The organism is Pseudomonas sp. A-RE-19 (genome assembly GCF_019956555.1).
Lineage (GTDB): Bacteria > Pseudomonadota > Gammaproteobacteria > Pseudomonadales > Pseudomonadaceae > Aquipseudomonas.
In genome coordinates this window covers 1-55443 of sequence record NZ_JAHBDQ010000011.1, presented here as the reverse complement: position 1 = coordinate 55443, position 55443 = coordinate 1, and the positions used below count along the sequence as shown (strand labels likewise).

Below are 55443 nucleotides of genomic sequence, written 5' to 3'. Positions count from 1 at the left end.
ACACCCCAGCGATATCGAAGAGGTGTACTTGCAGGTAGTGCGCAGTGCCCGGCGTCGCGTGGTGATCGCCAACGCCTACTTCTTTCCAGGCTATCGGCTGCTGCGGGAGATCCGCAATGCGGCGCGTCGAGGGGTCGAGGTGCGCCTGATTCTTCAAGGGCAACCGGACTTGCGGGTGGCCAGGCTCGCCGCGCGCATGACCTACGACTACCTGCTGCGGGCCGGGGTGGTGATCTACGAATATTGCGATCGCCCCCTGCATGGCAAAGTCGCCCTGGTCGACGAGGACTGGAGCACCGTCGGCTCAAGCAACCTGGACCCGCTGAGCCTGTCCCTGAACCTGGAGGCTAACGTGTTGATCCGCGACCGTGCCTTCAACCGCGACTTGTTCGAGCGTCTCGACGAGTTGAGCAGCAACCACTGCAAGGTGATGTCCGTGGACAAGGCACCTCGCGGGCGGGTCTGGGACATGACCATCGGCTTTCTGGTGTTCCACATCCTGCGGCATTTCCCGGCATGGGCCGGTTGGCTGCCGGCGCATAAACCACGGCTGAAACCCTTCATCCATCCGACCGGGGGACGATAAAGGCATGAGCCATTCTGATACGCAGCCTGCTCCTCACTCCGACACCTCGCGAAAATCCCACTGGCACCGCTGGAAGAAGCCTCTGACGATGCTGTTTTTTCTAGCGTTGATCGTACTGTTCACGATGCTTGCCCAGCGCATCGAATGGAGCGAAGTGTTCGATACCCTGGCCGACTTCAAAGTGCGCACACTGATCATCGCGTCGGCCGTGACCTTGCTGAGTTTTCTGGTCTACGCCTGTTTCGACCTGATCGGCCGCACCTACATCCAGCAGAACCTGACCTGGCGACAGATTCTCCCGGTGGGCATCATCAGCTATGCCTTCAACCTCAACCTGAGCGCCTGGGTCGGCGGCATCGCCATGCGTTACCGGCTGTATTCGCGGCTCGGCGTGAGCAAAAGCAACATCGCGAAAATCCTCGGGCTGAGCCTGGCGACCAACTGGTTCGGCTACATGGTGATTGCCGGCACGGTGTTCAGCAGCGGACTGGTGCGAATGCCGCCAGGCTGGAAGCTGAGCAGTGATGCCTTGCAAGGCGTGGGCGTGTTGTTGCTGCTATTGAGCGCGGGGTATCTGGCGGCCTGTCGGTTTTCCAGGCGGCGGGAATGGTCGATTCGCGGCGTGGAAATCGACCTGCCGTCGCTGCACATGGCGATCCTGCAACTGGCCCTCGGCGCGCTGAACTGGGCGCTGATGGCGGCGGTGATCTTCACCCTGCTGCCGAGCAAACTGGACTATCCGCTGGTACTTGGCGTGTTGCTGATCAGTGCCATTGCCGGGGTCATCACCCATATCCCGGCCGGGCTCGGCGTGTTGGAGGCGGTGTTTGTGGCGCTGCTGCAACACGAGGTCTCGCGGGGAAGCCTGGTGGCGGGGTTGCTCGCTTATCGGGCGATCTATTTCCTCCTGCCGCTGCTGATTACCGTGGTGATGTACCTGGTGGTGGAAGCCAAGGCCAAGTCGTTGCGGATTTCGAAAAAACTTTCTTGAGCATTACGGTGAGGCAGCTTCCGTCATCGCGAGCAGGCTCGCTCCCACATCAGACCGCGTTCGGACAGGCAACGCGGTTCAAATGTGGGAGCGAGCCTGCTCGCGAATGATCGCAAGAGCACCGCAAATCTCAACTCGACTGAATAATGCTCAACCGCTCGCCCACCACCATTTCCGTGATCCAGCCCACCAGGATCGAGGTGTACGCCTGTTGCGAGACCGGATCGCTCAAGGCGTGATCGGCACCGTCGATAATCCGGTGAGTCAGCGAGTGGGTCTGCTGGCAGGCGGCCCGGTAACTCATGATGGTCGCATGGGGCACATAGACATCGTTCTCGGACTCCACCAGCAACACATCCCCGGTAAATTGCGAACAGGCATGCAGTGCGCGATTGCTGTCGGCGCGGACCCGCGTGTTGCGGTAATCGCGCAAGTCGGCCTTGTCCAGTTCGCGCTTGGGCGTATGCCACAAGTCGTCGCGATACAGCGCCGGCACCCGCAGTGCCAGCCAGCGCACCGGGCGCAAGGACGTCAGGATCGCCGCCAGGTAACCGCCATAACTGGTGCCGACCACGGCGATAGCGGAAGTGTCGAGCGCCGGATGGGCGAGCAAACGGTCATAGGCTGCCAACAGGTCGCGCAGGTTGTCTTCGCGGGTCACCCGGGACAATGGAATACCGGTTCCGCCCGTGTGCCCGCGCAAGTCGAACGTCAGACACACACAACCCAGTCCGGCGATGCCTTTGGCGCGTTCCAGGTCGCGCTCCTGACTCCCGCCCCAGCCATGGACGAACAGCACACCCGGGACTTTCGATTTGGGGCTGAGGAAGGTCCCGCTCATCCGTTCATCGTCGATGTCGATCTCAATGGTTTCGCTTCTAGCCGTCATAGGATTTGACCGTTACGTACTTGAGAAGAAAGTCACTGTTTTCCGCCGGCCCGCGGTACACCTCGATGGCGTTCGCCGGCAGCGGTTGATCGGTATAGGTTTCGACCGAGGACACGCAAATCGCGCGTAATCCGGGGTCGTTGACGAAGCTCTGCAACGCCGCGACTTCGGCACTGCTGGCGCCGCCCATGCGCCAGGATTGTTCGAGTACGCCACAGCGCTGTTTGCCATGGCTGTCCAGCCCCTGGGCAATGTCGTAGTTACGTCGCGAGGCGTAGAAACCGGGGTAGGCTTCATCTGCCGCGCTATCGAATACCTGAGCTTGCTGGATCGCCAGCCTCACGTCGTCCGGCAGTTCCAGCGCCAGCAGATCCTCGTAATAACCCTGTACCACCAACAGGTTGGACCCTCCATAAACCTGCTCGCCCTGTGCGTCTTCAGTCAAGTATTGATCACCGCAATAACTCAGCACCTGACCGCCGATAAAGCTCTGGCCGACGCTGTGGGTGACCACCTCGGTCAAATCCTGCTCCAGCACCACGCCTTCGGTGAACAACGTTTTGGCATCGGGACGAGCGAGGATGGCATCAAACTGGTCGAGGCTTTCGATCACTTCCTGACTGCGCCCGCCACAGGCATGAACAGGCTTCATGCGAATCGGGCCGCTGTAGAGCAAATGCTCCGCCGCCGGGCGCGCATCGTCCACGGAAAACACGCTGAGGCCATCGAGCACCACGCTGCGCACGCGTTCGGAAAACAGCGGTGCCCAGCCTTCGGGCGCGAACGCATAGCGGTTCAACAACCCATGACTGATGGCTTTGGTGCAGATGAAATCGTGGTCGACGTAACCGCCCCATAAATCTTCCGGCCCCTTGACGCCCAATTGCCGGGCGGCGGCGACGCCTATCACGGTCTGGGTCGGCAACAGATAAATATCACGGCCGCTGTGCAATTCGGGATCGTAGCTGCCGCCATATTTGAGCCCGAGTGTCTGCGCCAGCCAATGAGCGAGGGCCCGATTGGTTTCGATTTCGTGCAGAGGCGCGTTGGGTCGCATCGAATGGGCGAGCACCAGTTTTTTGCGGTTTGTTGGGGTCATGCGTTCCCCTTCAATCTGCGCTAGATGAATGTAGCTACAAGGGTGCAGAGATCAGGCCAACGGCGGCTGATGAAAAACGATTTTTAAATCAGCCGCTTACAAAATGCGCGATGGCACAAGGCCTGTTTTATTCTGCACGACGCCTTTCAATACTACCGGTATTTTGCACGACTCAAGCCTGCCGCCGAACCCATGTGGGAGCGAGCCTGCTCGCGATTGGGGCCTGACATTCAATGTTCATGTTGATGACACACCGCTATCGCGAGCAGGCTCGCTCCCACATTTTCAGATTTGTGCTGATGCTTGCTATCGACCCACAACTGCGCTCGGCATCACCCCAAACCGCGCCCGGTAATCACTCGGCGCCAACCCGGTAATTTTCTTGAACGTGGCCCGAAACGCACTCGGGTCCTGATAGCCCACGGTCCAGGCAATGTGATCGATGGTGCCGTTGGTAAATTCAAGCATTTCCCGCGCCTTGCCGACTCGCAGGTGCTGGCAGTACTCAGTGGGTTTCAACCCGGTCGCGGCACGGAATCGCCGCAGGAAGGTGCGCTCTTCCAGCCCCGCCCGCTCGGCCATCGCCGCCACCGAGACATCGGTCGCCCCGGTGCTTTGCAACCAATGCTGGACCTTGAGAATCGACGCATCGCCATGGCTGAGAATCGGCGAAAAATTACTACCGCACTCGCTCGCACTGTCGCTGTGTTCCACCACCAGAAACCGTGCCGTGCCGGTGGCGATGCTCGGCCCGAGAAAACGGTCCACCAGCCGTAAACCCAACTCTGACCAGGCCATCAGCCCGGCGGTAGTGATCAGATCGCCATCGTCGACAATCGGTGTGTCGGCCTTGAGTTTGATCGCCGGATAACGCTCGGCGAAGGCCTTGGCCGAAGTCCAGTGGGTGGTCGCGCTACGGTCGTCGAGCAGACCGCTTTCGGCCAACAGAATAGAACCCACGCAGACGCCGCCGAGGGTCGCGCCATTGGCGTGTTGCTGCCGAATCCAGCGAATCAGGCCTTGAGGCGCCTGCCTCTGGGAAAAACCGCCGATCGAGGGCGGGATCAACACGGCGACCAACGCGCCAGCCGGGCCGGGATGACTGTCGTAGACCCGCTCGGGCGCCTGATCGCCCTCGACCTGCCAGTGACTGATCCGCAGTAACGGCAATTGTGTCGCCTGATGCTCGGCGGCGATCCGGTTGGCCACGCCGAACAGGTCCGTCAGCCCATGCACCGCCGCCATCTGCGCGCCGGGATAAATCAGCACCCCCAGTTCGGCGACCGCCCTTTCTACACCCATTGTCAGTTTTCCCCCTGCTATTGTCGGTGCGGCCAATCCTCGAACAGCCCGCTAAACCCGATACTTGATTCCACACCTGACACACACTTCGAGGAAATACTCATGGCCAAGCAAGCACTCATCGTAGTCGATATCCAAAACGACTACTTCCCCCAGGGCAAGTGGCCGCTGGTGGGCGCCGACGCCGCAGCGGACAACGCCGCACGGTTGATTCAGGCGTTTCGCGAGACCGGTGATCCGGTGGTGCACATCCGCCACGAATTCACCTCCAACACCGCACCGTTCTTCACCCCGGGTTCCGAAGGGGCGAAGTTGCACCCCAAAGTCCTCAACCGCGCCGATGAGCCAGTGGTGCTCAAGCACTTCGTCAACTCGTTCCGCGAAACCGATCTGAAGTCGATCCTCGACGAGCAAGCCATCAAGGAACTGGTTGTCGTCGGCAGCATGAGCCACATGTGCATCGACGGCATCACCCGCGCCGCCGCCGACCTTGGCTACACCGTCACGGTGATTCACGACGCCTGTGCCACCCGTGACCTGGAGTTCAACGGCGTCACCGTCCCGGCCGCCCATGTGCACGCGGCCTTCATGTCGGCCCTGGGTTTTGCCTATGCCAGCGTGGTGTCCACCGACGACTTTCTGGCGGGTTAGATGAGGAACCTGCTCGCGAAGGCAGCGGCACAGTCAACATTGACGTTGCCTGAAACACCGCTTTCGCGAGCAGGCTCGCTCCCACATGGATTGCACTCACTGACTGGCATTGAGTGATGGACCTTCTTGTCATACGCCGGTGCAACAGTCTAAAAAAGTCTCACGCGTGAGCTATTGAGGTTCGCCAAAATTGCCTGTAGTGTTTCTCACGCGTGAGTTTTTCACTACGGGGTCAGCATCATGAAAAGCAGCTCTCCATCAGATCCGCCTGCCGGGTCTGTTACCGATTCAGCGAGCCGCAAGGGAGAGCGCTCGAAACCATCCGCGAAAAAACCATCCAGCTTCTACATGAAGCAGATGCGCGCGGGCCTGGGTGCCGCCGGTTATGTGAAACACGAGACTTGGGTGCTTCCCGAAAACCGAAGCCTGCTCAAGCAGATGGAGAAACAGCTACGCCAACCGATCCTGGCTGGCTCATTCATGTCGGAGAATTACATGAGCGCAGGTACTAACTGGAACATCGACCGCCTCTTCAGCGCCCTTCAGGCCCTTGATGACGTGGTTTCCAACGACATCACCCTTTCCCTCGTTCAAGGCTCCGAGTCCAGCATCAAGCTGGAAATGAACGATTTCGGTGGCTTGCCGATTTACATCGCGGTGGTGGGCGAGCAAATCATCGTCGACACCGTGCTGGTGGACGTCGAGTCGATCAAGGACGTACCGGCCTTCAACGATGCCGTTCTGCGCAGCCGGGAAATGTTCCCGCTGTCCTCGATCGGTATCGAGTCCATGCCCAACGGCCAGGTCGTTTACAACATGTTCGGCGCACTGAGCTCCGACTCCAGCCTGACCAACGTCGTGACCGAGGTGAAAACCCTCGTCGACAACGTCCAGCGCGCCAGCGAAGCCTTTGAACGTTTCTTCATCTAATTTTTCGGGAACAGGAAATATCCAATGACTCAGTCCATCTGGAGCAAATTGTTCACCGCGCTGCGTGGCGGTGCCAATGAAGTCGGCGAATCGATCGTCGACCAACAGGCCCTGCGCATCCTCGACCAGGAAATTCGCGATGCTGACAGCGCGCTGGCCAACGCCAAGCGTGAGTTGGTCACCATCATGGCCAAGCACAAACTGTCGGCCGATCGCGTCAGCGAGTACAACGCCAAGATCAAGGATCTGGAATCCAAGGCCCTGGCCGCCATCCAGGCCAACCGCGAAGACCTGGCACTGGAAGTGGCCGAAGCCATTTCGACCCTGACCAATGAACTGGATGTCGAGCAAAAGCAGGCCACCGAATTCGGTGGTTATGCGGACAACATGCGCAAAGACATCACCAAGGCCGAAAGCCGCATCAAAAGCCTGCGTCAGCAAGTGGACATGGCCAAGGCCCGTGAAAGCGTACAGAAAGCCCAGGTCAGTGCTTCGATCGCCAGTGGCGGCGCCAACGGCAAGCTGGAAACCGCCGTCGGTACTCTGAACCGCCTGCAGGCCAAGCAGCAGCAACGCGCCGCTGAACTGAACGCCCAGGACGAACTGGCCGACGCGTCGACCGGCACCGACCTGGAGCGCAAGCTGCGCGAAGCCGGCATCACGCCGAACGAAGGCAGCGCCAATGCGATTCTGGAACGCCTGAAAAAGAAATCGGCCGAGTAATCGACTCACGTGCCGGATGCATAACCTGTGGGAGCGAGCCTGCTCGCGAAGAGGGAGTGTCAGTCGACATCAATGTTGCTGACACAACGCTTCGCGAGCAGGCTCGCTCCCACAATGGGTTGCGCTTCAATTTTCGTCGAGTCGAGTTGAGTCGAGGTCACGGATGGATGCCCTGAAGGGTTTCAAGACAATCGCAGGTGTAGCCATCTTCATGATTGCGCTGCAACTGCTCAATGTGGCGACCGGCTACAGCCTTGTTGCCTTCGGCCTGGTGCCGAGAACATTGCACGGACTGGTCGGCATCATCACCTCGCCTTTCTTGCACGGGTCCTTTGCGCACCTGAGCACCAACCTGATTGCCTTTTTAATCCTGGGTACCCTGGTCATCGTCGAAGGGCTCAACCGGTTCATGGCCGTCAGCGCCATCATTATTCTGCTGGGCGGTTCGCTGGTCTGGCTGTTCGGTTTTGCAGGTGTACACATCGGTGCCAGCGGATGGGTATTCGGGCTGTGGGCGTACCTCCTGTCGCGCGCCTGGTTCCAGAGGAGCTGGAGCAACCTGATAACGGCCAGTGTCGTGGTCCTGCTCTATGGCGGCTTGATCTTTGGCTTCCTTCCTCGCCAGGGCATGTCCTTCGAAGGGCATATCTTTGGCGCAATCGCCGGATTTATTGCAGCCAAGGTACTGTTATCTACGCCGCGCAGCAGGTTTAATGCCGCCCGGTAACCGCACTTGAGCACTCAGACGCCAGAGCGATTACGTCGCCAGGAATGAGCCCCCACGGAGTCAGGGATGTAATGTCGATTTTCCTTTTATTGCGCGCGTACGCCTCGACCTTCTTCCATCGGTTCGGCTGGGCAGGTCTGGCCATTGCGCTGGGCATACACCTGAGCACGGCCTATATCGGCCTGGTGCTTCTGGGCGAACAACACCTCACCGCCCCCGCCACGTTTACCTACTTCTATCTCACCACCACACTCACCGTCGGCTACGGCGATCTCGCGCCACTGACATCGGCGGGACGAATTTTCGTGGCTACCTGGGTCATGCTCGGGGGCATTGCGCTGCTGACGGCAGCCATTGGCAAAACCACCAGCAGTGTCATCGATGTATGGAGAAAAGGCATGAAGGGCAAAGGCGATTTCACCGGCAAGGTCGGGCATACCGTTCTCATCGGCTGGGAAGGCGCGTCCAGCGAGCGGGTCATTGAATTATTGCTGCAGGACGAAACGTCCAATGACAACCTGATTGTCATTTGCGATTGCGACCTCGAAGAAAACCCCATGCCGGGCAAAGCGGCGTTTATCAAAGGCGAAAGCCTGTCCTCTGCCGCGCTTTTGCTGCGTGCTGGCGTACCGGGTGCCGAGCGCGTCCTGGTGCGCACCCATTCAGACGATCTGACCCTGGCCACCGTGCTGGCGGTCAATCAGCTGAGCCCTGTCGGGCATGTGGTCGCCCACTTCAATGAAAGTGAAATCGCTGCGCTCGCCAGCGCCTACGCACCCAGCCTTGAGTGCACCTCAAGCATGGCCATCGAGATGTTGGTGCGCGCCTCTCAGGATCCGGGCTCGTCAGTGGTCATCAATGAATTGCTGTGCGTGGGCCAAGGTGCCACCCAGTACCTGATGAAACTGCCCGAGGCTTTTGAAACAACGTTCGGCGATCTGTACGCACGGATGAAAGAGCACCATAACGCGACCCTTATCGGCTACCGCGCCAAAGGCGCCCGACAGCCTTCGATCAACCCGCCCGGCGCCACTCGCGTTGAGGGCGGCGAACTCTTCTACATCGCCTCCACTCGCCTCAAGGAAATCTCCAATGGGATGGTTTAAACAGTTGATGGGGCTTGAGGCCCCGAAAGCGAATACGGAATCGAAATGGACAGCCAATGAAACCCTGCCCGCCACCGGGCCGCTGGGCCTGGCATTGGGCAAAGAGGTGATGTTCGACACCACCTTGAAGTTGTTGCTCGACGGCAACACCACCGTGGGCATCCCTGGCTCCCAACAGATCTGGAGCGCTGGCACTGTTGATCTCGGGCAGTCGAACTGGCTGTCACGCTATTACATGAACGACGAAGACTACTGGCTGCAAGTGCACACCACCGGCGATATCGCCGGACAGGTCGAGTCGGTGATCCTGTTCAATTACCTCAGTTACGTCACCATCAACAGTGAAGCGGAGCTGAGTCGGCTGGCCGGCCCTCAAAGCCTGATCGGGCTGCCGACCTACACCCATAACGGTGTCGAATACACCCGCGAATGGGGCACCGAGAATGGCCAGACAGAACTGGTAGCGCTGAGCGAACAGCTGAAAAATCCGAATGAGTCCTACAACATCGAGCACCGTTCAATGCTGTACGCCCGCGAAACCGGCCTGACCGATCGCCGGGAATTTCTGCTGTTTTCCGTCGAAGAAGACGCCGAAGGCACCATCAGCTTGAGCACTTCGCTGGGCATATCGCTGTACACCACTGACCTGAACACTTTTTAAGAAGGAAGAAGTCCATGCTTGAAGCGCTCTCCATCTCCCTGAATAAAGCCGCCGTGCTCGGGTTTGTTTCGTACATCCTCGGCGCCGCCGTGCTGTTCGCATTGTTCCAGTTCATCTACACCCGAATCACCCCGCACCGGGAGTTCGAACTGATCCGTTCGGGTAACGTTGCGGCCGCGATCGCGCTGGGTGGCGCCATCATCGGTTTCGCCATTCCGGCCAGCAATGTGATTGCCTACTCGATCAGCATTCTGGATTTCGTCGTCTGGGCAGTGATCGCCGCGTTCGTACAACTGCTGGCGTTTCTGGTGACCAGCCTGGTGCTCAAAGGCGCCTCTGAACGCATTAAAAAAGGCGAAATCGCTGCGGGTATCTATGTTGCGGCAGTGGCCATCAGCGTCGGCATGTTGAACGCCGCGTGCATGACCCCTTCCCAGAACTGATTGCGCCACGGAGATCCCGATGAAACGAAGCAAGTACGTTCAGCTCTCGCTGGCCGCGTCGGTCGCCATGGCGATATCAGGCTGCGGGCCGACGGAAAAAACCTACGAGATACACAAAAAGTACAACTTCCAGTCCGTCCAGCAGTGCGCCGATGAAAAGCTCCCGGTCGACATCTGTTCTGACGCCTATATGAAGGCCATGGCCCAACATCGAAGCATTGCGCCGGTATACGACAACCAGGCCGATTGCGACGCCGACTTTGTTGCCGACTGGTGTCAGCAGGATTCCGCCGGCAAGTTCATCCCCAAGCTCGGCGGTTTCGAGCTGAGTGCCGATGGTGAAGTGACGCAATCCGAAGTAGACGCAGCCAAGTCAAAATTACCCGCTTCGGAAGCGACTGCCGCTGGGTCGGGATTCTCCGGTAGCAGCCTGCTGACCGGGCTGCTGATCGGCAACATGCTCAGCAACAACCGCAACAGTTACTACTCCGAACCGGTCTATCGCTATCGCGATGATCGCGGTGACTACTCGTCCTCGACACTCAGCCAGCGGGTATCGTCAGGTTCAACCTTCAACAGGTCCAATCAGGCGCGCTACGGCAGCAGCGGCAGTTACACCGACACCATCACCCGTAGTAAGCCGGTGTCTGTTGCGGCCTCCACTTCCCGCGGCGGCTTCGGCAGCCAGGCCAGCGCACGCAGCGGCTGGGGCGGATCGAGCAAGAGCTTTGGCGGGTCGAGCAGTTAAGGAACGAGTGCCATGAAGAAAATCCTCTGCGCAGAGCGTCATGACTGGAAACAAACGGCCGAAAGTCTTGGCTTTCTGTTCCATACCATCGACGACGAACCCTATTGGGACGAGAGCGCGTATTACCAGTTCACGCTCAAGCAGATCGAGAACGATCTCGAAGACCCGACCACCGAGATTCATGAGATGTGCATGGACCTGGTGGCCCGCGTGGTTCAGAGCGAGGAGTTGCTGGAGCGTCTGAGCATTCCCGCGCCATTCTTCGACATGGTTCGCACTTCATGGCTCGAAGGCCACCCGCACCTGTATGGGCGCATGGATTTCTCCTACAACGGCACCGGGCCCGCCAAGTTGCTGGAACTCAACTACGACACGCCGACCAGCCTGTATGAGGCCGCGGCGTTTCAGTGGGGCTGGCTGGAGCAATGCATCGAACGCGGCTTACTGCCCAAGCATGCCGACCAGTTCAACAGCATCGACACCAAGCTGCATCAGGCCTTTGCCCAACTGCAACTCAAACAGCCCTTCTATTTCGCCTCGATGAAAGGCTCGGTCGAAGACAAAGGCACCACCGACTACTTGCGCCTGATCGCGGAAAAGGTCGGTATCGAATCACGACACATCGATATCGAGGACATCGGCCTCACCAGCGAAGGACGTTTCGTCGATTTAGAAGATCGCTGGATTCCTCATCTGTTCAAGCTGCATGCCTGGGAGTTCATCTTCCACGAACCCTTCGGCGCGGCGATTGCCCAGAGTGACACACAGTTTTTCGAGCCGGCCTGGAAGTCGATCATTTCCAACAAGGGCATCTTGCCGCTGCTGTGGGATTTCAATAAAGGCCATCCGAACCTGCTCGCGGCACACCTCGATGCAGACCCGGGCAAAGCAGTGCCCAAAGGCTGGGTGCGCAAACCGTTCTTCTCACGGGAAGGCGCCAACATCGAGCTGCAAACCGCTGACGGTCTGATCGTAAAAGAGGACGGCCCCTACACCGACGCGCCGTTTATCCTTCAGGAATTCGCCCCGCTGCCGAAGTTTGGCGACAGCTTTACGCTGGTGGGTTCCTGGGTGATCGGCGACCAGGCAGCAGGGATCGGCGTGCGAGAAGACAACAGTTTGATCACCAAGGACTCGAGCCGGTTTTTGCCGCACCTGATCCTCGACTGACCCATCCATCGCCGGTGTGGACATATCGTAAGACGCCCGCAAGACTTACGGCTGAAATACCGGATAATGGCGGCCAAATCGTCTAGCCCGTTATTCTGGTAATCCCCCATGGAAATCAAGGTCAACTTTCTCGACAACCTTCGGCTTGAAGCCAAGTTCGATGACTTCACGGTGGTGGCCGATCAACCTATCCGCTACAAGGGCGATGGCTCGGCACCGGGTCCATTCGACTACTTCCTGGCTTCGTCGGCGTTGTGTGCCGCGTATTTTGTGAAGTTGTACTGCAGCACCCGCAATATTCCCACGGATAACATCCGCCTCTCGCAGAACAATATTGTTGACCCGGAAAACCGCTACAACCAGATTTTCAAGATCCAGGTCGAGTTGCCTGCGGACATCTCCGACAAGGACCGCCAGGGCATCCTACGTTCCATCGACCGTTGCACCGTGAAAAAAGTGGTGCAAGCCGGGCCTGAATTTGTGATCGAAGAGGTGGAAAACCTCGACGCCGATGCCCAGGCGTTGCTGATGCCTGCTTCTAACTCAGAGGCGCACACCTATATCGCGGGCAAGGATCTGCCGCTGGAGCAAACCATCGCCAATATGTCGGCCATTCTGGCGGACCTGGGCATGAAGATTGAAATCGCCTCCTGGCGCAATATCGTGCCCAATGTGTGGTCGCTGCATATCCGCGATGCGCACTCGCCGATGTGCTTTACCAACGGCAAGGGTGCGACCAAGGAAGGCGCGTTGGCGTCGGCGTTGGGCGAGTTTATCGAGCGACTCAACTGCAACTTCTTCTACAACGACCAGTTCTGGGGCGAAGACATCGCCAACGCGGCGTTTGTGCACTACCCGGACGAACGCTGGTTCAAGCCTGGCCGAAAAGATGAACTGCCAACTGAAATTCTCGACGAGTACTGCCTGAAGATTTACAACCGCGACGGCGAGTTGCGTGGCTCCCATCTGATCGATACCAACTCGGGCAATGAAGAGCGCGGCATCTGCTCGCTGCCGTACGTGCGCCAGTCGGACGGCGAGGTGGTGTATTTCCCGTCCAACCTGATTGAAAACCTTTTCCTGAGCAACGGCATGAGTGCCGGTAACACGCTGGCCGAAGCCCAGGTGCAGTGCCTGTCGGAGATCTTCGAGCGTGCGGTAAAACGCGAAATCATCGAAGGTGAATTCGCACTGCCGGATGTGCCGGCCAACGTGCTGGCGAAATACCCCGGGATACTGGCCGGCATTCAGGCGCTGGAAGAACAAGGGTTCCCCGTGCTGGTGAAAGATGCGTCCCTGGGTGGTGAATTCCCGGTGATGTGCGTCACGTTGATGAACCCGCGTACCGGCGGTGTGTTCGCCTCGTTCGGCGCGCATCCGAGCCTGGAAGTGGCGCTGGAACGCAGCCTGACTGAATTGCTCCAGGGCCGCAGCTTCGAAGGCCTCAACGACTTGCCCCAGCCGACGTTTGAAGGTCACGCAGTGACCGAGCCAAATAACTTCGTCGAGCACTTTATCGACTCCAGCGGCGTGGTGTCGTGGCGCTTCTTCAGCTCCAAGTCGGATTACGAATTCGTGGAATGGGACTTCTCCGGCCAGGGTGAAAACTCGAATGCCGAGGAAGCCGCGACCTTGTTCGGCATTCTCGAAGGCATGGGCAAGGAAGTGTATATGGCGGTCTACGAGCATATCGGCGCGAAGGCGTGTCGCATCCTGGTGCCGAACTATTCGGAAATCTATCCCGCGGACGATCTGATCTGGGATAACACCAACAAAGCGCTGTTTTTCCGCGCCGATATCCTGAACCTGCATCGCCTGGACGAAGAAGAACTGCAAGCGCTGGTTGAGCGTCTGGTGGAAAGTGAACTGGACGACTACACCGACATCACCACCTTGATCGGCATCGAATTTGACGACAACACGGCTTGGGGTCAGCTGACGATCCTGGAGTTGAAGCTGCTGATTTATCTCGCCTTGCAGCGGTTTGAAGAGGCGAAAGAAGCGGTAGAAATGTTCCTGCAGTACAACGACAACACGGTTGAGCGTGGCTTGTTCTATCAGGCCGTCAATGTGGTGCTGGAGATGGAACTGGACGAAGACCTGGAGCTGGAAGACTACGAGGCCAATTTCCGCCGCATGTTTGGCAACGAGCGGACGGATGCAGCGATCGGATCGGTGAACGGCAGCGTGCGCTTCCATGGCTTGACGCCGACCAGCATGAAACTGGAGGGGCTCGACAGGCACCTGCGGTTGATCGATAGCTACAAGAAACTGCACTCGACACGGGCCAACGTGACCACTTTATTCAGTTAACAGCGCCCACAAAAAAGCGAAGCCAGATCACTCTGGCTTCGCTTTTTTTATTACTGACTGGATTGCTGCTTTTTAGAACGGGATATCGTCATCAAAGCTGTCGAAATCCGGAGCCGGCTGAGGAGCGGCCTGCTGCTGTGGAGCCGGACGCGACTGTTGCGGTGCCGACTGCTGCGGACGCGGAGCCTGTTGGCGTGGAGCCGGGGCGGACTGCTGGTAGTTATTGCCCCCGCCTTGTTGGTCGCCCTGTTGTGGACGGCCGCCCAGCAGTTGCATGGTGCCTTGCATGTCGACCACGATTTCAGTGGTGTAACGCTTGATACCGTCTTTTTCCCACTCGCGGGTCTGCAACTTGCCTTCGATGTACACCTGCGAACCTTTGCGCAGGTATTCGCCGGCAATTTCGGCAACCTTGCCGAACATCGACACACGGTGCCATTCGGTCTTCTCGACCTTCTGACCGGTTTGCTTGTCGGTCCACTGTTCGCTGGTCGCCAGACTCAGGTTGGTCACGGCGTTACCGTTAGGCAAGTAGCGAACTTCGGGATCCTGGCCGCAAGTGCCGACCAATATGACTTTGTTAACCCCACGGGCCATAACGTTCTCCTAGGCTTCGCACGCTGCCTCGGCCGGGTTGTTCACCAGGCGCTCAAGGGTGGTGCGATCCAATAGTTCGGTGTCCAATTTGATGTAAATCGCCGCCTCATCCGCGACGATCACTGCATCTGTTACCCCTACAACGGCCATCAGGCGCTCGACCAGACCCGCTTCGCGGATCGCCTCAGGCGACAACGGCAAGCGCAGGCTCGTCACGTAAGGTGGTTCGCGCATGGTAACAGCAAAGGCCAGCCAGAGGGCAGCCAGGCCGGCGCATCCGAGGAAGACAACCGACAAACCGCCGTGCTGGAACATCCAGCCGCCGAGGATCCCGCCCAGTGCCGAACCGAGGAACTGACTGGTGGAATAAACCCCCATCGCCGTGCCCTTGCCGCCCGCCGGTGAAACCTTGCTGATCAGCGATGGCAACGAAGCTTCCAGCAAGTTGAACGCGGTAAAGAACACCACCGTCCCGATCACCAGAGCCCGCAAGCTATCGCCGAACTGCCAGAAGAATAGCTCAGTGAGCATCAGCGTCAGCACCGCGCCCAATAAAACTCGTTTCATTTTGCGTTTCTTCTCGCCATAGATAATGAACGGGATCATGGCGAAGAAGGAGATCAGCAGCGCGGCCAGGTACACCCACCAATGCTGTTCTTTGGGCAGCCCGGCTTTTTCGACCAGGGCCAGCGGCAACGCAACGAAGCTCGACATCAACATCGCGTGCAACACAAAAATACCCAGGTCCAGGCGCAGCAGGTCCGGGTGCTTGAGCGTCGGGATCAGCGCCTGACGGGCGACGCCGGACTCACGGTGCTGCAACGGCCCGGTTGCGCGCGGCACCATGAACATCACAATGACGATGCCGAACAACGCCATGCCGCCGGTGGCGAGGAACAGCCCGGACAAACCGAAGGCGCGGGTCAGCAACGGCCCGACCACCATGGCGACCGCGAACGACAGGCCGATCGTCATGCCGATCATGGCCATGGCCTTGGTCCGATGCTGCTCCCGGGTCAGGTCTGACAATAACGCCATGACCGCCGCGGAAATCGCCCCGGCGCCCTGCAGGATGCGTCCGGCAATGACGCCCCAGATCGAATCGGCATTGGCCGCCAGCAGACTCCCGAGGGCGAAGACGATCAGCCCCAGGTAAATCACCGGACGGCGACCAATGCGGTCGGAAATGAAGCCGAAAGGAATCTGAAAAATCGCCTGGGTCAGGCCGTAAGCGCCAATCGCCAACCCGATGAGGGCCGGGGTCGCTCCTGCCAGGTCCATCCCATAGGTCGCCAGAACCGGCAACACCATGAACATGCCAAGCATACGGAAGGCGAACACCAGGGCCAGACCGCTTGCTGCGCGGGTCTCACTGCCACTCATGCGTTCGCTGTGGGGATCGTGCATGGAAAAACCTCATGTGAACCGGCGGCGATTCTACCAGTCCCATCGATTGACGGGGTATATCGCGACGCAATGACGCGCTCTGCTGACAGACTCTTCATGTAAGGCTGCGGCCCTCTCATTTGATAGTGTGCATCCATCCAGTATTTGGCCGTATACTCCTACGTTTTCGACGCCCGCCGAGCGAGGCCACTTTGGACAAGATCCTGATTCGTGGGGCCCGAACCCACAACCTGAAGAACATCGACCTGACCCTGCCGCGGGACAAACTGATCGTCATCACCGGCCTGTCCGGATCCGGCAAGTCGTCCCTGGCCTTCGACACGCTGTACGCCGAAGGTCAGCGGCGCTATGTCGAATCGCTGTCGGCCTACGCCCGGCAGTTCCTGTCGATGATGGAAAAACCTGATGTCGACACCATCGAAGGTCTGTCGCCAGCGATCTCCATCGAACAGAAGTCGACCTCGCACAACCCGCGTTCGACGGTTGGCACCATTACCGAAATCTACGACTACCTGCGCCTGCTCTATGCTCGCGTCGGTATTCCGCGCTGCCCGGACCACGACATTCCGCTGGAAGCCCAGACCGTCAGCCAGATGGTCGACCTGGTGCTGGCACAACCGGAGGGCAGCAAACTGATGCTGCTGGCTCCGGTGATCCGCGAGCGCAAGGGCGAGCACCTCTCCGTCTTCGAAGAACTGCGCGCCCAGGGGTTTGTGCGGGCCCGGGTCAACGGCAGGTTGTGCGAGCTGGACGAGTTGCCGAAGCTGGATAAACAGAAGAAGCACTCGATCGACGTCGTGGTCGACCGCTTCAAGGTCCGCGCCGATCTGCAACAGCGCTTGGCCGAATCGTTCGAGACCGCGCTGAAACTGGCAGACGGTATCGCTCTTGTGGCGCCTATGGATGATGAGCCCGGCGAAGAAATCATCTTCTCCGCCCGCTTCGCCTGCCCGATCTGCGGCCATGCCATCAGCGAGCTGGAACCCAAGCTGTTTTCCTTCAACAACCCGGCCGGTGCCTGCCCAACCTGCGATGGCCTGGGGGTTAAACAGTTTTTCGACATCAAGCGATTGGTGAACGGTGAACTGACCCTGGCCGAAGGCGCGATTCGCGGCTGGGACCGGCGCAACGTCTATTACTTCCAGATGCTTGGCTCGCTGGCCTCGCACTACAAATTCAGTCTTGAAGTGCCATTCAACGAACTGCCGGCCGATCAGCAGAAATTCATCCTGCATGGCAGCGGCTCGCAGAACGTCGACTTCAAATACCTGAACGACCGTGGCGACATCGTCAAACGTTCGCACCCGTTCGAAGGCATCGTGCCGAACCTGGAACGCCGCTACCGCGAAACCGAGTCGGCTTCGGTCCGTGAAGAACTGGCCAAGTTCCTCAGCACCCAACCCTGCCCGGATTGCCGCGGCACCCGTCTGCGTCGCGAGGCGCGGCACGTGTGGGTTGGCGAGAAGACCTTGCCGGCGGTGACCAATCTGCCAATCGGCGACGCCTGTGAGTATTTCGGCGTGCTGAAACTGACCGGCCGCCGTGGCGAGATTGCCGACAAGATCCTCAAGGAAATCCGCGAGCGGCTGCAGTTTCTGGTCAACGTTGGCCTGGACTACTTGTCGCTGGATCGCAGTGCCGACACGCTATCCGGCGGTGAAGCCCAGCGGATTCGCCTGGCCAGTCAGATTGGCGCCGGTCTGGTGGGGGTTCTGTACATCCTCGATGAACCGTCAATCGGTCTGCATCAACGGGACAACGACCGGTTGCTGGGCACCCTCAAGCACCTGCGGGACATCGGCAACACGGTGATCGTGGTTGAGCACGATGAAGATGCGATTCGTCTGGCCGACTATGTGGTGGATATCGGCCCGGGCGCCGGTGTGCACGGCGGACATATCGTTGCCGAAGGGACGCCGGCCGAAGTGATGGCTCACCCTGATTCGCTGACTGGCAAGTATTTGTCGGGCCGGGTGAAGATCGCAGTGCCAGCCAAGCGCACGCCGCGTAACAAGAAGTTGTCGCTGTCGCTCAAGGGCGCTCGCGGCAACAATTTGCGCAATGTCGACCTTGAGATTCCGATCGGTCTGCTGACCTGTGTGACCGGTGTGTCCGGTTCAGGCAAATCGACGCTGATCAACAACACGCTGTTCCCTCTGAGCGCTACCGCACTCAACGGCGCGACAACGCTTGAAGCGGCGGCTCACGACAACATCAAAGGTCTGGAGCATCTGGACAAGGTCGTCGACATCGACCAGAGCCCGATTGGTCGCACACCGCGCTCCAACCCGGCGACCTACACCGGGCTGTTCACGCCGATCCGCGAGTTGTTCGCCGGTGTGCCGGAATCCCGCTCTCGCGGCTACGGGCCGGGGCGTTTCTCCTTCAACGTGAAAGGTGGACGTTGCGAAGCCTGTCAGGGCGATGGCCTGATCAAGGTGGAAATGCACTTCCTGCCGGACATCTATGTCCCGTGCGATGTCTGCAAGAGCAAGCGTTACAACCGCGAGACGCTGGAGATCAAGTACAAGGGCAAGAGCATCCACGAAACCCTCGAGATGACCATCGAGGAAGCCCGGGTGTTCTTCGACGCCGTTCCTGCCTTGGCGCGCAAGCTTCAGACATTGATGGACGTAGGCCTTTCCTACATCAAGCTGGGGCAATCGGCGACGACGCTGTCGGGTGGTGAAGCCCAACGGGTGAAACTGTCCCGCGAGCTGTCCAAGCGTGATACCGGCAAGACCCTGTACATCCTCGATGAGCCGACCACCGGCCTGCACTTCGCGGATATCCAGCAACTGCTCGATGTTTTGCATCGTCTGCGCGATCACGGCAACACCGTGGTGGTGATCGAGCACAACCTGGACGTGATCAAGACCGCCGACTGGTTGGTGGACCTGGGGCCGGAAGGTGGGTCCAAGGGCGGCCAGATCATTGCCGTCGGGACACCAGAAGAAGTATCGGAGATGAAGCAGTCTCACACCGGCTTCTACCTGAAACCTCTACTGGCTCGCGACAAGGCCTGAATCAGGCCCACAAAAAAGCCCCTGTCACTTCATCGGTGACAGGGGCTTTTTTATGCGCTTCTGTAGGAGCGAGGCTTGCCCGCGAAGGCCTCACCTCGGTCTGGCTGATGCACCGCGGCGATCCCTTCGCGGGCAAGCCTCGCTCCTACAACAGCATCAGAACTGCGATTGCAGATAGTTTTCCAGACCAATCAGTTTGATCAGACCCAGCTGCTTCTCGAGCCAGTAGGTGTGATCTTCTTCGGTATCGGCCAGCTGAATACGCAGGATCTCGCGACTGACGTAATCCTTGTGCAACTCGCAGAGCTCGATGCCTTTGCAGAGAGCTGCGCGAACTTTGTATTCCAGACGCAGGTCGGCGGCGAGCATGTCAGGCACGGTGGTACCGACATCCAGGTCATCCGGACGCATGCGCGGAGTACCTTCAAGCATGAGGATGCGGCGCATCAGGGCATCAGCGTGCTGAGCCTCTTCTTCCATCTCGTGGTTGATACGTTCGTAGAGCTCGGTGAACCCCCAGTCCTCGTACATCCGCGAATGGATGAAATACTGATCACGGGCTGCCAGCTCACCGGTCAGCAATGTGTTGAGGTAATCGATTACGTCTGGGTGACCTTGCATCGCCCTACATCTCCCTGCTTGAAAGTCTGTAGTTTGAACCAACCTGACCCGAAGGTCACTCTCCCGACGCAATACAAGTGCAGAATTTCTGAGAAAAGAGGTTTAAATAACGCAAAAACCGCCCAAATGAGGGCGGTTCTGCTTATCGTTTAGACTTAGCTAAGCTGTACGCCCAACGCCTTTGCAATTCCTTCTCCATACGCTGGGTCAGCCCTGAAGAAGTGTTGCAGTTGACGGTCAATCACGTCATCGGAAACCCCGGCCATGGCACCGGCAATATTGTTGATCAGCAGGGCTTTCTGCTCATCGCTCATCAGGCGGAACAGCGCACCGGCATGGCTGTAATAGTCGGTATCTTCGCGATGATCGTAACGATCGGCGGCGCCGCTCAAGGCCAAAGCTGGTTCCGCGTAACGCGGCGCCTGTTTCGGTGACTCCACGTAGCTGTTCGGCTCGTAGTTCGGCGCTGAACCACCATTAACGCCAAATGCCATGGAGCCGTCGCGCTGGTAGGTGTTGACCGGACTACGAGGCGCATTCACCGGCAATTGCTGGTGATTGGTGCCCACACGGTAGCGATGGGCATCGGCGTAAGCGAACACGCGACCTTGTAGCATGCGATCAGGTGACAGACCGACACCCGGGACCATGTTGCTCGGACCGAACGCAGCTTGCTCGACTTCAGCGAAGTAGTTCAGCGGATTGCGGTTGAGCTCCAACTCGCCCACCTCGATCAACGGAAACTCTTTCTGCGACCAGGTTTTGGTAACGTCGAACGGGTTCTCGTAGTGATCGGCGGCCTGGGCCTCGGACATGACCTGGATGTTGACACTCCATTTCGGGAAGTCTCCGCGCTCAATGGCGCCGAACAGGTCACGTTGTGCGTAATCCGGATCGGTACCCGCCAACCGCGCCGCTTCTGCCGGAGCGAGGTTCTTGATCCCCTGTTTGGTTTTGTAGTGCCACTTCACCCAGTGACGCTCGCCATTGGCGTTGATCAGGCTGTAGGTGTGGCTACCGAAGCCGTGCATGTGGCGATAACCGTCGGGAATGCCGCGGTCGGAGAACAGGATAGTGACCTGGTGCAACGCCTCAGGCGAATGCGACCAGAAATCCCACATCATCTGCGCGCTTTTCAGGTTGCTTTGCGGCAGGCGCTTTTGGGTATGGATAAAGTCAGGGAATTTCAGCGGATCACGGATGAAGAACACCGGCGTATTGTTACCGACGATGTCCCAGTTGCCTTCCTCGGTGTAGAACTTCAGGGCAAAACCGCGTGGATCACGCTCGGTGTCAGCCGAACCGCGTTCGCCGCCCACGGTGGAGAATCGCAGGAAGGTCGGGGTTTGCTTACCAACGGACTCGAACAGCTTGGCGCTGGTGTATTCGGAGATGTCGCGAGTCACGGTGAACGTACCGTAAGCACCCGAGCCTTTGGCGTGTACACGACGCTCAGGGATGTTTTCACGGTTGAAATGAGCAAGCTTCTCGATCAGGTGGAAATCGTCGAGCAGCAAAGGGCCACGAGGGCCGGCAGAGCGGGAATTCTGGTTGTCGGCGACAGGAGCGCCACTGGCGGTCGTAAGCGTGTTGTTCTGGCTCATGCGATCTCATCCTTTGTCAGTTTTGGAGCTGCCGGCTAATCGGCGTGGGAGGGAGTATTGACCATCATTCATGACACCTACAAATTCATTAATTTGCAGACATCAATAGAAAAATACTACCAACAATCCCGCTCATATAGTGACGGCATGAACCGCAGGGAAGCTTGTACGAACAGCGCGTTTCTTACGGGCACAAAAAACCGGGCACTAGGCCCGGTTCTTTGTTTCAGACTGACGTCTTACTCAGCGGATACAGCTTCACCACCGACAGGACGATCAACCAACTCGACGTACGCCATAGGCGCGTTGTCGCCAGTGCGGAAACCGCACTTGAGGATGCGCAGGTAGCCACCCTCACGGGTAGCGTAACGCTTGCCCAGGTCGTTGAAGAGCTTACCAACGATAGCTTTCGAACGAGTACGGTCGAAAGCCAGACGGCGGTTAGCCAGGCTGTCTGTCTTGGCCAAAGTGATCAGCGGCTCAGCAACGCGACGCAGTTCTTTGGCTTTTGGCAGTGTAGTTTTGATCAGCTCGTGCTCGAACAGCGACACCGCCATGTTTTGAAACATGGCCTTGCGGTGCGAGCTGGTGCGGCTCAGGTGACGACCACTTTTACGATGACGCATGGTTCATTCCTTACCAAACACAACGTTCGGTGATTACGACGATCAGGCAGTCGCCTTGTCGTCCTTCTTAAGACTTGCAGGCGGCCAGTTGTCGAGGCGCATGCCGAGGGACAGACCGCGGGAGGCCAGAACGTCCTTGATTTCAGTCAAGGATTTCTTGCCCAGGTTCGGAGTCTTCAACAGCTCTACTTCGGTACGCTGAATCAGGTCACCGATGTAGTAGATGTTTTCCGCCTTAAGGCAGTTAGCCGAACGTACAGTCAGTTCCAGATCGTCAACCGGGCGAAGCAGGATCGGATCGATCTCGTCTTCCTGCTCGACAACCACTGGCTCACTGTCACCTTTGAGGTCGACGAACGCAGCCAACTGCTGTTGCAGAATGGTTGCAGCACGGCGGATAGCCTCTTCAGGATCCAGGGTACCGTTGGTTTCCAGATCAATAACCAGCTTGTCCAGGTTAGTACGCTGCTCGACACGGGCGTTTTCCACCACGTATGCGATACGGCGTACCGGGCTGAACGAAGAGTCAAGCTGCAAGCGACCGATGCTGCGGCTTTCGTCTTCATCGCTCTGACGCGAGTCTGCCGGTTCATAACCACGACCACGAGCTACGGTGAGCTTCATGTTCAGGGCGCCGTTAGACGCCAGGTTAGCGATTACGTGATCGGGGTTAACGATCTCGACATCATGATCCAGCTGAATATCGGCAGCGGTAACCACCCCCGAACCCTTCTTCGACAAGGTCAGCGTAACTTCGTCTCGACCGTGCAGCTTGATAGCCAGACCTTTAAGGTTCAACAGGATTTCAATTACATCTTCCTGTACACCTTCGATGGCGCTGTACTCGTGGAGCACACCGTCAATCTCGGCCTCGACTACTGCACAGCCGGGCATTGAGGACAACAGGATGCGGCGCAGCGCGTTGCCCAGGGTGTGGCCGAAACCACGCTCGAGAGGCTCGAGAGTGATCTTGGCGCGGGTTGGACTGACAACCTGCACATCAATATGGCGGGGTGTCAGGAACTCATTTACCGAAATCTGCATGGATGCACCTATTTTCTAGCCCTTACTTGGAGTAGAGCTCGACAATCAGGCTTTCGTTGATGTCGGCGGACAGATCACTGCGAGCAGGAACGTTCTTGAAAACGCCCGACTTCTTCTCAGTGTCTACTTCTACCCATTCTACGCGGCCACGTTGGGCACACAGATCGAGAGCTTGGACAATGCGAAGTTGGTTCTTTGCTTTCTCGCGAACTGCGACCACGTCACCAGCACGAACCTGGTAAGACGGAACGTTTACGGTCTGACCGTTAACGCTGATCGACTTGTGCGATACCAGCTGACGGGATTCGGCACGAGTAGAGCCAAAACCCATACGGTATACAACGTTGTCCAGACGGCATTCGAGCAGTTGCAACAGGTTTTCGCCAGTTGCGCCTTTCTTGCCAGCAGCTTCTTTGTAGTAGCCGCTGAATTGACGCTCGAGAACGCCGTAGATACGACGGACCTTCTGCTTTTCACGCAGTTGGGTGCCGTAATCGGACTGGCGACCGCGGCGTTGGCCGTGGATACCAGGTGCTGCTTCGATGTTGCACTTCGATTCGATCGCGCGCACGCCGCTCTTCAGAAAGAGATCGGTGCCTTCGCGACGAGCGAGTTTGCATTTTGGACCAATGTAACGAGCCATTCTTTACAATCTCCTGGATTACACGCGGCGCTTCTTCGGCGGACGGCACCCGTTGTGCGGGATTGGCGTCACGTCGGTGATGCTGGCGATCTTGTAGCCACAGCCGTTCAAAGCGCGGACTGCGGATTCACGACCTGGACCTGGACCTTTGACATTAACGTCGAGGTTTTTCAGGCCGTATTCCAGCGCAGCTTGACCAGCACGCTCAGCAGCTACTTGAGCAGCGAACGGGGTGGACTTGCGGGAACCGCGGAAACCCGAACCACCGGAGGTAGCCCAGGAAAGAGCGTTACCTTGACGGTCGGTAATGGTCACGATGGTGTTGTTAAAAGAAGCATGGATGTGGGCGATGCCATCAACCACTGTCTTTTTAACTTTTTTACGAGGACGAGCAGCAGGTTTTGCCATGATTAATTTCCTGTCGATTCGCTGGGGCGATTACTTGCGGATCGGCTTACGCGGACCTTTACGGGTACGCGCGTTAGTCTTGGTACGCTGACCGCGCACTGGAAGACCACGACGATGACGCAGACCGCGATAGCAACCGAGGTCCATCAAACGCTTGATTTTCATGTTGATTTCGCGACGCAGGTCACCTTCAGTGGTGAACTTCGCCACTTCGCCACGCAGCTGTTCAATCTGCTCGTCGCTCAGATCTTTGATCTTTGCCGCTGGGTTTACCCCAGTCACTGCACAAATTTTCTGTGCAGTAGTGCGACCAACACCATAGATGTAGGTCAGCGAGATAACAGTATGCTTGTTATCTGGAATGTTAACGCCTGCAATACGGGCCATTCAGTGGGACTCCAATTGACAGCTACCTACGCCCCGGAAGCCAAGAAATAGGGCGCGAGATAATATCGCTGTAATAACAAATAATCAACCCGGCAGCGCACTAGCTGCCGGGCTTGAAGCACAATCACACTCAGCCTTGGCGCTGTTTGTGACGCGGTTCCGCGCTGCAAATTACTCGAACAACACCTTCGCGGCGAATAATCTTGCAGTTACGGCACAGCTTTTTCACCGATGCACGAACTTTCATCACCAACTCCTCGAACCTTATGGGTACTCAGCGCAACATGCCGCTGCCGTAACCCTTCAGGTTGGCTTTCTTCATCAGGGATTCGTACTGGTGCGAAACGAGGTGCGATTGTACTTGGGACATGAAGTCCATCACAACCACGACGACGATCAGCAACGAGGTCCCGCCAAGGTAGAACGGTACGTTTGCTGCAACCACCAGGAACTGGGGCAGCAAGCACACGGCCGTCATGTATAGAGCACCGAACATGGTCAAGCGAGTCAGAACGCCATCAATGTAGCGCGCAGACTGCTCACCTGGACGGATGCCCGGAATAAAGGCACCGGACTTCTTCAGGTTTTCCGCTACGTCTTTCGGATTGAACATCAACGCCGTATAGAAGAAGCAGAAGAAAATAATCCCTGCACTAAACAGCAGAATATTCAACGGCTGACCAGGAGCGATCGACTGCGAGATGTCCTGCAACCAGCCCATACCTTCAGACTGGCCGAACCAGGCACCCAACGAAGCCGGGAACAGCAAGATGCTGCTCGCGAAAATGGCCGGAATAACACCGGCCATGTTCACCTTCAGCGGCAAGTGGCTAGTCTGCGCAGCGAAGACCTTGCGGCCCTGCTGACGCTTGGCGTAGTGAACAGCAATACGACGCTGACCACGCTCAATGAACACCACGAAACCGATAATCGCTACTGCCAGCAAACCGATGGCAACCAGGGCGAAGATGTTGATATCACCCTGACGTGCAGACTCGAAAGACTGCCCGATCGCTCTCGGAAGACCGGCGACGATACCCGAAAAAATCAACATCGAGATACCGTTGCCAACACCACGCTCAGTAATCTGCTCACCCAGCCACATCATGAACATCGCACCAGCCACAAAAGTGGATACCGCAACGAAATGGAAGCCAAAGTCACCAGTGAACGCAACGCCCTGCCCTGCCAGACCAATGGACATGCCAATGGCCTGAACGAGAGCGAGGACGACAGTGCCGTAGCGGGTGTACTGGCTGATCTTGCGACGGCCAGCTTCACCTTCCTTCTTCAACTGCTCCAGTTGCGGGCTGACGGCGGTCATCAGCTGCATGATGATCGATGCCGAAATGTACGGCATGATCCCCAGTGCAAAGATACTCATCCGTTCCAGCGCGCCGCCGGAAAACATGTTGAACAAGCTAAGAATGGTCCCCTCATTCTGTCGAAACAGGTCCGCGAGTCGGTCCGGGTTGATACCTGGAACCGGGATGTGTGCGCCTATTCGGTAGACGATAATCGCCAGGAACAGAAAACGCAGACGAGCCCAGAGTTCAGACATACCGCCTTTGCCGAGCGCAGAGAGAGCACCTTGCTTAGCCATTTATTCCTCGAACTTGCCGCCAGCTGCTTCGATAGCCGCACGCGCACCTTTGGTGGCGCCGATTCCCTTTCCGATGGTGACAGCGCGAGTAACTTCGCCGGACAGCATGATTTTCACACGCTGAACGTTGACGTTGATCACGTTGGCATCTTTCAGGGACTGCACGGTGACGATGTCGCCTTCCACTTTAGCCAGCTCGGACAAACGCACTTCTGCGCGATCCATGGCTTTCAGGGAAACGAAACCGAACTTCGGCAGGCGACGATGCAGCGGCTGTTGACCGCCTTCAAAGCCTGGAGCAATGGTGCCACCGGAGCGGGAGGACTGACCTTTGTGGCCACGGCCACCGGTCTTGCCCAAACCACTACCGATACCACGGCCCGGACGATGCTTTTCGCGACGGGAACCCGGCGCTGGACTCAGATCATTGAGTTTCATCGATTAACCCTCGACACGCAGCATGTAGTAAGCCTTGTTGATCATCCCGCGATTCTCGGGAGTATCAAGTACTTCTACAGTGTGACCGATGCGACGCAGACCCAGACCCTTAACGCACAGTTTGTGGTTAGGGATGCGGCCGGTCATGCTTTTGATCAGCGTAACTTTAACGGTAGCCATGATCAGAAGATCTCCTTGACGCTTTTGCCACGCTTGGCGGCAATGGATTCAGGAGACTGCATAGCTTTCAAACCTTTGAAAGTGGCGTGAACCACGTTTACCGGGTTAGTCGAGCCGTAGCACTTGGCCAGAACGTTCTGAACGCCAGCAACTTCGAGGACAGCACGCATAGCGCCGCCAGCGATGATACCGGTACCTTCAGAAGCAGGCTGCATGTACACCTTCGAAGCGCCATGGGCGGACTTCATTGCGTACTGCAGAGTGGTGCCGTTCAGATCAACTTGGATCATGTTGCGGCGAGCAGCTTCCATTGCCTTCTGGATCGCAGCAGGCACTTCACGCGACTTGCCACGGCCGAAGCCAACACGCCCTTTACCATCACCAACCACGGTCAACGCGGTGAAAGTGAAGATACGGCCGCCTTTAACGGTTTTGGCTACGCGGTTAACTTGAACCAGCTTCTCGATGTAGCCTTCGTCGCGCTTTTGGTCGTTATTTGACATAACTTAGAACTCCAGCCCAGCTTCACGAGCAGCATCAGCCAGCGCCTTGACGCGGCCGTGGTACTTGAAGCCAGAGCGGTCGAAAGCCACCTGCGAGACGCCAGCGGCTTTAGCACGCGTAGCGACCAGCTGGCCAACCTTAGTGGCCGCGTCGATGTTGCCAGTGGCGCCATCACGCAGTTCTTTATCCAAAGTCGAGGCACTTGCCAGGACTTTGTTGCCGTCGGCCGAAATGACCTGGGCGTAGATGTGCTGCGACGAGCGGAACACGCAGAGACGCACGACTTCGAGTTCGTGCATTTTCAGGCGTGCTTTGCGAGCGCGACGCAGTCGAGTAACTTTTTTGTCGGTCATTTGCTATGCCCTACTTCTTCTTGGCTTCTTTACGACGGACGACTTCGTCCGCGTAGCGCACACCTTTGCCTTTGTACGGCTCTGGTGGACGGAAGTCGCGGATCTCGGCGGCCACTTGACCTACCAGCTGCTTATCGATGCCCTTGATCAGGATATCGGTCTGGCTAGGAGTCTCAGCGGTGATGCCTTCCGGCAGTTCATAATCCACTGGGTGCGAGAAGCCAAGAGCCAGGTTCAGCACTGTGCCTTTTGCTTGCGCTTTGTAACCAACACCGACCAGCTGGAGCTTGCGCTCGAAGCCTTGGCTTACGCCTTGGACCATGTTGTTTACCAACGCACGAGTGGTACCAGCCATTGCGCGAGTTTGTTGATCGCCATTGCGAGCAGCAAAACGCAGCTCACCGGCTTCTTCAACGATCTCAACGGACGAATGGATGTTCAGTTCGAGAGTGCCCTTGGCACCCTTCACCGAAAGCTGTTGGCCTGCGAATTTTACTTCGACACCGGCTGGCAGCTTAACGGGGTTCTTAGCGACGCGTGACATGCTTATCCCCCCTTAGAACACAGTGCAAAGAACTTCGCCGCCGACACCGGCAGCGCGCGCAGCACGATCCGTCATCACACCTTTGTTGGTGGAGACGATAGACACACCGAGACCGCCACGAACTTTTGGCAGATCATCGACGGACTTGTACTGACGCAGGCCTGGACGGCTAACGCGCTTCACTTCCTCGATGACCGGACGGCCTTCGAAGTACTTCAGCTCGATGGACAGCAGTGGTTTGGTTTCGCTGCTGATCTGATAACCCGCAATGTAACCTTCGTCCTTCAGGACTTTGGCAACAGCTACCTTCAAAGTAGAAGATGGCATGCTTACGACGGACTTTTCAGCCATCTGGGCATTACGGATTCGAGTTAGCATGTCCGCTAACGGGTCCTGCATACTCATGGGCTAGACGCTCCTAATACAAAAAAATTAGCCTTGCGGCTACTACTTGTCGCCGAGTACATCCGCACGAAAAAAGCACGGGCTCAGGCGAGCCGGGTATTCTAGACACACCCCACAAATGAATCAAGCCCCAATAGGGGCTTGATTCAAGTTCAAGGTCACCGGCGGTCAGGATCTTGCGATCCCGAACACCGAGACTTTGACAGTGCTTACCAGCTGGCTTTAACCAGACCAGGTACGTCACCACGCATTGCAGCTTCACGCAGCTTGTTACGGCCAAGGCCGAACTTGCGGTAAACGCCGTGTGGACGACCGGTCAGGCGGCAGCGGTTACGCATGCGCGAGGCGCTTGCGTCACGTGGCTGCTTCTGCAGAGCTACTGTAGCTTCCCAACGCGCTTCTGGACTTGCGTTCAGATCAACGATGATTGCTTTCAGTGCTGCACGCTTTTTGGCGTACTTGGCAACCGTGAGCTGACGCTTCAGCTCGCGGTTTTTCATGCTCATCTTGGCCATTTTCCTACTCCAATCAGTTGCGGAACGGGAATTTGAAAGCGCGCAGCAGAGCGCGACCTTCATCATCGTTCTTGGCAGTGGTGGTCAGGGTAATGTCCAGACCGCGGAGAGCATCGATCTTGTCGTAGTCGATTTCCGGGAAGATGATCTGCTCTTTAACGCCCATGCTGTAGTTACCACGACCATCGAAGGACTTGGCATTCAGGCCGCGGAAGTCGCGGACCCGAGGCAGGGAGATCGACAGCAGACGATCCAGGAATTCGTACATACGCTCACGGCGCAGAGTCACTTTGACGCCGATCGGCCAACCTTCACGGACTTTAAAGCCTGCGATGGATTTGCGAGCGTAGGTCACAACGACTTTCTGGCCGGTGATCTTTTCCAGGTCAGCAACAGCGTGCTCGATGACTTTTTTGTCGCCGATCGCTTCGCCCAGACCCATGTTCAGGGTGATTTTGGTAACGCGCGGAACTTCCATCACGTTCGAAAGCTTAAGTTCTTCCTTAAGTTTCGGTGCGATTTCCTTCCGGTAAATCTCTTTTAGTCGTGCCATGGTCTTCTACCTAGCAGTGTTCAAGCATCAACCGCTTTTTGGGTCGACTTGAAGACACGAATTTTCTTACCGTCTTCTACTTTGAAACCAACGCGATCAGCCTTGTTGGTTTCGCCGTTGAAAATGGCAACGTTGGAAGCGTGCAGTGGCGCTTCTTTCTCGACGATACCGCCTTGTACGCCCGACATCGGGTTTGGCTTGGTATGACGCTTAACCAGGTTCAGACCACCAACAACCAGACGGTCGTCAGCGAGAACCTTAAGCACCTTACCGCGCTTACCTTTGTCTTTGCCGGCGATCACGATGATCTCGTCGTCACGACGAATCTTTTGCATGTCGGATCTCCTTACAGCACTTCTGGGGCGAGCGAGACGATCTTCATGAACTTCTCAGTACGAAGTTCACGGGTCACTGGCCCAAAGATACGGGTGCCGATCGGCTCTTGCTTGTTGTTCAGAAGAACAGCAGCGTTGCCATCAAAGCGGATAATGGAGCCATCAGCACGACGTACGCCGTGACGAGTGCGGACTACAACAGCAGTCATCACTTGGCCTTTTTTCACTTTACCGCGAGGAATTGCTTCCTTCACGGTAACTTTGATGATGTCACCGATACCAGCGTAACGACGATGGGAGCCACCCAGCACCTTGATGCACATAACACGGCGAGCGCCGCTGTTATCGGCCACATCGAGCATGGATTGAGTCTGAATCATATAATTTCTCCGACCCCTAGTCCTTAGACTTCCACAGCGCGTTCGAGAATATCAACCAGCGCCCAAGACTTGGTCTTGGCCAAAGGACGAGTTTCACGAATAGTGACTTTGTCGCCAATGTGGCACTGATTGGTTTCGTCGTGCGCGTGCAGCTTAGTCGAACGCTTAACGTATTTACCGTAGATCGGGTGCTTAACGCGACGCTCGATCAGAACGGTGATGGTTTTGTCCATCTTGTCGCTGACAACACGGCCAGTCAGCGTACGGACAGTTTTTTCGGCTTCAGCCATGATTACTTACCTGCCTGCTGGTTGAGCACAGTCTTCACGCGAGCAATGTCACGCTTAACTTGCGAGAGCAGATGAGACTGCCCCAACTGGCCAGTTGCTTTCTGCATACGCAGATTGAACTGGTCGCGCAGCAGGCCGAGCAGTTGCTCGTTCAGCTGCTGTGCGGATTTTTCACGAAGTTCATTCGCTTTCATCACATCACCGTCCGTTTAACAAAGGAGGTGGCGAGCGGCAGCTTTGCAGCAGCCAGGGCGAAAGCCTCACGCGCCAGCTCTTCAGAAACACCCTCGATTTCATACAGGACTTTGCCTGGCTGAATCTGGGCAACCCAGTACTCCACGTTACCCTTACCTTTACCCATCCGAACTTCGAGTGGCTTTTTGGAAATAGGCTTGTCCGGGAATACACGGATCCAGATCTTGCCGCCACGTTTAACGTGACGGGTCAGTGCACGACGCGCTGACTCGATCTGACGAGCGGTGAGACGACCACGAGCTACAGACTTCAGCGCATACTCGCCGAAGCTGACTTTGCTACCGCGCAATGCCAGGCCACGGTTGTGACCAGTCATTTGCTTGCGGAACTTCGTACGCTTTGGTTGCAACATTTGGCGTACCCCTTACTTAGCAGCTTTTTTACGAGGCGCTGGTGCTTGTGGCTTCAGCTCTTCTTGGCGACCACCAATTACTTCGCCTTTGAAGATCCAAACCTTTACACCGATCACACCATAAGTGGTGTGAGCTTCGTAGTTGGCATAGTCGATGTCGGCACGCAGGGTGTGCAGAGGCACACGACCTTCGCGATACCATTCAGTACGTGCGATTTCAGCACCGCCGAGACGACCGCTCACTTGGATTTTGATGCCTTTGGCACCAATGCGCATGGCGTTCTGAACAGCGCGCTTCATAGCGCGACGGAACATTACGCGACGCTCCAGCTGCTGAGCTACGCTCTGCGCAACCAGCATACCGTCGAGCTCCGGCTTACGGATCTCTTCGATATTGATGTGCACAGGCACACCCATTTGCTTGGTCAGGTCCTGACGCAGTTTCTCAACATCTTCACCCTTCTTCCCGATAACGATACCTGGACGAGCGGTGTGGATGGTGATACGTGCAGTTTGAGCCGGACGATGGATATCGATACGGCTTACGGACGCGCTTTTTAGTTTGTCTTGGAGATACTCACGCACCTTCAGATCAGCGAACAAATAGTCCGCATAAGTCCGACCGTCTGCGTACCAGACGGAGGTGTGCTCCTTGACGATTCCCAGGCGAATGCCAATGGGATGTACTTTCTGACCCATCTCTTCGACTCCGTTACTTGTCAGCAACCTTGACAGTGATATGGCAAGACCGCTTGACGATGCGATCAGCACGGCCTTTGGCACGTGGCATGATTCGCTTCAGCGAACGCCCTTCGTTGACGAAAACGGTGCTGACCTTCAGGTCATCAACGTCTGCGCCTTCGTTATGCTCGGCGTTGGCTACGGCCGACTCCAGCACTTTCTTCATGATCTCGGCGGCTTTCTTACTGCTGAAAGCCAACAGGTTGAGCGCTTCGCCCACCTTCTTCCCGCGGATCTGGTCGGCGACCAAGCGGGCTTTCTGGGCGGAGATTCGAGCGCCCGACAACTTAGCGGCTACTTCCATCGTTCCTTACCCCTTAACGCTTGGCTTTCTTGTCTGCCACGTGCCCACGATATGTGCGGGTACCGGCAAACTCGCCCAGTTTGTGGCCGACCATGTCTTCGTTCACGAGAACTGGAACATGTTGACGACCGTTATGCACTGCAATGGTCAGACCGACCATTTGTGGCAGGATCATCGAACGACGCGACCAGGTTTTAACTGGTTTGCGATCGTTCTTTTCCGCCGCCACTTCGATCTTCTTCAGTAGGTGAAGATCAATAAAAGGACCTTTTTTCAGAGAACGTGGCACTGTCGTATCCCTCTATTTACTTGCGACGACGGACGATCATTTTGTCGGTACGCTTATTACCACGAGTCTTCGCGCCCTTAGTCGGGAAGCCCCATGGCGATACCGGATGACGACCACCAGAGGTACGACCTTCACCACCACCATGTGGGTGGTCAACCGGGTTCATGGCAACACCACGAACGGTTGGGCGAACGCCACGCCAGCGTTTGGCACCAGCTTTACCCAGCGAACGCAGGCTGTGCTCGGAGTTCGAGACTTCACCCAGGGTCGCGCGGCATTCAGCCAGCACTTTACGCATCTCACCAGAACGCAGACGCAGGGTCACGTAGACACCTTCACGAGCGATCAGCTGAGCCGAAGCACCAGCGGAACGAGCGATTTGCGCGCCTTTACCTGGCTTCAATTCGATGCCGTGTACGGTGCTACCAACTGGAATGTTACGCAGTTGCAGAGCGTTGCCCGGCTTGATCGGTGCCAGAGCACCTGCGATCAGCTGGTCGCCAGCACTCACGCCTTTAGGGGCGATGATGTAGCGACGCTCGCCATCTGCGTACAGCAGCAGAGCGATGTGAGCAGTACGGTTTGGATCGTATTCGATACGCTCGACAGTGGCAGCGATGCCATCTTTGTCGTTGCGACGGAAATCGACCAGACGATAATGCTGCTTATGGCCACCACCGATGTGACGAGTGGTAATACGACCATTGTTGTTACGACCACCAGTCTTCGATTTTTTCTCGAGCAGCGGTGCGTGAGGAGCGCCTTTATGCAGCTCCTGGTTGACCACCTTGACCACAAAACGGCGGCCAGGGGAAGTCGGTTTGCATTTAACGATTGCCATGATGCACCCCTTCCTTACTCAGCACTGCTGCTGAAATCGAGATCTTGGCCTGGCTGAAGGGAGATAACTGCCTTCTTCCAGTCATTACGCTTGCCCAGACCGCGAGCAGTGCGCTTGCTCTTACCCAGAACATTCAGGGTAGTAACACGCTCTACTTTCACGCTGAACAGGCTTTCGACGGCCTTCTTGATTTCCAGCTTGGTTGCATCAGTTGCAACCTTGAAAACGAACTGGCCTTTCTTGTCAGCCAGAACCGTAGCCTTCTCGGAAACGTGCGGGCCAAGCAGAACTTTAAATACGCGTTCCTGGTTCATCCCAGCAGCTCCTCGAATTTCTTCACGGCCGACACGGTGATCAACACCTTGTCGTATGCGATCAGACTAACTGGATCGGAACCTTGCACGTCACGTACATCAACGTGTGGCAGGTTGCGAGCAGCCAGGTACAGGTTCTGATCAACCACTTCAGACACGATCAAGACGTCAGTCAGGCCCATGCCGGTCAGTTTGTTCAGCAGATCTTTGGTCTTCGGTGCTTCAACAGCGAAGTCCTGAACCACAACCAGACGATCAGTACGCACCAGCTCAGCAAGGATGGAACGCATTGCTGCGCGATACATCTTCTTGTTCAGCTTCTGGGTGTGATCCTGAGGACGAGCTGCGAAAGTGGTACCGCCGCCACGCCAGATTGGGCTACGGATAGTACCGGCACGAGCACGGCCAGTACCTTTCTGACGCCATGGGCGCTTACCGCCACCACGAACGTCGGAACGGGTCTTTTGCTGCTTGCTACCTTGACGGCCGCCAGCCATGTAGGCCACGACTGCTTGGTGAACCAGCGTCTCGTTGAATTCGCCGCCAAATGTCAGTTCGGAAACTTCGATCGCTTGAGCGTCATTTACATTTAATTGCATGTCAGCTTCCCCTTAACCGCGAGCCTTGGCTGCTGGACGTACAACCAAGTTGCCGCCAGTAGCGCCAGGAACAGCGCCCTTGACCAACAACAGATTGCGTTCAGCGTCCACGCGCACTACTTCGAGGGACTGCACGGTCACGCGCTCAGCGCCCATATGACCGGACATTTTTTTGCCCTTGAATACACGACCAGGAGTCTGGCACTGGCCGATAGAGCCTGGAACGCGGTGGGACACGGAGTTACCGTGGGTATTATCTTGCCCGCGGAAGTTCCAACGCTTGATCGTACCCTGGAAGCCTTTACCCTTGGACTGACCGGTTACATCAACCAGTTGACCAGCAGCGAAGATTTCAGCGTTGATCAGATCGCCGGCCTGGTACTCGCCTTCTTCAAGACGGAATTCCATTACGGTACGACCAGCGGCAACGTTCGCCTTAGCGAAGTGGCCAGCCTGAGCAGCTGTAACACGCGAAGCACGACGCTCGCCTACAGTGACTTGCACTGCACGATAGCCATCGGTCTCTTCAGTTTTGAACTGGGTGACGCGATTCGGCTCGATCTCAATGACCGTGACCGGAATGGAGACACCTTCTTCGGTGAAAATACGGGTCATACCGCATTTACGACCGACTACACCAATAGTCATGTTGTAAACCTCATGAGTGTACGGGGCTTTCACCCGCTATGGCCGCCCATTTCAGAGCGTTACACGACTAAGACCGAGTCTTAGCCGAGGCTGATCTGCACTTCCACACCGGCCGCAAGATCAAGCTTCATAAGAGCATCAACGGTTTTATCCGTTGGCTGGACGATGTCCAGAACGCGCTTATGAGTACGGATCTCGTACTGGTCACGCGCGTCTTTGTTGACGTGCGGGGAGACCAGAACGGTGAACCGCTCTTTACGGGTAGGCAGTGGAATTGGACCACGCACTTGAGCACCAGTACGTTTCGCGGTTTCCACGATTTCCTGGGTGGATTGGTCGATCAGGCGATGGTCAAAAGCCTTCAACCTGATACGGATTTGCTGATTTTGCATTGGATTTCAGACTCCGGCTGCTATTCCCACCGAGCGCAATACGCCCGTTAAAAGGAGGCGCAATTCTATAGACGCCCCATATAGGTGTCAACCCAATAAAAAAGCCCCCGCTAAGCGGGGGCTTTTTCAACTCATCAAAGCTTACTCAAAAAGAGCTTACTCGATGATTTTGGCTACGACGCCAGCGCCGACGGTACGACCGCCTTCACGGATAGCGAAACGCAGACCGTCTTCCATCGCGATGGTTTTGATCAGGGTAACAGTCATCTGAATGTTGTCACCTGGCATTACCATTTCAACGCCTTCTGGCAGCTCGCAGTTACCAGTCACGTCAGTAGTACGGAAGTAGAACTGTGGACGGTAGCCTTTGAAGAACGGAGTATGACGGCCGCCTTCTTCCTTGCTCAGAACGTAAACTTCTGCGGTGAACTTGGTGTGCGGCTTAACCGAACCCGGCTTAACCAGAACCTGACCACGCTCAACGTCATCACGCTTGGTGCCACGCAGCAGAACGCCGCAGTTCTCGCCAGCACGACCTTCGTCGAGCAGTTTGCGGAACATTTCAACGCCGGTGCAGGTGGTGACGGTGGTGTCACGCAGACCAACGATTTCCAGCGGATCTTGAACGCGAACGATACCGCGCTCGATACGACCAGTCACAACAGTACCGCGACCGGAGATCGAGAATACGTCTTCGATTGGCATCAGGAACGGCTTGTCGGTCAGACGAACTGGTTCTGGGATGTAGCTGTCCAGAGTTTCAACCAGTTTACGAACGGCAGTGGTGCCCATTTCGTTGTCGTCTTTGCCTTCCAGCGCCATACGAGCCGAACCGATGATGATTGGAGTGTCATCGCCCGGGAAGTCGTAGGTGGACAGCAGGTCGCGAACTTCCATCTCAACCAGTTCCAGCAGCTCAGCGTCGTCTACCAGGTCAGCCTTGTTCAGGAAAACCACGATGTACGGAACGCCTACCTGACGGGACAGCAGGATGTGCTCACGGGTTTGCGGCATCGGACCATCAGCGGCCGAGCAAACCAGAATAGCGCCGTCCATTTGAGCAGCACCGGTGATCATGTTCTTCACATAGTCAGCGTGACCTGGGCAGTCAACGTGAGCGTAGTGACGGATCTTCGAGTTGTACTCAACGTGCGCGGTGTTGATGGTGATACCGCGAGCTTTTTCTTCTGGAGCGCTGTCGATCTTGTCGAAATCAACGATTGCCGAACCGAAAACTTCGGAGCAAACGCGAGTCAGAGCTGCAGTCAGAGTGGTTTTACCGTGGTCAACGTGACCGATGGTGCCAACGTTGACGTGCGGAAGGGAACGATCAAATTTTTCTTTAGCCACGACAATTAACTCCTAGCCTAAAGGGGCTGAATCAGCCTTGTTTTTTGGTAACAGTTTCGACGATGTGCGACGGAGCTGTATTGTATTTTTTGAATTCCATAGAGTAGCTTGCGCGACCCTGGGACATCGAACGAACGTCGGTCGCATAACCGAACATCTCACCCAATGGAACTTCAGCACGGATCACCTTACCGGAGACCGTATCTTCCATACCCAGAATCATGCCGCGACGACGGTTAAGGTCGCCCATCACGTCACCCATATAGTCTTCAGGCGTAACAACCTCTACCGCCATGATCGGCTCAAGCAGCTCACCACCGCCCTTCTGGGCCAGTTGCTTGGTCGCCATGGAAGCAGCCACCTTAAACGCCATCTCGTTGGAGTCGACGTCGTGGTAGGAACCATCAAACACGGTAGCCTTCAGGCCGATCAGCGGATAGCCGGCAACCACACCGTTCTTCATCTGCTCTTCGATACCCTTCTGGATAGCCGGGATGTATTCCTTAGGAACCACACCACCCACTACTTCGTTCAGGAATTGCAGACCTTCCTGACCTTCGTCAGCAGGTGCAAAACGGATCCAGCAGTGACCGAACTGGCCACGACCGCCGGACTGACGAACGAACTTGCCTTCGATTTCGCAGCTCTTCGTGATGCGCTCACGGTACGAAACTTGAGGCTTACCGATGTTGGCTTCGACGTTGAACTCACGGCGCATCCGGTCAACCAGGATGTCCAGGTGCAGCTCGCCCATGCCAGAGATGATCGTTTGACCAGTCTCTTCATCAGTTTTGACGCGGAAAGACGGGTCTTCCTGAGCAAGTTTGCCCAGAGCGATACCCATTTTTTCCTGGTCATCCTTGGTCTTAGGCTCAACGGCAACCGAAATAACCGGCTCCGGGAAGTCCATGCGAACCAGAATGATTGGCTTGTCAGCGTTGCACAAAGTTTCACCAGTGGTGACGTCCTTCATGCCGATCAAGGCCGCGATGTCACCAGCGCGCACTTCCTTGATTTCTTCACGGGCGTTTGCGTGCATTTGCACCATACGACCCACGCGCTCTTTCTTGCCTTTAACCGAGTTGATCACGCCGTCGCCGGAGGCCAACACGCCCGAGTAAACTCGAACGAAGGTCAAGGTACCCACGAATGGGTCGGTAGCGATCTTGAACGCCAGAGCCGAGAACGGCTCGCTGTCGTCTGCGTGACGCTCCATTTCCTTGGTCTCGTCATCCGGGTCAGTACCCTTGATGGCAGGAATGTCGGTAGGAGCAGGCAGGTAGTCGATCACGGCGTCGAGAACCAGGGGAACACCCTTGTTCTTGAAGGAAGAACCGCAAACAGCCAGAACGATCTCACCAGCGATAGTACGCTGACGCAGAGCGGCCTTGATTTCCGCGTTGGTGAGCTCTTCACCTTCGAGGTACTTGTTCATCAGCTCTTCGCTGGCTTCGGCCGCAGCCTCAACCATGTTGCCGCGCCACTCGTCAGCCAGTTCCTGCAGTTCAGCAGGGATAGGCTTGCGAACTGGAACCATGCCTTTGTCAGAGTCATTCCAGTAAACAGCCTCCATGGCCATCAGATCGATCTGACCCTGGAAGTTGTCTTCGGAACCGATGGCCAACTGGATTGGCACCGGAGTGTGACCCAAACGCTGCTTGATCTGACCGATCACGCGCAGGAAGTTGGCACCAGCACGGTCCATCTTGTTTACGTAAACAAGACGTGGAACGCCGTACTTGTTGGCTTGACGCCATACGGTTTCCGACTGAGGCTCAACACCCGAGGTGCCGCAGAACACAACGACCGCGCCGTCGAGAACACGCAGGGAACGCTCAACTTCAATAGTGAAGTCAACGTGGCCCGGGGTGTCGATGACGTTGAAGCGGTATTGGTCCTTGTGCTGCTTCTCGGAACCCTGCCAGAAGGCGGTAATGGCAGCAGAAGTAATGGTAATACCACGCTCCTGCTCCTGAACCATCCAGTCTGTGGTCGCGGCGCCGTCATGCACCTCGCCCATCTTGTGACTTTTGCCAGTGTAAAAAAGGACGCGCTCGGTGGTGGTGGTTTTACCAGCATCCACGTGAGCAACGATACCAATGTTACGGTAGCGGTTAATCGGTGTAGTACGAGCCATAAAGCCCTCGCAAAATTAGTGACGCTAAAATTAGAAGCGGTAGTGCGAGAAAGCCTTGTTGGCTTCAGCCATACGGTGCACGTCTTCACGCTTCTTAACTGCAGCACCTTTGCCTTCGGCAGCGTCCAACAGTTCGCCAGCCAAACGCAGAGCCATAGACTTCTCGCCGCGCTTACGGGCGAAGTCTACCAACCAGCGCATTGCCAGAGCGTTACGACGGGACGGACGAACTTCGACCGGAACCTGGTAAGTAGCACCGCCTACACGGCGCGACTTTACTTCGACCAGCGGAGCGATGGCGTCGAGAGCTTTCTCGAAGATTTCCAGGGGATCGCTGTTCTTGCGTTCTTTAACCTTTTCCAGCGCGCCATAAACGATACGCTCGGCAACGGCTTTCTTGCCGCTTTCCATTACGTGGTTCATGAACTTGGCCAGAATTTGGCTGCCGTATTTTGGATCGTCAAGCACTTCGCGCTTGGCTGCTACGCGTCTTCTTGGCATGGATAAGCCCTCAAACGGTCTTCAGGTTCGCTCGGAATCGGTGCCCTTTCGGGACGCCTCCGACCTTACTCTTATCGACTCAGAAAAATAGAAAATCAGTTTTTACAAAAAGCCACTACTACTTAGGCTTCTTGGTACCGTACTTCGAACGACCCTGGTTACGACCTTTAACGCCGGAAGTATCCAAAGAACCGCGTACGGTGTGGTAACGAACACCTGGCAAGTCTTTTACACGACCGCCGCGGATCAGTACCACGCTGTGCTCTTGCAGGTTGTGGCCTTCACCGCCGATGTACGAGGAAACCTCGAAACCGTTGGTCAGACGCACACGGCATACTTTACGCAGTGCCGAGTTAGGTTTTTTCGGCGTGGTGGTATACACACGGGTGCATACGCCACGACGTTGCGGGCAGTTCTGCAGCGCAGGCACGTCGGATTTCTCGACGATACGCTTACGCGGCTGACGTACCAGCTGGTTGATAGTTGCCATCTACTAGCTCCACTGTTGTCTTGCGACGCTATTGTCTTGCAAGAAAAGCAAAATGGCAGGAACGAATTCCCGCCAAATTTAGGGGTACAAGAGTCTAAAGAGGATCTTGCCCCCAGTCAAGGCAAGGCCCCGACCTCCCCGCTCATCCAACCTCGACAAATTGTCTCGATTCGATGAACGGAATGGCCAGGGCCTTACGCTCATTTATCGCAGAACTCAGTTACCGCTCGAGTTCAGCGCTTCGGTCAGTGCAGCTTCCACTTCACTGGCGCTTACGCGCAACGGTTTGTCAGCATCACGGCGGCGCTTGCGCTCGCTGTGATAAGCCAGACCGGTACCTGCCGGGATCAGACGACCCACGACCACGTTTTCTTTCAGGCCGCGCAGGTAATCGCGCTTGCCGGTTACCGCCGCTTCGGTCAGTACGCGAGTGGTTTCCTGGAAGGAAGCCGCCGAGATGAACGATTCGGTGGACAACGACGCCTTGGTGATACCCAGCAGTACGCGAGTGAACTTGGAAACGAATTTCTCGTCGCCAGCCAGACGCTCGTTCTCTACCAGAACGTGAGTCAATTCCATCTGGTCGCCCTTGATGAAACTGGAATCGCCGGATTCAGCGATTTCAACTTTACGCAGCATCTGACGCAGGATGGTCTCGATGTGCTTATCGTTGATCTTCACGCCTTGCAGACGGTAAACGTCCTGGATCTCGTTCACGATGTACTTGGCCAGCGCACTCACACCCAGCAGACGCAGGATGTCGTGTGGATCGCTCGGGCCGTCGGAGATAACTTCGCCGCGGTTTACCTGTTCGCCTTCGAAGACGTTCAGGTGACGCCACTTCGGAATCAGCTCTTCGTACGGATCGCTACCGTCGTTCGGGGTAATGACCAGACGGCGCTTGCCTTTGGTCTCTTTACCGAACGCGATGGTGCCGCTGACTTCAGCCAGAATCGAGGCTTCTTTCGGACGACGGGCTTCGAACAAGTCGGCAACACGCGGCAGACCACCGGTGATGTCACGGGTTTTCGAAGTTTCTTGCGGAATACGAGCGATAACATCACCGATCGCGATTTTCGCACCGTCCGCCACACCGACCAAGGCGTTAGCAGGCAGGAAGTACTGAGCAATTACGTCGGTACCCGGCAGCAAGAGATCCTTGCCATTGTCATCAACCATCTTCACAGCAGGACGGATATCTTTACCGGCAGCTGGACGGTCTTTGGCGTCGAGTACTTCAATGTTGGTCATACCGGTCAATTCGTCAGTCTGACGCTTGATCGTGATGCCTTCTTCCATGCCTACGTAGGTCACGGTACCTTTCATTTCGGTAACGATTGGGTGAGTGTGCGGATCCCACTTGGCCACGATTGCGCCAGCGTCGACCTTGTCACCTTCTTTCACCGAAATCACAGCACCGTACGGCAGCTTGTAGCGCTCGCGCTCACGACCATAGTCGTCAGCAATCGCCAGCTCACCGGAACGGGACACAGCAACCAGGCAACCATCCACTCGCTCAACGTGCTTCAGGTTGTGCAGACGGACGGTACCGCCATTCTTCACCTGAACGCTGTCGGCTGCGGAGGTCCGGCTTGCCGCACCACCGATGTGGAACGTACGCATGGTCAGCTGGGTACCCGGCTCACCGATGGACTGGGCAGCGATAACGCCGACCGCTTCACCGATGTTCACCTGGTGACCACGAGCCAAGTCACGGCCGTAGCACTTGGCGCAAATGCCGTAGCGGGTTTCGCAACTGATCGGCGAACGCACGATCACTTCGTCGATGCTGTTCAGCTCGATGAATTCGACCCACTTCTCGTCTACCAGAGTGCCGGCAGGAACGATAATTTCCTCGGTACCTGGCTTGAACACGTCACGGGCAATAACACGACCCAATACGCGCTCACCCAACGGCTCAACAACGTCACCGCCTTCAATGTGCGGAGTCATTACCAGGCCATGTTCGGTGCCGCAATCGATCTCGGTCACAACCAGATCCTGCGCCACGTCTACCAGACGACGAGTCAGGTAACCGGAGTTCGCAGTTTTCAACGCGGTATCCGCCAAACCTTTACGAGCACCGTGAGTGGAGATGAAGTACTGAAGTACGCTCAAACCTTCACGGAAGTTCGCAGTAATTGGCGTTTCGATGATGGAACCGTCCGGCTTGGCCATCAGGCCACGCATACCGGCGAGCTGACGGATCTGCGCAGCAGAACCCCGTGCGCCCGAGTCAGCCATCATGTACATCGAGTTGAAAGACTCTTGGTCGACTTCGACGCCATGACGGTCGATGACTTTCTCTTTCGAGAGGTTGGCCATCATCGCCTTGGAAACTTCGTCGTTCGCCTTGGACCAAAGGTCGATCACTTTGTTGTACTTCTCGCCCTGGGTTACCAGGCCGGAGGCGTACTGACTTTCGATCTCTTTCACTTCGTCGGTGGCAGCACCGATGATGCGGGCTTTTTCATCCGGGATAACGAAGTCGTTAACACCGATGGAAACGCCGGAAATGGTCGAATAGGCAAAACCGGTGTACATCAACTGGTCAGCGAAGATCACGGTCTCTTTCAAACCAACCACGCGGTAGCACTGGTTGATCAGCTTGGAGATCGCCTTTTTCTTCATCGGCTGGTTGACGACGTCGTACGACAGGCCAGGTGGAACAACCTGGAACAACAGCGCACGACCGACAGTGGTGTCGACGATACGGGTGTTCTTGACGCTGCCACCATCACGATCGTTGACGGTTTCGTTGATCCGCACTTTGACCTTGGCGTGCAGTGCGGCTTCGCCGGCACGGAACACACGGTCAACTTCCTGCAGATCCGCGAACACACGACCTTCGCCCTTGGCGTTGATCGCTTCACGAGTCATGTAGTACAGACCCAATACAACGTCCTGCGACGGAACGATGATTGGCTCACCGTTGGCTGGCGACAGAATGTTGTTGGTCGACATCATCAACGCACGCGCTTCCAACTGGGCTTCCAGTGTCAGCGGTACGTGCACGGCCATTTGGTCGCCGTCGAAGTCGGCGTTGTACGCAGCACAGACCAGAGGGTGCAGCTGGATAGCCTTACCTTCGATCAGTACCGGTTCAAACGCCTGGATACCCAGACGGTGAAGGGTCGGTGCACGGTTGAGGAGAACCGGGTGTTCGCGAATCACTTCAGCGAGAACGTCCCAAACCTCTGGCAGCTCGCGCTCGACCATCTTCTTGGCAGCTTTGATGGTGGTAGCAAGACCACGCATTTCCAGCTTGCCGAAAATGAACGGCTTGAACAGCTCGAGAGCCATCTTCTTCGGCAGACCGCACTGGTGCAGACGCAGGGTCGGACCAACGGTAATTACCGAACGACCCGAGTAGTCAACACGCTTACCGAGCAAGTTCTGACGGAAACGACCCTGCTTACCCTTGATCATGTCAGCCAGGGATTTCAGAGGACGCTTGTTCGAACCGGTGATAGCGCGACCACGACGACCGTTGTCGAGCAATGCATCGACAGCTTCCTGCAACATACGCTTTTCGTTGCGCACGATGATGTCCGGAGCGGACAGATCAAGCAGACGCTTCAAGCGGTTGTTACGGTTGATCACTCGACGATACAGATCGTTGAGGTCGGAAGTCGCAAAGCGACCGCCATCCAGCGGGACCAGTGGACGCAGATCTGGCGGCAGAACCGGCAGAACGGTCAGCACCATCCACTCTGGCAGGTTGCCGGAACCCTGGAAGGCTTCCATCAACTTCAGACGCTTGGACAGCTTCTTGATCTTGGTTTCGGAGTTGGTTTGCGGAATTTCTTCACGCAGACGGCCAATCTCGTGCTCCAGGTCGATAGCGTGCAGCAGTTCACGGACAGCTTCGGCACCCATGCGGGCATCGAAATCGTCGCCAAACTCTTCCAGCGCTTCGAAGTACTGCTCGTCGTTGAGCAGCTGACCTTTTTCAAGGGTGGTCATGCCTGGATCGATAACGACATAGCTCTCGAAGTAGAGAACGCGTTCGATATCACGCAGGGTCATGTCCATCAGCAAGCCGATACGGGACGGCAGCGACTTCAGGAACCAGATGTGGGCAACTGGCGAAGCCAGTTCGATGTGCGCCATGCGCTCACGACGAACTTTGGCCAGCGCGACTTCAACGCCGCACTTCTCGCAGATCACACCACGGTGCTTCAAGCGCTTGTACTTACCGCACAGGCACTCGTAATCCTTTACCGGGCCAAAGATCTTGGCGCAGAACAGGCCGTCACGTTCAGGTTTGAACGTACGGTAGTTAATGGTTTCCGGCTTTTTAACTTCACCGAACGACCACGAACGGATCATCTCAGGCGATGCCAATCCAATACGGATGGCGTCGAACTCTTCGACTTGACCCTGGTTTTTCAGCAAATTCAGTAGGTCTTTCAAGGCCTTTCCTCCTGGCGGAGCAGAGAGCGGGCAATCCTGCCCCGCTCTCGATTCGCGTCACGTGTTATTCGGTTTCCAGATCGATATCGATGCCGAGGGAACGAATTTCCTTGATCAACACGTTGAAAGACTCGGGCATGCCCGGCTCCATACGGTGATCGCCATCCACGATGTTTTTGTACATCTTGGTACGGCCGTTCACATCGTCCGACTTCACTGTGAGCATTTCTTGCAGAGTGTAAGCGGCACCGTATGCTTCCAGTGCCCAGACCTCCATCTCCCCGAAACGCTGACCACCGAACTGCGCCTTACCACCCAGCGGCTGCTGGGTAACCAGGCTGTACGAACCGGTAGAACGAGCGTGCATCTTGTCGTCTACCAAGTGGTTCAGCTTCAGCATGTACATGTAGCCAACAGTAACCGGGCGCTCGAACTTGTTGCCGGTACGGCCGTCGGTCAGCTGCATCTGGCCGCTTTCTGGCAGGTCTGCCAGTTTCAGCATGGCCTTGATTTCGCTTTCCTTGGCGCCGTCGAACACTGGAGTGGCCATTGGAACACCGCCACGCAGGTTCTTCGCCAGATCCAGGATTTCCTGGTCAGAGAAGCTATCCAGATCTTCGTTACGACCGCCGATCTGGTTGTAGATCTCGTCCAGGAAAGTACGAAGCTCAGCCACTTTGCGCTGCTCTTCGATCATCCGGTTGATCTTCTCGCCCAGACCTTTGGCCGCGAGGCCCAGGTGGGTTTCAAGGATCTGACCAACGTTCATACGCGAAGGTACGCCCAACGGGTTGAGGACGACGTCGACCGGGGTGCCATTGGCATCGTGCGGCATGTCTTCAACCGGCATGATCACGGAGACCACACCTTTGTTACCGTGACGACCGGCCATCTTGTCGCCCGGCTGGATGCGGCGACGGATTGCCAGGTAAACCTTGACGATTTTCAGCACGCCTGGAGCCAGGTCATCGCCCTGCTGCAGTTTGCGCTTCTTGTCTTCGAACTTGTCGTCCAGCAGACGGCGGCGATCAACGATGTAGGCCTGAGCCTTCTCGAGCTGCTCGTTCAGAGCATCTTCAGCCATGCGCAGTTTGAACCACTGACCATGCTCAAGACCGTCGAGAACTTCGTCGGTGATGTCCTGACCTTTCTTCAGACCGGCGCCGCCTTCGGCTTTGTGGCCGACAAGAGCGGAACGCAGACGTTCGAAAGTGGCGCCTTCAACGATACGGAACTCTTCGTTCAGGTCCTTGCGGATCTCGTCGAGTTGAGTCTTCTCGATCGACAGTGCACGAGCATCACGCTCAACGCCGTCACGGGTGAAGACCTGTACGTCGATGACGGTACCCTTGGTGCCGGTAGGCACACGCAGGGAGGTGTCTTTAACGTCGCTGGCTTTTTCACCGAAGATCGCACGCAGCAGTTTTTCTTCCGGAGTCAGCTGGGTCTCGCCTTTCGGAGTGACCTTACCCACCAGGATGTCGCCTGCGCCAACTTCAGCACCTACATAAACGATACCGGCTTCGTCCAGTTTGTTCAGTGCAGCTTCACCCACGTTCGGGATATCTGCAGTGATTTCCTCTGGCCCAAGCTTGGTGTCACGCGCCACACAGGTCAGTTCCTGAATGTGGATCGTGGTGAAACGGTCTTCCTGAACAACACGCTCGGACAGGCAGATGGAGTCTTCGAAGTTGAAGCCGTTCCACGCCATGAACGCGATACGCATGTTCTGACCCAGAGCCAGTTCACCCATATCGGTGGACGGACCGTCAGCCATGATGTCGCTGCGCTGAACCCGATCACCCTTGCTCACCAGCGGACGCTGGTTGATGCAGGTATTCTGGTTGGAGCGGGTGTACTTGGTCAGGTTGTAGATGTCGACACCAGCTTCGCCGGTTTCAACTTCGTCATCAGCAACACGAACCACGATACGGCTGGCGTCGACGGAATCGATCACGCCGCCACGACGAGCCACGACGCAAACGCCGGAGTCACGGGCTACGTTACGCTCCATGCCGGTACCGACCAGCGGCTTGTCAGCACGCAGGGTTGGTACAGCTTGACGCTGCATGTTCGAACCCATCAACGCACGGTTGGCGTCGTCGTGCTCGAGGAACGGGATCAGCGACGCTGCAACCGAAACTACCTGCTTCGGCGATACGTCCATCAAGGTGACGTCTTCCGGCGCCTTGACGGTGAACTCGTTCAAGTGACGAACAGCTACCAGCTCGTCAATCAGGACTTTCTTGTCGTTCATCGTGGCCGAAGCCTGAGCGATCACGTGATCGGCTTCTTCGATGGCGGACAGGAACACGATCTCGTCGGTGACCAGAGCGTCTTTCACCACACGGTACGGGCTCTCGAGGAAGCCATACTGGTTGGTGCGCGCATAAGCGGCCAGGGAGTTGATCAGACCGATGTTCGGACCTTCCGGCGTTTCAATCGGGCATACACGACCGTAGTGAGTCGGGTGTACGTCACGCACTTCAAAGCCAGCACGCTCACGAGTCAAACCGCCAGGGCCGAGTGCAGAAACACGACGCTTGTGGGTGATCTCGGACAGCGGGTTGTTCTGGTCCATGAACTGGGAAAGCTGGCTGGAACCGAAGAACTCTTTCACCGCCGCAGCCACTGGCTTGGCGTTGATCAGGTCTTGCGGCATCAGGCCTTCGCTTTCAGCCATCGACAGACGCTCTTTGACCGCACGCTCTACACGTACCAGGCCAACGCGGAACTGGTTCTCGGCCATTTCGCCAACGCAGCGAACACGACGGTTACCCAGGTGGTCGATGTCATCGACGATGCCTTTACCGTTACGGATGTCGACCAGAGTCTTCAGTACCGCGACGATGTCTTCTTTGCACAACACGCCCGAACCTTCGATCTCGGTACGACCGATACGACGGTTGAACTTCATCCGGCCGACCGCAGACAGGTCATAGCGCTCAGGGCTGAAGAACAGGTTGTTGAACAGGGTTTCGGCAGCGTCTTTGGTTGGCGGCTCGCCTGGACGCATCATGCGATAGATCTCGACCAGCGCTTCCAATTGGTTGCTGGTGGAGTCGATCTTCAGAGTGTCGGAGACGAACGGACCGCAGTCGATATCGTTGGTGTACAGAGTTTCGATGCGAACAACCTGAGCCTTGGCGATTTTTGCCAGGATTTCGGTGTTCAGCTCGGTGTTGCACTCTGCCAGGATTTCGCCGGTTGCCGGATGCACGATGACCTTGGCAGTAGTGCGACCCAGGACGTAGTCCAGAGGCACTTGCAGTTCTTTGATCCCTGCTTTTTCCAGCTGGTTGATGTGGCGAGCAGTAATACGACGACCTTGCTCGACAATAACCTTGCCTTTGTCATCCAGGATATCCAGGACAGCAATTTCACCACGCAGGCGCTGAGGCACCAGTTCCAGGCTGAGGTTTTCACCTTGCACGTGGAAGACGTTGGTGGTGTAGAACGCGTCCAGCACTTCTTCAGTGGTATAGCCCAACGCACGCAGCAATACCGATGCAGGCAGCTTGCGGCGACGGTCGATACGCACGAACACGCAATCTTTCGGGTCGAACTCGAAGTCCAGCCACGAACCGCGGTAAGGAATGATGCGCGCGGAGTACAGCAGTTTGCCAGAGCTGTGCGTCTTGCCACGGTCGTGGTCGAAGAACACGCCCGGGGAACGGTGCAGCTGGGAAACGATTACACGCTCGGTACCGTTGATTACGAAGGTACCGTTTTCAGTCATCAGGGGGATTTCACCCATGTAGACTTCTTGCTCTTTGATGTCCTTGATCGCTTTGTTCGACGATTCTTTGTCGAAAATGATCAGGCGCACTTTTACCCGCAAAGGTACGGCGTAAGTTACACCGCGCAATACGCATTCTTTGACATCAAATGCCGGTTCGCCCAGGCGATAACCGACGTACTCCAGCGCAGCATTGCCGGAGTAGCTGATGATCGGGAAAACGGATTTGAAGGCCGCATGCAGGCCCACGTCGCGGAACTGATCTTTAGTCGCTCCCGCTTGCAAGAATTCACGATACGAATCCAGCTGGATGGCCAGGAGGTACGGCACATCCATGACGTCCGGCAACTTGCTAAAGTCCTTGCGGATACGTTTTTTCTCAGTATATGAGTAAGCCATCAGCGTTCCCCAGCTTGGTCACCTGCTTGTTTGGCCCCTCCCGACGGGAGCAGCCAGAAAATCGTGCAAACCCCATGGTTTGCGCCACCGCATCGGGTGGTTACAGCTCGTTATCAGCACCGACCCAGTCGGCTGCCAATAACGGAAAAAGGCCGGTGGCAAGAGCCACCAGCCATCAGCCTTTCGCTTAACGCTCGGGCTGGAGGTGCAAAGTCGATGCTTACTTCAGCTCGACTTTAGCGCCTGCTTCTTCCAGAGTGGCTTTTGCTTTGTCAGCTGCATCTTTCGAAACAGCTTCCAGAACGATGCCAGGAGCGCCGTCAACTACAGCCTTGGCTTCTTTCAGGCCCAGACCGGTCAGTTCACGTACTGCCTTGATCACGTTAACTTTCTTCTCGCCAGCTTCGGTCAGCATGACGTTGAATTCAGTTTGTTCTTCAACAACGGCAGCAACAGCAGCTGGACCAGCGGAAGCAGCGGCAGCGGAAACGCCGAACTTCTCTTCCATGGCCTTGATCAGCTCAACGATTTCCAGAACGGATTTTTCGCCGATTGCTTCGATGATTTGGTCGTTAGTCAGAGACATGACTATAAATTCCTGTATTGGGGTGACAGCCTACGCGGCCATCGAAATAAACAATAAACGCTGAAAGGAGTCGCTCAGCCTTAGGCTGCGGCAGCTTCTTTCTGGTCGCGAAGGGCCGCCAGAGTACGAGCCAATTTGCTGGTTGCGCCTTGAATCACGCTCATCAGCTGAGAAATTGCTTCGTCACGGGTCGGCAGACTTGCCAGTACGTCGATCTGATTAGCTGCGAGGAACTTGCCCTCGAACGCAGCTGCCTTGATCTCGAACTTATCCTGACCTTTTGCGAATTCTTTGAAGATACGAGCAGCAGCGCCCGGATGTTCTTTCGAAAATGCAATCAAGGTCGGGCCAGTGAACACGTCGTTGAGCACGTCATATTGAGTGCCAGCAACGGCGCGCTTGAGCAGGGTGTTACGTACAACACGTACGTAAACGCCAGCTTCACGAGCCTCTTTACGGAGTCCGGTCATAGCGCCAACTGTCACGCCGCGGGCATCAGCCACAACAGCAGACAGGGCAACATTGGCAGCCTCGTTGACTTCAGCGACGATGGCCTTCTTGTCTTCGAGTTTAATTGCCACGGGTTTAACTCCTGCTTGTTACCGTTTCATCCAACCGGAGCCGGATGTCGTTTTGGTGTCTGATTCGGTAAGGAACCGGGAGCACCATCTGCGTAGGCTTGAGTTTTAAGACTTGCGTCGCCTACGGTCTTGGATAGCCCCCGCCAGGCAGGGACCCCAATCTTTCAATTGACGCAATCGCTTGCGCCAACCTGTGTCTTACGCGTCGAGCGAGCCTTGGTCGATGACCAGACCTGGACCCATGGTGGTGCTCAGGGTAACGCGCTTGACGTAAATACCTTTCGAGGAAGCTGGCTTGATACGCTTCAGATCAGCGATCAGGGCTTCAACGTTTTCCTTCAGCTTGACGGCATCAAAGCCGACTTTGCCAACGGAGGTGTGGATGATGCCGTTTTTGTCGGTGCGATAACGAACCTGACCAGCCTTGGCGTTTTTAACCGCGGTAGCTACGTCTGGAGTTACAGTGCCGACTTTAGGGTTAGGCATCAGGCCGCGCGGGCCAAGGATCTGACCCAACTGACCCACAACGCGCATGGCATCCGGAGATGCGATCACTACGTCATAGTTCAGGTCGCCGCCTTTCATTTCGGCAGCCAGGTCGTCCATACCTACACGGTCAGCGCCGGCAGCCAGAGCGGCCTCAGCAGCTGGACCCTGGGTGAACACAGCTACGCGAACGGTCTTGCCAGTGCCGTGTGGCAGCACAGTAGCGCTACGAACAACCTGGTCAGATTTACGCGGGTCAACGCCCAGATTTACAGCAACGTCGAACGACTCGCTGAACTTGACAGTCGACAGCTCAGCCAGCAGAGCAGCAGCGTCTACAAAGTTGTAGGACTTGCCTGCTTCGATTTTGCCGGCGATAGCCTTTTGACGCTTGGTCAACTTAGCCATTACACACCCTCCACGTTAAGGCCCATGCTACGAGCAGAGCCGGCGATAGTACGCACGGCTGCTTCCATATCAGCTGCAGTCAGATCCGCGTTTTTGGTTTTCGCGATTTCTTCCAGCTGAGCACGGGTCACGGTGCCAACCTTAACGGTGTTCGGACGAGCGGAGCCGCTAGTCAGACCAGCAGCCTTCTTCAGCAGAACCGAAGCAGGTGTGGATTTGGTTTCGAAAGTGAAGCTACGGTCGCTGTAGACAGTGATGATCACTGGAGTCGGCAGACCTGGTTCAATACCCTGGGTACGGGCGTTGAAAGCCTTGCAGAATTCCATGATGTTCACGCCGTGCTGACCCAGTGCAGGACCAACAGGTGGGCTTGGGTTAGCCTGAGCGGCCTTCACTTGCAGCTTGATGTAAGCGGTAATCTTCTTGGCCATGAGGCACTCCAATTACGGGTTCGAACGCCTCGAAAGGCTCCCCGGTTACTTGCGCGTTTATCCCAGTGACGACAAAACCCCACAGCCTAGGGCTGCGGGGTTGGGATGCTTGCTCAGCTAGACTTTTTCGACCTGGCTGAACTCTAGCTCTACCGGAGTAGAGCGACCGAAAATGAGCACTGCCACTTGGATTCGGCTCTTTTCGTAGTTAACTTCTTCAACCGTGCCAGTAAAATCGGCAAACGGCCCGTCGTTGACACGTACCGACTCGCCCGGCTCGAACAACGTCTTCGGCTTTGGCTTATCGCTACCATCCGCGACACGACGCAGAATCGCTTCCGCCTCTTTATCGGTGATTGGCGCAGGCTTGTCGGCGGTACCGCCAATGAAGCCCATCACCCGAGGAGTATCCTTGACCAAGTGCCAAGTACCCTCGTTCATATCCATCTGGACTAGCACATAGCCAGGGAAGAACTTGCGCTCGCTTTTGCGCTTCTGGCCGTTACGCATCTCAACCACTTCTTCAGTGGGAACCAGAATCTCGCCGAAGCCATCTTCCATGCCAGCCAGCTTTACGCGCTCGATCAACGAACGCATGACATGCTTCTCGTAACCCGAGTAAGCATGCACAACATACCAACGCTTAGCCACGGGACACCCTTAGCCGACAATCAAGGAGACAAGCCAGCCGAGCAGGGAATCAAGCCCCCACAACAGCAACGCCATAACCAGGACAACAGCCACAACGATCAACGTGGTCTGCGTGGTTTCTTGGCGAGTTGGCCATACGACTTTACGAATCTCGGTACGCGCTTCCTTAACCAGTACGAAGAAAGACTTGCCCTTAACCGTCTGCAGGCCTACAAAGGCAGCTACAGCAGCAATCACAAGCAATGCAAGTACGCGGTACAGGATCGGCGAAGCAGAGTAATACTGATTACCAACAACGCCAACAACCACCAAAGCGACTACCACTAGCCACTTGAGCAGATCGAAGCGAGAGCCTTGAGCTTCAGCTTTAGGAGTCATCTATGAAGATCCTGTGAAAAGAAAGCCAGACACACCGAGTGAATCTGGCAGGTCAGGAGGGAATCGAACCCCCAACCTACGGTTTTGGAGACCGTCGCTCTGCCAATTGAGCTACTGACCTAAAACAAAATCAGGCCGACCATTATGCCGGCCTGAAGAAGACTTTACAACATTTTACTCTGAGACCCAGGCGGCAGTACCAGCACCTATAGCTTGATCACCCTTGCGGCGCGACCAACTGCAACCCCAACCCCTTAAAACAAAGGCAGATATTTTCATATCTGCCTTGTGATGTGGAGCTCTTGAGCGGATTTGAACCGCTGACCTCACCCTTACCAAGGGTGTGCTCTACCAACTGAGCTACAAGAGCGTAACACTGCGCAAAACCTGTAAACTTGGAGCGGGTAGCGGGAATCGAACCCGCATCATCAGCTTGGAAGGCTGAGGTTCTACCACTAAACTATACCCGCGAGGCTTACAGCTCTCGCTAAAAATGGTGGAGGGGGAAGGATTCGAACCTTCGAAGTCGTAGACGTCAGATTTACAGTCTGATCCCTTTGGCCGCTCGGGAACCCCTCCTAAGCGAGCCGGCATTCTATATCATGCCAGCCTTCTGTCAAGCATTTTCTCATTAAAAACCTGAGGTTAGCTGCGTTGACCTCGCTTCACGCTGTTGACCGGTAAAGGTCTTCACTGCGAAGCGGGCGCCATTCTATGCAAACTATTCGGCGGGCGCAACCCCCTCGCACGGCATTATTTTATGTTTTAACTCATTGAATTCCTTGGAAAGGTTTTGCAGTGCCAAGTCATCCAGCAAACGCCGGCTATCTGGCGCCACACGCACCCAGTAACCACCAGATTCAGGGAGATCCTTCGGTAATATCTGGAACTTGATATCCAGGCCACCCAATCGTCGCTGGAGCGCCTGAGCGCTTTCCTGCCGAGCAAAACCGCCCAAGTAGAGGCAACTGCCATCTGTAGACTTTCCCTTAGTCGTATCAGTCGCCTCGCTCAGCAGACGAATGTCCTGCTGTGAACCCCGGTATAAGCTCAAGGGAGTTACATCCTTTGCGCGAAGCGGGGCCTCCTGTTGGTGCCAGACGTAATAGAACACATTGAGAACAAGCAGCAGCAGGAACAACCAACGCATAAAAACCTCAGGACAAGGGACACGCCATAGCCAAACCTACAAATACCAGATCCGGAACCACCCGGGCCTTGGGCACGATCTCGGAGACCAGATCAGCATCGCCCCCAGTGAGGAATACCGAGAAATCTTCTCCCCAATAGCTGCGCGCCAATTCCAACTGAGTCAGGACAAAGCCCCTCAACATCAGCAAACAGCCTCGCTCGACCGCTTCTACAGTTGTACGACCTGGAACGAGGTTTTCCAAAGCGCGCTCGGCAGCAAGATCCCCATAACGAATTTTACGGGTGTGGGTCCGCAGCTGGTTGCGCATCAAGGGCATTCCTGGACATATGAACCCTCCGAGATGCTCACCATCCCTGGCAATAAAGTCGGCCGTCACCGCTGTGCCAAAGTCGAGGACTAGACAAGCATCCGAAGCCAAATGGAATCCTCCGAGCATTGCAAGCCAACGGTCAAGTCCTAACCGCTCGAACTCCTCGTAGCCATTTCGAACTCCGGACATTTCGCGAGCCGGTGACGCACAGACCACGGAAACGCCGAAAGCCTCTGTCAGCAGAGAAATCAATGCACTGGTTTCTTCGGCGGTTCTGACGCTGACTAACCGACAATGCTTGAGAGCGAGTCCGTTGAGCCCTTTCAAGCCCTCCAGCAACGCGAGATCCGAATCAACAACACCCTCACCAACCACTCGCCGCACATCTGCGCCAAGCACACGCCACTTGATGAAACTGTTTCCGCAATCGAGCTCAAGAATCATCACGCAACCTCAGGCTGAGCTCACCACCGTTAAAGACTTTTTCCACACCATCCACCTTCAAGCGCAAGGCACCCTGACCATCGATACCCAGCACCTCTCCATCTATCTGACTAACGCCGGCAATCAACGACACCGCCCGCCCCTGCCATAGATGATTCTGCTCCCACTCCGCCTGGATAGCTGAAAACCCACCAACCTGGTGCCGACCCAAGTAGGTCTGGAGCATCAACCCCAACGTTGCAACCAGGTGATTGCGATCGATCGCCTCACCCAACTCAAGCCTCATGGACGTCCATTGCTGATCAACCTCGTCAGTCATCTGCATGTTCACATTGATTCCAACACCGATCACTACGTGACACACATCAGCAGGATCCCCCACTAACTCGAGCAATATTCCGGCAATCTTTTTCTGACCCACCAGAACATCATTGGGCCACTTTAATCCCACACCCGAAATGCCAAACTCTCGCAAGGCTTGCATTACGGCGAGCCCTACGACAAGACTCAATCCTTCCAGCTGCCGCATCCCACCATCAATGCGCAACACCAGACTGTAATAGATGTTTTCCGCAAATGGACTCACCCACTTGCGTCCACGTCGTCCGCGACCGGACGTCTGCCGCTCAGCGAGCACCAGAAATGGCGCAGCCTGGCCTCGCTCGATAGCGCGCAAGGCTTCAGCATTAGTAGAGTCAATTGAGTCAAAGGCCAGAATGGGCCAATCACAAGAATATGCCCGCGCCGTTATTTCGCCAGGATCGAGCAGCGTCAATGGCGCAGCCAGTTGATAGCCACGACCGCGCACTTTGTGAATGGATAAACCGAGCTCAGCCTCCAAATGCTGAAGCTGCTTCCATATGGCGCTACGACTGATGCCCAAGGCCATGCCCAGAGCCTGGCCCGAATGGAATCGGCCATCCTTAAGAAGCTTTAACAACGTCAGCATGCAAGTCTCGCCTCACAATGAGGCCCGCATGATAGCCATGCCCCGGGCTGTTGCATAGAAACCCTACAGATGAGTTTTCCTGCGGACAAAACAAAACCCCTACCTGCATACGCAGATAGGGGTTTCGGAATTTAATCTTGACGATGACCTACTCTCACATGGGGAAACCCCACACTACCATCGGCGATGCATCGTTTCACTGCTGAGTTCGGGATGGGATCAGGTGGTTCCAATGCTCTATGGTCGTCAAGAAATTCGGTAGCCGGCTCGTTCTCCTTGCGGATCACGTTCCAGCGAATGGGTATGCGATAGTTTGTGTGTTTTTACTCGAACTTTCGGTTCGTTTCGTCTTCACACACCGCAATCTGGCGCCTCTTCAGGTCAGCAAATTGCTTGGGTGTTATATGGTCAAGCCTCACGGGCAATTAGTATTGGTTAGCTCAACGCCTCACAGCGCTTACACACCCAACCTATCAACGTCGTAGTCTTCGACGGCC

The 55443-nt window shown here is 56.3% G+C and carries 63 protein-coding genes, 4 tRNA genes and 2 rRNA genes (1 of these 69 only partly in view); 13 read left to right on the top strand and 56 right to left on the bottom strand.

Annotated elements, in window-relative coordinates:
• Window positions 1-586, top strand: partial view of a cardiolipin synthase ClsB gene (clsB, locus tag KGB14_RS08425; protein ID WP_223485573.1) — the final stretch only. Its footprint begins 695 nt before the window's first position; only the last 586 of its 1281 coding nucleotides appear in the window; the start codon falls outside the window, past its left edge; it ends in the stop codon at window positions 584-586.
• Window positions 587-590: 4 nt separating this feature from the next.
• Window positions 591-1577 (top strand): lysylphosphatidylglycerol synthase domain-containing protein, encoded by a 987-nt coding sequence (locus KGB14_RS08420; protein ID WP_223485571.1) that lies wholly within the window; start codon window positions 591-593, stop codon window positions 1575-1577.
• A 130-nt stretch (window positions 1578-1707) separates the two neighbouring features.
• On the opposite strand, the gene KGB14_RS08415 is transcribed toward KGB14_RS08420, so the two are convergent.
• The 3 genes from KGB14_RS08415 to KGB14_RS08405 all read right to left on the bottom strand — a co-directional run bounded on the left by KGB14_RS08415 (window position 1708) and on the right by KGB14_RS08405 (window position 4867).
• Window positions 1708-2466, bottom strand: coding sequence for an alpha/beta hydrolase family protein (locus KGB14_RS08415; RefSeq protein WP_223485569.1), 759 nt, complete (start codon window positions 2464-2466; stop codon window positions 1708-1710).
• A complete protein-coding gene (locus KGB14_RS08410) occupies window positions 2456-3565 on the bottom strand; it encodes a DUF3182 family protein (protein WP_223485567.1) in 1110 nt (369 codons plus the stop codon). Before KGB14_RS08410 ends, KGB14_RS08415 begins: the two co-directional genes overlap by 11 nt.
• A gap of 306 nt (window positions 3566-3871) precedes the next feature.
• On the bottom strand, window positions 3872-4867 hold the full coding sequence (locus KGB14_RS08405) for a GlxA family transcriptional regulator (RefSeq protein WP_223485565.1): 996 nt from the start codon (window positions 4865-4867) through the stop codon (window positions 3872-3874).
• Between the two features lie 102 nt (window positions 4868-4969).
• Between KGB14_RS08405 and KGB14_RS08400 the strand changes: the two genes are divergently transcribed.
• The 10 genes from KGB14_RS08400 (at window position 4970) to KGB14_RS08355 (ending at window position 14339) form a co-directional block, all read left to right on the top strand.
• Window positions 4970-5518, top strand: a complete 549-nt coding sequence (locus KGB14_RS08400) for a cysteine hydrolase family protein (protein ID WP_223485563.1) — start codon at window positions 4970-4972, stop codon at window positions 5516-5518.
• A gap of 348 nt (window positions 5519-5866) precedes the next feature.
• A complete protein-coding gene (locus KGB14_RS08395; RefSeq protein WP_223485561.1) occupies window positions 5867-6448 on the top strand; it encodes a YjfI family protein in 582 nt (193 codons plus the stop codon).
• Between the two features lie 24 nt (window positions 6449-6472).
• Window positions 6473-7171 carry a PspA/IM30 family protein gene (locus tag KGB14_RS08390; protein WP_223485559.1) on the top strand — a complete coding sequence of 233 codons (699 nt, stop codon included), beginning with the start codon at window positions 6473-6475 and terminating at the stop codon, window positions 7169-7171.
• A 163-nt stretch (window positions 7172-7334) separates the two neighbouring features.
• A complete protein-coding gene (locus KGB14_RS08385; protein ID WP_223485557.1) occupies window positions 7335-7898 on the top strand; it encodes a rhomboid family intramembrane serine protease in 564 nt (187 codons plus the stop codon).
• 71 nt (window positions 7899-7969) lie between these two features.
• Window positions 7970-9004 (top strand): ion channel, encoded by a 1035-nt coding sequence (locus KGB14_RS08380; RefSeq protein ID WP_223485555.1) that lies wholly within the window; start codon window positions 7970-7972, stop codon window positions 9002-9004.
• Window positions 8991-9665 carry a DUF2491 family protein gene (locus KGB14_RS08375; protein WP_223485553.1) on the top strand — a complete coding sequence of 225 codons (675 nt, stop codon included), beginning with the start codon at window positions 8991-8993 and terminating at the stop codon, window positions 9663-9665. Before KGB14_RS08380 ends, KGB14_RS08375 begins: the two co-directional genes overlap by 14 nt.
• A gap of 14 nt (window positions 9666-9679) precedes the next feature.
• On the top strand, window positions 9680-10108 hold the full coding sequence (locus KGB14_RS08370) for a DUF350 domain-containing protein (RefSeq protein WP_123359037.1): 429 nt from the start codon (window positions 9680-9682) through the stop codon (window positions 10106-10108).
• 19 nt (window positions 10109-10127) lie between these two features.
• On the top strand, window positions 10128-10856 hold the full coding sequence (locus KGB14_RS08365; protein WP_223485551.1) for a DUF1190 domain-containing protein: 729 nt from the start codon (window positions 10128-10130) through the stop codon (window positions 10854-10856).
• Between the two features lie 12 nt (window positions 10857-10868).
• Window positions 10869-12026 (top strand): glutathionylspermidine synthase family protein, encoded by a 1158-nt coding sequence (locus KGB14_RS08360; RefSeq protein ID WP_223485549.1) that lies wholly within the window; start codon window positions 10869-10871, stop codon window positions 12024-12026.
• A 108-nt stretch (window positions 12027-12134) separates the two neighbouring features.
• Complete coding sequence (locus KGB14_RS08355) at window positions 12135-14339, top strand: OsmC domain/YcaO domain-containing protein (protein WP_223485547.1); 2205 nt, start codon at window positions 12135-12137, stop codon at window positions 14337-14339.
• 72 nt (window positions 14340-14411) lie between these two features.
• Here KGB14_RS08355 and KGB14_RS08350 read toward each other — a convergent pair whose 3' ends face one another.
• A complete protein-coding gene (locus KGB14_RS08350) occupies window positions 14412-14936 on the bottom strand; it encodes a single-stranded DNA-binding protein (RefSeq protein ID WP_007896798.1) in 525 nt (174 codons plus the stop codon).
• A 9-nt stretch (window positions 14937-14945) separates the two neighbouring features.
• Window positions 14946-16343 carry an MFS transporter gene (locus KGB14_RS08345; protein ID WP_223485545.1) on the bottom strand — a complete coding sequence of 466 codons (1398 nt, stop codon included), beginning with the start codon at window positions 16341-16343 and terminating at the stop codon, window positions 14946-14948.
• A 191-nt stretch (window positions 16344-16534) separates the two neighbouring features.
• Between KGB14_RS08345 and uvrA the strand changes: the two genes are divergently transcribed.
• Complete coding sequence (uvrA, locus tag KGB14_RS08340; protein WP_223485543.1) at window positions 16535-19369, top strand: excinuclease ABC subunit UvrA; 2835 nt, start codon at window positions 16535-16537, stop codon at window positions 19367-19369.
• Between the two features lie 156 nt (window positions 19370-19525).
• Here uvrA and bfr read toward each other — a convergent pair whose 3' ends face one another.
• From bfr to KGB14_RS08085, 51 genes are all read right to left on the bottom strand, one after another.
• Window positions 19526-19990: a bacterioferritin gene (bfr, locus tag KGB14_RS08335; protein WP_123359019.1), complete on the bottom strand. Its 465-nt coding sequence runs from the start codon at window positions 19988-19990 to the stop codon at window positions 19526-19528.
• Window positions 19991-20145: 155 nt separating this feature from the next.
• Entirely contained in the window at window positions 20146-21594 is a 1449-nt protein-coding gene (locus KGB14_RS08330; RefSeq protein ID WP_223485541.1) for a catalase, read from the bottom strand.
• 239 nt (window positions 21595-21833) lie between these two features.
• Window positions 21834-22220 carry a 50S ribosomal protein L17 gene (gene rplQ, locus KGB14_RS08325; RefSeq protein WP_007896790.1) on the bottom strand — a complete coding sequence of 129 codons (387 nt, stop codon included), beginning with the start codon at window positions 22218-22220 and terminating at the stop codon, window positions 21834-21836.
• Window positions 22221-22262: 42 nt separating this feature from the next.
• The gene (locus tag KGB14_RS08320; protein ID WP_003186012.1) at window positions 22263-23264 is read right to left on the bottom strand and encodes a DNA-directed RNA polymerase subunit alpha; all 1002 of its coding nucleotides are present in this window, start codon (window positions 23262-23264) and stop codon (window positions 22263-22265) included.
• 22 nt (window positions 23265-23286) lie between these two features.
• Entirely contained in the window at window positions 23287-23907 is a 621-nt protein-coding gene (rpsD, locus tag KGB14_RS08315; protein ID WP_003176404.1) for a 30S ribosomal protein S4, read from the bottom strand.
• A gap of 18 nt (window positions 23908-23925) precedes the next feature.
• The gene (gene rpsK, locus KGB14_RS08310) at window positions 23926-24315 is read right to left on the bottom strand and encodes a 30S ribosomal protein S11 (protein ID WP_002555466.1); all 390 of its coding nucleotides are present in this window, start codon (window positions 24313-24315) and stop codon (window positions 23926-23928) included.
• A 30-nt stretch (window positions 24316-24345) separates the two neighbouring features.
• Window positions 24346-24702: a 30S ribosomal protein S13 gene (gene rpsM, locus KGB14_RS08305; RefSeq protein WP_003186020.1), complete on the bottom strand. Its 357-nt coding sequence runs from the start codon at window positions 24700-24702 to the stop codon at window positions 24346-24348.
• A gap of 130 nt (window positions 24703-24832) precedes the next feature.
• Window positions 24833-24949, bottom strand: a complete 117-nt coding sequence (gene rpmJ, locus KGB14_RS08300) for a 50S ribosomal protein L36 (protein ID WP_002555468.1) — start codon at window positions 24947-24949, stop codon at window positions 24833-24835.
• Window positions 24950-24976: 27 nt separating this feature from the next.
• Window positions 24977-26305 carry a preprotein translocase subunit SecY gene (gene secY, locus KGB14_RS08295; protein ID WP_003228718.1) on the bottom strand — a complete coding sequence of 443 codons (1329 nt, stop codon included), beginning with the start codon at window positions 26303-26305 and terminating at the stop codon, window positions 24977-24979.
• Window positions 26306-26743, bottom strand: coding sequence for a 50S ribosomal protein L15 (gene rplO, locus KGB14_RS08290; protein ID WP_007896782.1), 438 nt, complete (start codon window positions 26741-26743; stop codon window positions 26306-26308).
• A gap of 3 nt (window positions 26744-26746) precedes the next feature.
• Window positions 26747-26923 (bottom strand): 50S ribosomal protein L30, encoded by a 177-nt coding sequence (gene rpmD / locus KGB14_RS08285; RefSeq protein WP_003186033.1) that lies wholly within the window; start codon window positions 26921-26923, stop codon window positions 26747-26749.
• 2 nt (window positions 26924-26925) lie between these two features.
• Complete coding sequence (gene rpsE / locus KGB14_RS08280; RefSeq protein ID WP_003186035.1) at window positions 26926-27426, bottom strand: 30S ribosomal protein S5; 501 nt, start codon at window positions 27424-27426, stop codon at window positions 26926-26928.
• 3 nt (window positions 27427-27429) lie between these two features.
• On the bottom strand, window positions 27430-27780 hold the full coding sequence (gene rplR / locus KGB14_RS08275; protein ID WP_003186037.1) for a 50S ribosomal protein L18: 351 nt from the start codon (window positions 27778-27780) through the stop codon (window positions 27430-27432).
• Between the two features lie 10 nt (window positions 27781-27790).
• Complete coding sequence (rplF, locus tag KGB14_RS08270) at window positions 27791-28324, bottom strand: 50S ribosomal protein L6 (RefSeq protein ID WP_003176412.1); 534 nt, start codon at window positions 28322-28324, stop codon at window positions 27791-27793.
• 12 nt (window positions 28325-28336) lie between these two features.
• Window positions 28337-28729 carry a 30S ribosomal protein S8 gene (gene rpsH / locus KGB14_RS08265; protein ID WP_008065722.1) on the bottom strand — a complete coding sequence of 131 codons (393 nt, stop codon included), beginning with the start codon at window positions 28727-28729 and terminating at the stop codon, window positions 28337-28339.
• A gap of 209 nt (window positions 28730-28938) precedes the next feature.
• Window positions 28939-29244, bottom strand: coding sequence for a 30S ribosomal protein S14 (gene rpsN, locus KGB14_RS08260; protein ID WP_003176414.1), 306 nt, complete (start codon window positions 29242-29244; stop codon window positions 28939-28941).
• 13 nt (window positions 29245-29257) lie between these two features.
• On the bottom strand, window positions 29258-29797 hold the full coding sequence (rplE, locus tag KGB14_RS08255; RefSeq protein WP_003210069.1) for a 50S ribosomal protein L5: 540 nt from the start codon (window positions 29795-29797) through the stop codon (window positions 29258-29260).
• Between the two features lie 20 nt (window positions 29798-29817).
• Window positions 29818-30132, bottom strand: coding sequence for a 50S ribosomal protein L24 (gene rplX, locus KGB14_RS08250; RefSeq protein ID WP_007896770.1), 315 nt, complete (start codon window positions 30130-30132; stop codon window positions 29818-29820).
• Between the two features lie 11 nt (window positions 30133-30143).
• Entirely contained in the window at window positions 30144-30512 is a 369-nt protein-coding gene (rplN, locus tag KGB14_RS08245) for a 50S ribosomal protein L14 (RefSeq protein WP_002555479.1), read from the bottom strand.
• A gap of 23 nt (window positions 30513-30535) precedes the next feature.
• Entirely contained in the window at window positions 30536-30802 is a 267-nt protein-coding gene (gene rpsQ, locus KGB14_RS08240; RefSeq protein ID WP_003444370.1) for a 30S ribosomal protein S17, read from the bottom strand.
• A 2-nt stretch (window positions 30803-30804) separates the two neighbouring features.
• Entirely contained in the window at window positions 30805-30996 is a 192-nt protein-coding gene (gene rpmC / locus KGB14_RS08235) for a 50S ribosomal protein L29 (RefSeq protein ID WP_002555481.1), read from the bottom strand.
• Entirely contained in the window at window positions 30996-31409 is a 414-nt protein-coding gene (gene rplP / locus KGB14_RS08230) for a 50S ribosomal protein L16 (RefSeq protein WP_019409905.1), read from the bottom strand. The genes rpmC and rplP overlap by 1 nt, the downstream gene beginning before the upstream one ends.
• A gap of 12 nt (window positions 31410-31421) precedes the next feature.
• Entirely contained in the window at window positions 31422-32108 is a 687-nt protein-coding gene (gene rpsC, locus KGB14_RS08225; protein WP_003176422.1) for a 30S ribosomal protein S3, read from the bottom strand.
• Between the two features lie 13 nt (window positions 32109-32121).
• Window positions 32122-32454 carry a 50S ribosomal protein L22 gene (rplV, locus tag KGB14_RS08220; protein WP_003103908.1) on the bottom strand — a complete coding sequence of 111 codons (333 nt, stop codon included), beginning with the start codon at window positions 32452-32454 and terminating at the stop codon, window positions 32122-32124.
• 13 nt (window positions 32455-32467) lie between these two features.
• Entirely contained in the window at window positions 32468-32743 is a 276-nt protein-coding gene (rpsS, locus tag KGB14_RS08215; RefSeq protein ID WP_002555486.1) for a 30S ribosomal protein S19, read from the bottom strand.
• Window positions 32744-32759: 16 nt separating this feature from the next.
• A complete protein-coding gene (gene rplB / locus KGB14_RS08210) occupies window positions 32760-33584 on the bottom strand; it encodes a 50S ribosomal protein L2 (RefSeq protein ID WP_003210080.1) in 825 nt (274 codons plus the stop codon).
• A 14-nt stretch (window positions 33585-33598) separates the two neighbouring features.
• Complete coding sequence (gene rplW / locus KGB14_RS08205) at window positions 33599-33898, bottom strand: 50S ribosomal protein L23 (RefSeq protein ID WP_002555488.1); 300 nt, start codon at window positions 33896-33898, stop codon at window positions 33599-33601.
• Entirely contained in the window at window positions 33895-34497 is a 603-nt protein-coding gene (gene rplD / locus KGB14_RS08200) for a 50S ribosomal protein L4 (RefSeq protein ID WP_223485539.1), read from the bottom strand. The genes rplW and rplD overlap by 4 nt, the downstream gene beginning before the upstream one ends.
• A gap of 12 nt (window positions 34498-34509) precedes the next feature.
• A complete protein-coding gene (gene rplC / locus KGB14_RS08195; RefSeq protein WP_003186059.1) occupies window positions 34510-35145 on the bottom strand; it encodes a 50S ribosomal protein L3 in 636 nt (211 codons plus the stop codon).
• 80 nt (window positions 35146-35225) lie between these two features.
• Window positions 35226-35537, bottom strand: a complete 312-nt coding sequence (gene rpsJ, locus KGB14_RS08190; RefSeq protein ID WP_003186070.1) for a 30S ribosomal protein S10 — start codon at window positions 35535-35537, stop codon at window positions 35226-35228.
• A gap of 156 nt (window positions 35538-35693) precedes the next feature.
• Window positions 35694-36887, bottom strand: a complete 1194-nt coding sequence (tuf, locus tag KGB14_RS08185; RefSeq protein ID WP_027924378.1) for an elongation factor Tu — start codon at window positions 36885-36887, stop codon at window positions 35694-35696.
• 31 nt (window positions 36888-36918) lie between these two features.
• Entirely contained in the window at window positions 36919-39024 is a 2106-nt protein-coding gene (gene fusA, locus KGB14_RS08180; protein ID WP_083375647.1) for an elongation factor G, read from the bottom strand.
• A 30-nt stretch (window positions 39025-39054) separates the two neighbouring features.
• Window positions 39055-39525 carry a 30S ribosomal protein S7 gene (gene rpsG, locus KGB14_RS08175; RefSeq protein WP_002555493.1) on the bottom strand — a complete coding sequence of 157 codons (471 nt, stop codon included), beginning with the start codon at window positions 39523-39525 and terminating at the stop codon, window positions 39055-39057.
• A 118-nt stretch (window positions 39526-39643) separates the two neighbouring features.
• On the bottom strand, window positions 39644-40015 hold the full coding sequence (gene rpsL, locus KGB14_RS08170; protein WP_002555494.1) for a 30S ribosomal protein S12: 372 nt from the start codon (window positions 40013-40015) through the stop codon (window positions 39644-39646).
• 216 nt (window positions 40016-40231) lie between these two features.
• Window positions 40232-44431, bottom strand: a complete 4200-nt coding sequence (gene rpoC, locus KGB14_RS08165; RefSeq protein ID WP_223485537.1) for a DNA-directed RNA polymerase subunit beta' — start codon at window positions 44429-44431, stop codon at window positions 40232-40234.
• 64 nt (window positions 44432-44495) lie between these two features.
• Window positions 44496-48569, bottom strand: a complete 4074-nt coding sequence (rpoB, locus tag KGB14_RS08160; protein WP_223485535.1) for a DNA-directed RNA polymerase subunit beta — start codon at window positions 48567-48569, stop codon at window positions 44496-44498.
• Window positions 48570-48789: 220 nt separating this feature from the next.
• Window positions 48790-49155 carry a 50S ribosomal protein L7/L12 gene (gene rplL, locus KGB14_RS08155; RefSeq protein WP_007896630.1) on the bottom strand — a complete coding sequence of 122 codons (366 nt, stop codon included), beginning with the start codon at window positions 49153-49155 and terminating at the stop codon, window positions 48790-48792.
• Window positions 49156-49235: 80 nt separating this feature from the next.
• Window positions 49236-49736 (bottom strand): 50S ribosomal protein L10, encoded by a 501-nt coding sequence (rplJ, locus tag KGB14_RS08150; RefSeq protein ID WP_007896629.1) that lies wholly within the window; start codon window positions 49734-49736, stop codon window positions 49236-49238.
• A 198-nt stretch (window positions 49737-49934) separates the two neighbouring features.
• Window positions 49935-50630: a 50S ribosomal protein L1 gene (gene rplA, locus KGB14_RS08145; RefSeq protein ID WP_007896626.1), complete on the bottom strand. Its 696-nt coding sequence runs from the start codon at window positions 50628-50630 to the stop codon at window positions 49935-49937.
• Window positions 50630-51061 (bottom strand): 50S ribosomal protein L11, encoded by a 432-nt coding sequence (rplK, locus tag KGB14_RS08140; RefSeq protein WP_008008888.1) that lies wholly within the window; start codon window positions 51059-51061, stop codon window positions 50630-50632. Before rplK ends, rplA begins: the two co-directional genes overlap by 1 nt.
• A gap of 117 nt (window positions 51062-51178) precedes the next feature.
• Window positions 51179-51712, bottom strand: coding sequence for a transcription termination/antitermination protein NusG (gene nusG, locus KGB14_RS08135; protein WP_007933727.1), 534 nt, complete (start codon window positions 51710-51712; stop codon window positions 51179-51181).
• Window positions 51713-51721: 9 nt separating this feature from the next.
• The gene (gene secE / locus KGB14_RS08130) at window positions 51722-52090 is read right to left on the bottom strand and encodes a preprotein translocase subunit SecE (RefSeq protein ID WP_007896620.1); all 369 of its coding nucleotides are present in this window, start codon (window positions 52088-52090) and stop codon (window positions 51722-51724) included.
• Between the two features lie 45 nt (window positions 52091-52135).
• A tRNA-Trp gene (locus KGB14_RS08125) sits at window positions 52136-52211 on the bottom strand.
• A 173-nt stretch (window positions 52212-52384) separates the two neighbouring features.
• A tRNA-Thr gene (locus KGB14_RS08120) sits at window positions 52385-52460 on the bottom strand.
• A 26-nt stretch (window positions 52461-52486) separates the two neighbouring features.
• A tRNA-Gly gene (locus KGB14_RS08115) sits at window positions 52487-52560 on the bottom strand.
• A gap of 24 nt (window positions 52561-52584) precedes the next feature.
• A tRNA-Tyr gene (locus KGB14_RS08110) sits at window positions 52585-52669 on the bottom strand.
• A 142-nt stretch (window positions 52670-52811) separates the two neighbouring features.
• A complete protein-coding gene (locus KGB14_RS08105) occupies window positions 52812-53240 on the bottom strand; it encodes an SPOR domain-containing protein (protein WP_223485533.1) in 429 nt (142 codons plus the stop codon).
• Window positions 53241-53247: 7 nt separating this feature from the next.
• On the bottom strand, window positions 53248-53997 hold the full coding sequence (locus KGB14_RS08100; protein WP_223485531.1) for a pantothenate kinase: 750 nt from the start codon (window positions 53995-53997) through the stop codon (window positions 53248-53250).
• The gene (gene birA / locus KGB14_RS08095; protein WP_223485529.1) at window positions 53987-54946 is read right to left on the bottom strand and encodes a bifunctional biotin--[acetyl-CoA-carboxylase] ligase/biotin operon repressor BirA; all 960 of its coding nucleotides are present in this window, start codon (window positions 54944-54946) and stop codon (window positions 53987-53989) included. The genes KGB14_RS08100 and birA overlap by 11 nt, the downstream gene beginning before the upstream one ends.
• Window positions 54947-55081: 135 nt before the next feature.
• A 5S ribosomal RNA gene (gene rrf, locus KGB14_RS08090) occupies window positions 55082-55197 on the bottom strand.
• A 153-nt stretch (window positions 55198-55350) separates the two neighbouring features.
• Window positions 55351-55443: ribosomal RNA gene (locus tag KGB14_RS08085) — 23S ribosomal RNA — on the bottom strand; the annotation flags it as partial.

Bases quoted from the DNA above. Each gene is read 5' to 3' on its own strand.
- KGB14_RS08100 (WP_223485531.1), bottom strand. From the start codon at position 53,997: ATGATTCTTGAGCTCGATTGCGGAAACAGTTTCATCAAGTGGCGTGTG.
- rplV (WP_003103908.1), bottom strand. From the start codon at position 32,454: ATGGAAGTAGCCGCTAAGTTGTCGGGCGCTCGAATCTCCGCCCAGAAA.
- KGB14_RS08385 (WP_223485557.1), top strand. From the start codon at position 7,335: ATGGATGCCCTGAAGGGTTTCAAGACAATCGCAGGTGTAGCCATCTTC.
- rpsJ (WP_003186070.1), bottom strand. From the start codon at position 35,537: ATGCAAAATCAGCAAATCCGTATCAGGTTGAAGGCTTTTGACCATCGC.
- rpsG (WP_002555493.1), bottom strand. From the start codon at position 39,525: ATGCCAAGAAGACGCGTAGCAGCCAAGCGCGAAGTGCTTGACGATCCA.
- rpsM (WP_003186020.1), bottom strand. From the start codon at position 24,702: ATGGCCCGTATTGCAGGCGTTAACATTCCAGATAACAAGCATACTGTT.
- fusA (WP_083375647.1), bottom strand. From the start codon at position 39,024: ATGGCTCGTACTACACCGATTAACCGCTACCGTAACATTGGTATCGTT.
- rplL (WP_007896630.1), bottom strand. From the start codon at position 49,155: ATGTCTCTGACTAACGACCAAATCATCGAAGCAATCGGCGAAAAATCC.
- secE (WP_007896620.1), bottom strand. From the start codon at position 52,090: ATGACTCCTAAAGCTGAAGCTCAAGGCTCTCGCTTCGATCTGCTCAAG.
- rplP (WP_019409905.1), bottom strand. From the start codon at position 31,409: ATGTTGCAACCAAAGCGTACGAAGTTCCGCAAGCAAATGACTGGTCAC.
- rpmC (WP_002555481.1), bottom strand. From the start codon at position 30,996: ATGAAAGCGAATGAACTTCGTGAAAAATCCGCACAGCAGCTGAACGAG.
- KGB14_RS08330 (WP_223485541.1), bottom strand. From the start codon at position 21,594: ATGAGCCAGAACAACACGCTTACGACCGCCAGTGGCGCTCCTGTCGCC.
- secY (WP_003228718.1), bottom strand. From the start codon at position 26,305: ATGGCTAAGCAAGGTGCTCTCTCTGCGCTCGGCAAAGGCGGTATGTCT.
- rpmJ (WP_002555468.1), bottom strand. From the start codon at position 24,949: ATGAAAGTTCGTGCATCGGTGAAAAAGCTGTGCCGTAACTGCAAGATT.
- KGB14_RS08355 (WP_223485547.1), top strand. From the start codon at position 12,135: ATGGAAATCAAGGTCAACTTTCTCGACAACCTTCGGCTTGAAGCCAAG.
- rplW (WP_002555488.1), bottom strand. From the start codon at position 33,898: ATGAACCAGGAACGCGTATTTAAAGTTCTGCTTGGCCCGCACGTTTCC.
- KGB14_RS08410 (WP_223485567.1), bottom strand. From the start codon at position 3,565: ATGACCCCAACAAACCGCAAAAAACTGGTGCTCGCCCATTCGATGCGA.
- rplQ (WP_007896790.1), bottom strand. From the start codon at position 22,220: ATGCGTCATCGTAAAAGTGGTCGTCACCTGAGCCGCACCAGCTCGCAC.
- KGB14_RS08320 (WP_003186012.1), bottom strand. From the start codon at position 23,264: ATGCAGATTTCGGTAAATGAGTTCCTGACACCCCGCCATATTGATGTG.
- rpsK (WP_002555466.1), bottom strand. From the start codon at position 24,315: ATGGCAAAACCTGCTGCTCGTCCTCGTAAAAAAGTTAAAAAGACAGTG.
- KGB14_RS08350 (WP_007896798.1), bottom strand. From the start codon at position 14,936: ATGGCCCGTGGGGTTAACAAAGTCATATTGGTCGGCACTTGCGGCCAG.
- rplD (WP_223485539.1), bottom strand. From the start codon at position 34,497: ATGCAATTAAATGTAAATGACGCTCAAGCGATCGAAGTTTCCGAACTG.
- KGB14_RS08375 (WP_223485553.1), top strand. From the start codon at position 8,991: ATGGGATGGTTTAAACAGTTGATGGGGCTTGAGGCCCCGAAAGCGAAT.
- KGB14_RS08380 (WP_223485555.1), top strand. From the start codon at position 7,970: ATGTCGATTTTCCTTTTATTGCGCGCGTACGCCTCGACCTTCTTCCAT.
- birA (WP_223485529.1), bottom strand. From the start codon at position 54,946: ATGCTGACGTTGTTAAAGCTTCTTAAGGATGGCCGATTCCATTCGGGC.
- rplA (WP_007896626.1), bottom strand. From the start codon at position 50,630: ATGGCTAAGTTGACCAAGCGTCAAAAGGCTATCGCCGGCAAAATCGAA.
- KGB14_RS08360 (WP_223485549.1), top strand. From the start codon at position 10,869: ATGAAGAAAATCCTCTGCGCAGAGCGTCATGACTGGAAACAAACGGCC.
- rpsL (WP_002555494.1), bottom strand. From the start codon at position 40,015: ATGGCAACTATCAACCAGCTGGTACGTCAGCCGCGTAAGCGTATCGTC.
- KGB14_RS08400 (WP_223485563.1), top strand. From the start codon at position 4,970: ATGGCCAAGCAAGCACTCATCGTAGTCGATATCCAAAACGACTACTTC.
- rpsN (WP_003176414.1), bottom strand. From the start codon at position 29,244: ATGGCCAAGATGAGCATGAAAAACCGCGAGCTGAAGCGTCAGCTCACG.
- rpoB (WP_223485535.1), bottom strand. From the start codon at position 48,569: ATGGCTTACTCATATACTGAGAAAAAACGTATCCGCAAGGACTTTAGC.
- rplF (WP_003176412.1), bottom strand. From the start codon at position 28,324: ATGTCACGCGTCGCTAAGAACCCCGTTAAGCTGCCAGCCGGTGTCGAA.
- KGB14_RS08105 (WP_223485533.1), bottom strand. From the start codon at position 53,240: ATGCGTTGGTTGTTCCTGCTGCTGCTTGTTCTCAATGTGTTCTATTAC.
- KGB14_RS08405 (WP_223485565.1), bottom strand. From the start codon at position 4,867: ATGGGTGTAGAAAGGGCGGTCGCCGAACTGGGGGTGCTGATTTATCCC.
- rplK (WP_008008888.1), bottom strand. From the start codon at position 51,061: ATGGCCAAGAAGATTACCGCTTACATCAAGCTGCAAGTGAAGGCCGCT.
- rplC (WP_003186059.1), bottom strand. From the start codon at position 35,145: ATGACTATTGGTGTAGTCGGTCGTAAATGCGGTATGACCCGTATTTTC.
- KGB14_RS08420 (WP_223485571.1), top strand. From the start codon at position 591: ATGAGCCATTCTGATACGCAGCCTGCTCCTCACTCCGACACCTCGCGA.
- rplB (WP_003210080.1), bottom strand. From the start codon at position 33,584: ATGGCAATCGTTAAATGCAAACCGACTTCCCCTGGCCGCCGTTTTGTG.
- KGB14_RS08390 (WP_223485559.1), top strand. From the start codon at position 6,473: ATGACTCAGTCCATCTGGAGCAAATTGTTCACCGCGCTGCGTGGCGGT.
- KGB14_RS08415 (WP_223485569.1), bottom strand. From the start codon at position 2,466: ATGACGGCTAGAAGCGAAACCATTGAGATCGACATCGACGATGAACGG.
- rpsQ (WP_003444370.1), bottom strand. From the start codon at position 30,802: ATGGCTGAAGCCGAAAAAACTGTCCGTACGCTGACTGGCCGTGTTGTC.
- rpsD (WP_003176404.1), bottom strand. From the start codon at position 23,907: ATGGCTCGTTACATTGGTCCAAAATGCAAACTCGCTCGTCGCGAAGGC.
- rplE (WP_003210069.1), bottom strand. From the start codon at position 29,797: ATGGCACGACTAAAAGAGATTTACCGGAAGGAAATCGCACCGAAACTT.
- bfr (WP_123359019.1), bottom strand. From the start codon at position 19,990: ATGCAAGGTCACCCAGACGTAATCGATTACCTCAACACATTGCTGACC.
- rpsE (WP_003186035.1), bottom strand. From the start codon at position 27,426: ATGTCAAATAACGACCAAAAGCGCGACGAAGGCTACATCGAGAAGCTG.
- KGB14_RS08365 (WP_223485551.1), top strand. From the start codon at position 10,128: ATGAAACGAAGCAAGTACGTTCAGCTCTCGCTGGCCGCGTCGGTCGCC.
- rpmD (WP_003186033.1), bottom strand. From the start codon at position 26,923: ATGGCTACCGTTAAAGTTACGCTGATCAAAAGCATGACCGGCCGCATC.
- rplN (WP_002555479.1), bottom strand. From the start codon at position 30,512: ATGATTCAGACTCAATCCATGCTCGATGTGGCCGATAACAGCGGCGCT.
- KGB14_RS08395 (WP_223485561.1), top strand. From the start codon at position 5,867: ATGAAGCAGATGCGCGCGGGCCTGGGTGCCGCCGGTTATGTGAAACAC.
- KGB14_RS08345 (WP_223485545.1), bottom strand. From the start codon at position 16,343: ATGCACGATCCCCACAGCGAACGCATGAGTGGCAGTGAGACCCGCGCA.
- rpsH (WP_008065722.1), bottom strand. From the start codon at position 28,729: ATGAGTATGCAGGACCCGTTAGCGGACATGCTAACTCGAATCCGTAAT.
- KGB14_RS08370 (WP_123359037.1), top strand. From the start codon at position 9,680: ATGCTTGAAGCGCTCTCCATCTCCCTGAATAAAGCCGCCGTGCTCGGG.
- rplX (WP_007896770.1), bottom strand. From the start codon at position 30,132: ATGCAAAAGATTCGTCGTGACGACGAGATCATCGTGATCGCCGGCAAA.
- rplR (WP_003186037.1), bottom strand. From the start codon at position 27,780: ATGACCGACAAAAAAGTTACTCGACTGCGTCGCGCTCGCAAAGCACGC.
- rpsC (WP_003176422.1), bottom strand. From the start codon at position 32,108: ATGGGTCAGAAAGTACATCCCATTGGCATTCGCCTGGGAATCGTCAAG.
- rplO (WP_007896782.1), bottom strand. From the start codon at position 26,743: ATGAAACTCAATGATCTGAGTCCAGCGCCGGGTTCCCGTCGCGAAAAG.